Here is a 56149-nt window from a genome sequence, read left to right on the forward strand (position 1 = left end):
CTCTTCCGATCTATGGAGGGCGGCGCGTCTTCGGTGCAGCGCGCCAGTGCCTGCGGGCAGCGGGCGGCGAAGGCGCAGCCGCGCGAGGCGGGCGTCATCACCGGCACGATGCCGGGCAGTTCGGCCAGCCGCGCCGTGTGGTCCTGGCCATCGACGAAGTCGGGCAGGGAACGGATCAGCGCCTGCGTGTAGGGATGCTGCGGACGGTCCAGCACGTCGTCCACGCTGCCTTCTTCGACCTTGCGGCCGGCGTACATCACGATGACGCGCTGGCACATCTGCGCGACCACGCCCAGGTCGTGCGTGATCAGCACGATGGCCGTTCCCAGCCGCGCCTGGATGTCGCGCAGCAGGTGCAGGATCTGCGCCTGGATGGTGACGTCCAGCGCGGTGGTGGGCTCGTCGGCGATCAGGACTTTGGGCTGGCACGCCAGCGCCATGGCGATCATGGCGCGCTGGCGCATGCCGCCGGACAGTTGATACGGGTATTCGCGCACGCGCCGCGCCGGATCCGAGATCTGCACCAGTTCCAGCAGCTTCTCGGCCTGAGCCAGCGCGTCGCGGCGCGACAGGCCCTGGTGCAGCATGAGCGATTCGCTGATCTGCTTGCCCACCGTGATGACGGGGTTCAATGAGGTCATGGGCTCTTGGAAGATCATCGAGATCTGGTTGCCGCGGATGGCGCGCATGGATTTCTCGGGCAGGGCCAGCAGGTCGCGCCCGTCGAATTCGATGCTGCCGCCCGCGACGCGCCCGGGGGCGCGCAGCAGCCGCATGATGGACAGGGACGTGACGCTCTTGCCGCAGCCGGATTCGCCGACCAGGCCCAGCGTTTCGCCGGGCAACAGGTCGAACGACAGCTTGTCGACGGCCACGACGGTGGTGTCGTCGCCGTCGAAACAGGTGGTGAGGTCGTGTACGCGCAAGACGGGAGTGGGTTGCATGGGCGCTCCTACAGCTTTTTGGCCAGACGGGGATCGAGCATGTCGCGCAGCCCGTCGCCCACCAGATTGACGGCAAGCACCGCCACGCCCAGGAACAGCCCGGGGTACAGGATGATGTGGAACGCCACGGCCACGAAGTTGCGGCCTTCGGCCATGATGTTGCCCCAGCTGGGGATCTGTGGCGGAATGCCCACGCCCAGGAAGCTCAGCACGGCCTCGGTCAGGATGGCGGACGCCGCGATGAAGGTGGCCTGCACCATCAGCGGGGCGAACAGGTTGGGCAGGATATGGCGCAGCAGGATCGACGGCACGCGGGTGCCCACCGAGACGGCGGCCTCGATGTAGGGCTGTTCGCGGATCGTCAGCACCAGCGCGCGCACCAGCCGGACGACGCGCGGCACTTCGGGGATGACGATGGCGATGATCACGGTGCCCAGGCCGCCTTTCAGGGTGGCCATCAGGGCGATCGCCAGCAGCACGCCGGGAATGGCCATCAGCCCGTCCATGATGCGCATGATGAGCGCGTCGACGCGGCGGAAATAGCCCGCCAGCATGCCCAGCATCACGCCGGCCACGGTGGACACCACCGCCACCACGATGCCGACCAGCAACGATACGCGGGCGCCCCAGACCGTTCGCGAATAGACGTCGCGGCCCAGCGCGTCGGTGCCGAAGAAGTGTTCGGATGACGGCGGCTTCATGCGCGCCATCGGGTTAATGTCCTGCGGGTCGACGGTGGCCAGCCAGGGGGCAGCCAGCGCAATCGCCGCCAGCACCAGCAGGATGGCCCCGCCCACATACAGCATGGGATGGCGCCGCAGCGACCGGACGGCGCGGCGCAGGCGCGGGCGCGGTACGGAAAGCGGCAGGGTGGTCGTGTTCATTCGGTGGCCTTCTCAGTAGCGGATGCGGGGATCGAAGAGCCGGTAGCTCAGGTCGACCAGCAGGTTGATCAGCACGTAGATGCCCGAGGCCACCAGCAGCACGCCCTGGATCACCGGGTAGTCATGGCGCAGCACGGCGTCGATGGTCAGGCGGCCCAGGCCGGGAATCGCGAACACGGTTTCGGTGACCACGACGCCGCCGATCAGCAGGGCCACGCCCACGCCGATCGTGGTGACGATAGGGTTGGCGGCATTCTTCAGCGCGTGCCATACGATGGGACCCGCCGACAGGCCCTTGGCGCGCGCGGTGCGGATGTAGTCCTCGGACAGGGCTTCCAGCATGGTCGCGCGCGTCATGCGCGTCAGCAGCGCCATGTAGACCAGACCGAGCGACAGGCAGGGCAGCACCAGGTGGCGCAGGTAGGGAACCAGGCCGTCCGCCAGTGGTTTGTACCCCTGTACCGGCAGCCACCCCAGCTTGATGGAAAAGCCATAGACCAGGCAGTAGCCGATCAGGAACACCGGCACCGAGAACGCGCAGACCGCGCCGATCATCACCAGCCGGTCCAGCCAGCGGCCGGCGTTCCACGCGGCCAGTACGCCCAGGGGCACGGCCGCCAGCACGGCGAACAGCATGGTGAAGAGGGCGATCGATAGCGTTGGCCCCATGCGCTGGCCGATCAGTTGCGATACCGGCATCTGCGACGACATCGAGGTGCCCAGGTCGCCCATGGCGATGTGGCTGACCCAGATGGCGAACTGCTGGGGCAGCGGCTTGTCCAGCCCCATGTTCTGCCGGATTTTCTCGACGTCGTCGGCGGTGGCGTTGTCGCCTGCCATCACCGCCGCCGGATCGCCCGGCGACAGGTGTATCAACAGGAATACCACGACCGCGACGACGGCCATGACTGGAATGACGGCCGCGATGCGGCGCAGGATGTATTTCACGGTGGATTCCCCCTGGCTTGCGGCCGGGCGCGTGTGGCGCCCGGCGTCTGCCTTACGGCTTTTCGATGTTCCACATCACCGGGATGCCGTTCTTGATCAGCTCGGTGTGCTTGAGGCCGCGCACGGCGAAGACGGGTTTGAATTCGCCCCACATGACATAAGGCACGGTCTGGTAGGCGCGCGCCTGCATCTGCGCGGCGATGTCCTTGCGCTTGGCGGCATCGGTCTCGCGGATCCAGCTGGTGCGAAGCGTGTCCAGTTCCTTGTCGCACGGCCAGCCCGGCAGGCTGTTGCCGCAAGCGGCGGACAGCCAGGGGTTGGTCACCGGCGTGCTGGCGTCGTAGTAGCCGCCCCAAGTCAGGAAGATGTTCCAGCCGCCTTGTTCGGGCGGATCCTTTTTCAGGCGGCGGCCGGCCAGCGACGCCCAGTCCATGGACTGCACGTCCACCTTGATGCCGGCCTTCTTCATGTTCTGGGCCAGCACCATCACGGCGGGCGCGCTCAGGTGGTCGGTCGGATAGAGCAGCACCACTTTCTCGCCCTTGTAGCCGGCTTCCTGCAGCAATTGCTTGGCGCGCGCCGGGTCAGGCTTGGCATAGGGGGCGGCGCCGGCGTCGGTCGCCAACGGCGAACCGCAGATGTACAGGGTGGCGCAGTAGTCGACGCGGTATTTCTCCGGGTAGCCCATGGCCGACAGCATTTCCTTCTGGCTCACCAGGTGGTAGAGCGCCTGGCGGGCCAGCGGGTTGTTGAACGGCGGGTGCAGCGCGTTGACGATGACCATGCCCTGGGAGGCGACCGAGGTGCTCAGGGTGATGTCCGGGTTGCTTTCCACGACGGGCAGGAAGTCGGGCGTGATCTGTTCGATCATGTCGACCTCGCCGTTCATCAGCGCGGCAGTCGCCGTGTTGCCGTCGGGGATGTACAGCCACTCGACGCGGTCCACCTTCACGTTTTTGCCGCCGGCCAGGCCGTCGGCCGGTTCCGCACGCGGCACGTAGGCGGGATTCTTCACATAGACGACCTTGTTGCCGGGCACCCATTCATCGCGCTTGAACAGGAACGGGCCGGATCCGACCATCTCGGTGACCTGCGTGTTCGGATCCGTCATGGCCAGGCGCTTGGGCATGATGAAGGGCGGCATGCCCGAGGGCTTGGACAAGGCGTCCAGTACCAGGCCGAACGGTTCCTTCAGCGTCAGCGTGAACGTGTTGTCGCCCGTGGCGGCGAATTCGGCGCCGGCCGCCATCATGGCCTGGCCCAGTGTGTCCTTTTTCGCCCAGCGCTGCAGTGATGCGATGCAGTCCTCGGCCTTGACCGGCGTACCGTCGTTGAATTTCAGGCCGGGGCGCAGGGTGAAGGTCCAGGTCTTGCCGTCTTCGGACGTGGTCCACGTGTCCACCATCTGCGGCTTGACCTGCCCCTTGCTGTCTTGCGCGAACAGGGTATCGAATACCATGTAGCCATGGTTGCGCGTGATGTAGGCCGTGTTGAACAGCGGGTCCAGCGTCTTCAGGTCCGCGTGCGGCACCATGCGCAGGGTCTTGGTCTGGGCGAGCGCGCCCGTGGCCGCGCTCATCGCCAGGAGCGCCGCGGCCCCCAGCAAGCTGAAACGTCTGATCATTGTTTTCCCCTTTTTCATTCTGGATGCCCGGTCGGGCGGCAATGGGTGGCGCCTTAGGCCTTGAACGGCCATTTGGGCAATTTGCGTTTGGTGAACGGCAGCGCGTTGACGTCCTGCGTGATGGCGCCCGGCGTCTCGACGTAGATGATCTGGCGGCCCACCTTCGAGTACGACGCATAAAAGTGCTGGGACGACTTCACGATGATGAGCTTCATGGCCTGCAGGTCCACGCCGAACTGCGTGAACAGGTCCGTGCCCATGGCTTGGGTGCGCGAGGTGTTCATGACGATCGTCACGCCCCGGGTGCGCACCACGGCGACGTCGCCCAGCAGCGCGGGCGTGCCTGCCAGCCCCGTCATGACGGCATCGCGCTTGAGCGCGATGATTTCGCAATCCAGGTCCAGCGGCATGCCCGAGACGGGCGCCACCTTGCCGCCCACACGCAGCTTGATCTGCGCGCCTTCGCCGGCTTCGAAGCAAAGCTGCACGGCGACCGGATCCCAGAACGGGCCGGTGGCGACGTCGGTGATGCCGCGAGCCAGCACGCGTTCCAGGATGAAGGTGGCGTCGCTGGGCGCGCCGCCGCCCGCGTTGTCGGCGGAGTCCGCCAGCACCACGGGGAATTCTTTCGCGGCCAAGGCCTGGTCCAGCGCGTCGTCGGCTCCGGGGTAGGGCGGCGCCAGCTGGTCGCGAAAGCCGATGATCTCTTCACCCAGCGCGCGCGCCAACGCGTCGGCCTGGCGCTGGTCGCCGTCGGTATAGACCAGGACCTTGGAGCCCATGTCGGGCGTGTCGCCCCAGGGGAAACCGTGGGCGATGGATACCGACAGCACGCCTTCCTTGCCCTCCATGGCCATCAGGCGGTCCACGAAGCTGCGCATGGGTTCGCGGCTGGTGTGCATGATCGAGATCATTTCGCAGTCATAGACCGCGCGCGTCGGCGTGCTGCGGCCTTCGGCGCGGGCCACGCACAGGTCCACCAGGTCGTAGGCGCGGTCCAGGATGTCGGTGTGCGGGTATTCCTTGAAACAGACCAGGAAGTCGGCGCTGTTCACCATGGCATCCGTCAGATGGCAGTGCGGATCCAGTTCGGCGCCGATGACGGTATCCGGGCCGACGATGTCGCGGGCGCGGCGGAGCAGGTCGCCTTCGCAGTCGTCATAGCCGTCGGCCACCATGGCGCCATGCAGGCCGAACAGGGCGATATCCACCTTGCCGGCGCGGCGCAGATCTTCCAGCAGTTCGTCGCGCAGCGTCTCGTAGGCGTGGCGGGTGGTGATGCCGGCCGGCGTGGCCCCTGCCGTCATGCCTTCGATCAGCGTCCAGTCTTTGCCCACGGCGCGCTGGCGCGCGGCCCACAGCGGCCCCGAGAACATCTGCATGCGGTCGGGGTGCTGGCCGGCGGGGTAATAGCCGCGTGCCCGGTAGGCGGACAGGCCCGTCGGGATGGGGGAAAAGGTGTTCGTTTCGGTCGCCAGGGACCCGGAGAATATTTTCATGAATGACGCTCCGCGCAAAAAAAAGGTTAAGGCCTGTCGGCAGGCCCTAGGGGCGCGGGCATCGTGGCGCGCGCAGTGGGGTGATGCCTTGCCAGGCGGTGGGCCTGGCGTTGTCTTGCAAGCAAACCGTTGCGGCTCAGGCCTTCACGGCAGGGGGCTGCTCCGCGCCCAGCCACGCCTGCACTTCGATCTCGACGTCCACGTCCATCGCCAGCTTGGCCTCGACGGTCGAGCGCGAAGGGAAGTCCGAGGCGAAGTGGCTGCGATAGGCCTCGTTGAACTGCGTGAACAGCGTCAGGTCCGACAACCAAACCGTCACGCGCACCACGTTCTTCAGGGTGGCGTGCGACAGCGCCAGCGTTTCCTTGATGCGTTCGATGGCGGCGTGGGTCTGGACGGCGATATCGCCGCGCACGACTTGCCCACTGGCATCCATCGGGATCTGCCCCGACAGGAAGAGGAAGTCGCCCGCTTGGGTGGCGCGCGAAAACGGCAGGGGCAGGGTGCTGGGATAACGGATGATGGCGGTCATGGCGGGTTCTCGTATTCGGGGGAAAGGTCAGCGCAAGCGCTCGGGGCGCACCGCGTTGGCGTCGACGCCATGCGCGTGCAGGTGGGCGGGCACGGGCTGGCGCGTCAGCAACGCAGCGGCCAGTTCAGATGTGGCGGCGGCGGTCTGGATGCCGTAGCCGCCTTGCGCGGCCAGCCAGAAGAAGGCGGGGGCGCCGGCATCCCAGCCCACCACGAAGTCGCCGTCACGCACGAACGAGCGCAAGCCCGCCCAGGTGTGTTTGGGGCGGCGGATGGTAAGCGACGTGGCGGTTTCGATGCGGTAGATGCCCGTTGCCACGTCCAGCTCTTCGGGTACGACATCATGTGCGGCCACCGGGTCGGCGTTGGCGGGCGACCCCAGCAATTGGCCGGCGTCGGGCTTGAAGTAATAGCTTTCGTCCACGCCGACCACGGCGGGCCATTGGGAAAAATCAATGTCTTGCGGGCCGGGAAACGTGAAGGCCGTGCGGCGGCATGGCTGCAGCCCGATGGGAGCGGCACCGCACAGGGCTGCGGCGTGATCCGCCCAGGCGCCGGCGGCGTTGACCAGCACCCGCGCCCGGATGACGTGCCCGTCTGCCAGCGTCAGTGCCCAGGCCCCGTCCGCGTAGGCGGCGGATACCAATTCCGCGTTGTTGCGCAGCACCGCGCCTTGCTGCCTCATGCCACGCAGGAAACCCTGGTGCAGCGCATGCACGTCGATGTCGCGCGCATCGGGTTCTTCGATCGCGCCGCAGAGCTGGTCGCCGCGCAGGCACGGCACGCGTGCCACGGCCTGTTCGGCGTCGATCAGCGTCACATTGGGCGACTGGCGGTGGAAATCCTCGAATACCTCCTGCAGCAGGTCCTTCTGTTCCGGCGTGGCGATGTACAGCACGCCGCGCGGGCTAAGCAGGGGGTGCTCGGTAAAGCCTTGCGGCGGTTGTTCGTAGAAGGCGCGGCTGGCGCGGGTCAGCGCCTTGATCTGCGTCGTGCCGTAGGTCTCCATGAACATGGCCGCGGAACGGCCGGTGGAGTGGTAGCCGGGTTGGGATTCACGCTCCAGCACTGCCACGGACGCCACGGCGCTCAGGCGGTAGGCCACGGACGCGCCGGCGATGCCGGCGCCGACCACGGCAAAATCGTATAAGGGTTCAGCAGTCATTTTTGTCGGAAGCGAGAATTCTCTTATTTGATAATTCTCGAATACGATAGTTTTTTGACGCTCAACGGGTAATAGGGGAATGCCCTGATGGCGGGGCGGCAGGGCGGTAAAGACAAAAAAAACCGCAGGAAGGGGATGCCCGCGGGTTCGGCGTTCGTGTCGTGCGCTGTTGTGCCGTGCCGTTCCGGTTCGGCCGGCGCGGCTACGTCACATGATGGCCGAACGCCACCATCGACGCGACGAAGGTGGCCGCGCCGATGGCGGCAAGCCAGTACGCCCGTTTCGCCCCTTGCGGGGTGCCGCGGTTCAGGCCCACCAGCAGGGTGACGAGCGTCCACAAGCCGGTGAATGCCAGCAGGCTCAGCGTGTAGACCCAATTCGACAGGTCGTAGCCGCCGCCGCCGATGGACGGATAGCCCGAATGCTTCGGCCACAGCAAGGCAATCAACGTGCCGGCGATCAACGCGAACACAGCGAGCCAGATCAGGAATGCGCGGTCTTTCAGCATGAGTTCGATCCTTGGGGGGGGGGCCTCAGTCCTCCAGATAGTGCGCGCGCAAGACATCCACATCCACGTGCAGAACGTCGCGCAGATAGCGGTCCATGCCGCCGAATGCTTGATCGATCGCCTGCACTGAGGCCTCCAGGTAGGCGGGGGCGACTTCCAGCAGCGGCATCATCACGTCGTCACGCACGCCGCGTTCCGCGGATTTGGCCAGGATCTGCTGGAAAAAACGCGCGTTCCAATGGTTCGATTCCAGATAGTTCGCCACGATATCGTCCTGCGAGACACCCAGCGCCGACAGCAGCAGCAATGAGGCGAAGCCGGTACGGTCCTTGCCGGCGGTGCAGTGGATCAGCAGCGTCTTGCCCGTAGCCGCCGTCTGCAGAAAACTGCCGAAGGGCGCCTGGTAGCGGGAGGGAAAGTCGCGGTAGATATCCACCATCATTGCGCTGACCGCCGCTTGCGTGCTGTCGCGCAGCCTGGGCAGCAGCACGGCCATCGACATGTTCCCATCCAACACGGGGGACGCGATCCATGTAAAGCGTTTGCCGAAGTGCGCTTCGTCCTGCGCTTTTTCCGAGTCGGCGCGAAAGTCGATGACGGCTTGCAGCGCCAGCCCGCCCAGGAATTCGATATCCGCGGCGCTGGCACGCGCCGGATTGCCGCTGCGAAACAGCTTGCCATCACGCACTCGCCGCCCATTTGCCCCCGTCAGGCCGCCCAAATCGCGGGCGTTGTGCACGCTGTCCAGCGCCAGGCGGCGTCGGCCATTGGCAAGTGGCACGTCGGCAGGATTCGAACGGGACATAAGGCGGATTCCTTGGTCTGGGGGCTCGCTGATGATCGTATCACCGGGGCCCGCCCGCCCCGCCGGGCCTGCTACCCGAGCTTGCCCAGCAAGCCGATCAATTGGCGCTTTTCCGCCGCGGCCAATTGCGTGCTGATGCGCGCGTCATGCGCTTTGACGGCTTGGGTGATGTCGGCCAACACCTTTTCGCCCGTCTGGGTCATCGCCAGCGAATAGGCGCGCTTGTCGTGTTGGGCTTCCTGCCGTTCGACATAGCCCAGGTCCTGCAATTGGTTGACGATCTGCACGGCCCCCGACCGCGCAATGCCCAGGATGCGCGCCAGGTCCGTGAGCTTCAGGTTGGCGTTGGCCGCGATCAGCGTCAGCGAGGAAAAGCGCTGGGGCGTGATGTCCCACGGCGCCAGTGCATTCAGGAAGTCTTCGTAGATCACGATCTGGGCGCGCCGGATGGCGTAGCCGACCAGTTCGTCCAAGGCGCCATACCGGATGCCGGGTACATGCGGGTCGAAATGCTCGCCCCGCGCGGCAGGGCGCCGGGGGCGTTGGGATGCGGCTCTGGACATGGGGCGGGATCGCGGTTTTTGGGGCCATCGCGTAAGAAGGCCTCAACACTAATGCACCCATTGTCGCCGCGCTAGCAGATTACGGGAAATCCCCGGGGTGCGGAAGGCGTCCGGATTTTGTTATGTTGCATAACAAATAAAACCAGGAGCAGACATGCAAATCGTCATCGCCGGCGCCGGCATCGGCGGGCTGACGCTCGCCTTGATGCTGCATCGGCGCGGCATCGATTGCCGCGTCTATGAAAGCGCGCAGGAACTCAAGCCCTTGGGCGTGGGCATCAACCTGCTGCCGCATGCGGTGAGCGAACTTGAGCAGTTGGGCCTGATGCCCGGGTTGGCCGAGCGCGCCATCGAGACCTCGCAACTGCACTACTACAACAAGTTCGGCCAACCGATCTGGCGCGAGCCGCGCGGGCTGGACGCGGGGTATCCACTGCCGCAGTTTTCGGTGCACCGGGGGGAATTCCAAATGCTCTTGGCGCAGGCGGTGCGCGAACGGCTGGGCGAGGACGCCATCGTCACGGGCAGGGTGCTGGAGTCCGCGGAACAGGATGCCTTAGGCGTCGTGGCGAATTTCCGGCGCCGGCAGGATGGGGGACTGCAAAGCGTGCGCGCGGACATCCTGGTGGGCGCGGACGGCATCCATTCGGCGTTGCGCCGCCAATTGCATCCTGCCGGCGACGAGCCGCGTTTCTCCGGCCGCATGCTGTGGCGCGCCGTGACCGAAGCGCCGCCCTATCTGGACGGCCGCAGCATGTTCATGGCGGGGCATCAGGACCAGAAATTCGTCTGTTATCCGATTTCGGAACCGCTGCGCCGCCAGGGGCGGTCGTTGATCAACTGGATCGCCGAACTGTCCGTGCCTGGCGCCGAGCTGCCCGCCACCGACTGGAACCGGCAGGTGGACAAGTCGGTGTTCGCGGACCGCTTCGCCGATTGGCGCTGGGACTGGATCGATATCCCCGCCATCATCGACGGCGCGCAAGCGATCTACGAGTTCCCTCTGGTGGACCGCGACCCCCTGCCGCGCTGGACGCGGGGGCGCGTGACCCTGCTGGGTGATGCCGCGCACCCCATGTACCCCATCGGTTCGAATGGGTCGGCGCAGGCGATTCTGGACGCGCGCTGCCTGTCGGATTGGCTGGCGCAAGCGGCAAGCGGCGCGGTGCGCTTGCCCGAGACCGCCTTGCTGGAATACGAGGCCGAGCGCCTGCCCCGCACGGCGGGCATCGTCCTGCGCAACCGCTTGAACGGGCCGGAGCAAGTAATGCAGATGGCCGAAGAGCGCGCGCCGCACGGGTTCGACGACATCGGCGACGTGATCGCGCCGCAGGAGTTGGCGGCGGTATCGTTGCGCTACAAACAACTCGCGGGATTCGATCCCGCCACTGTGCAGAAGAACCGGGGGGAAGCATCATGAACCACAGCACCGAGGCATTGGCGCAACCGTTGGCTGATCCGTTGGCGCCGGCGCTGGAACACGTGGCGACCGTGGTGGTCGAGGTGGGCGCGCCGCAGGAAGTGGGCGATACGCCGCAAGGCCGCCGCCGCCTCATCCCGATCACGGGCGGCACGGTGGACGGCCCGCGTCTTCGTGGCAAGGTCCTGCCGGGCGGTGCGGATTTCCAGGTGATCCGTTCGGCCACCTACACCGACATCCACGCGCGCTACGTGATCGAGACCCCAGACGGCGAACGCATCTACGTCGAGAACACCGGCATCCGCACGGGCCACGCCGATGACATCGCCCGTCTGGTGCGCGGCGAAGCCGTCGACCCCGCGCGCATCTATTTCCGTAGCTATCCGCGCTTTGAAACCGCGTCGCCGGCGTTGGGCTGGATGAACGAAAGCCTGTTCATCGGCACCGGGGCGCGCTACCCCGACCGGGTGGAATTGCGCTTCTACCGCATCTGCTGAATCCGCGGCCCCCGCCACGGAACGAAATCCTACACAACCCGGAGACAACCATGACATCGACGCTGCGCCGCCTGTTGGGCGGCTTCCTGCTGTGCCTGCCGATCGCGGCGGTGGCGCAGTTCCCCAACGGCCCCGTGCGTCTGAACGTGGGCTTTCCGCCGGGAACGGGGCCCGACATCGTGGCGCGCACGCTGTCGCAGCATATGGGGCCGCTGCTGGGTGAAAGCGTAGTGGTGGAAAACAAGGTAGGCGCGGGCGGGCAGATCGCCGCGCAGGCGGTCGCGCGCAGCCCGGCGGACGGTCAGACCCTGCTCTTGGGCGAGGTCGGTTCCATCAGCATTTCGCCTGCCACCTACCGCAATCTGAACTACGATCCGCCACGCGATTTCGCGCCGATCTCCGAAGTGGTGCGCGCCGACTTTGTGCTGGTGGTGCCGGCCGATTCCCCGTACCAGGATCTGGCTGCCTTCGTCGACGGCGCCAGGAAGGCCGCGGACCGCCTCAATTTCGCCACCTTCGGCGCCGGCACGCCCGGGCATTTCGGGGCCGAGCTGTTCGCCCGCGAAGCCGGCATGAAGATCGAAGCCATTCATTACCGTTCCACGGGCGATGCCGTGTCGGGCCTGGTGTCCGGCGCGGTCCAGGCCGCATTCGTGACGACGGCGCTGGCGGTGCCGCAGGTGCAGGGTGGCAAGCTGCGTGCGCTGGCGATCACCGGCGCGCAGCGTTCGCCCGCCTTGGCGGCCGTGCCGACCTTTGCCGAGCGCGGCTTGCCCGCCGTCAACTTCGGCGCGTGGTTCGCGCTGTTCGCGCCGGCCGGCACGCCGGACGCGGTGCTGAACCGCTTGCAGAAGGACAGCGCCCAGGCCCTCACCCAGCCCGCCGCGGTGCGCAGCCTGGGCGAAGCCGGCTTCGTGGTGGTCGGGTCGGACCGCCCGGCGCTGCAAGCCTTGTTGGCCTCGGAATCCAAACGCTGGGCCGACGTCGTGAAAGCGACGGGATTCCGGGCGGATTGATGCGTCCTTAGCGGGAACACTAGCGCTGTTGCTTGCGTTATCCAGCCGATTGGGTTCATGAATGGAACAGTTTGTTCCGGCTAAAAATCTCGGATTTCGGCGTCGGAAGGGTGTTCCCGTCATGGCCGGGCCGGTAGAATCGCCTCGCATACCACCCCTCTATCTACTGGTCGAAAGGTCATATTCTGATGAGCAACGCATATCTCGACGCCCTCAAGAAGCGCCGCACCCAATATTCTCTGGGCCGCAACCTGTCGGCCTCCAAAGAGCAACTGGCGACCCTGATCCAGGACGCGATCAAGCACAGCCCCTCGTCGTTCAATTCGCAAAGCTCGCGCGCCGTGATCCTGTTCGGCGCTGAAAGCGTCAAGCTGTGGGACCTGGCGATCGAAGCCGTGCGCAAGGTCGCGCCCGCCGAGGGCTTTGACAAGACCGAAGCCAAGCTCAAGAGCTTTGCCGCTGGCGTGGGCACGGTGCTGTTCTTCGAAGACCAGGACGTCGTCCGCAGCCTGCAGGAAAAGTTCGCCCTGTACGCCGACAACTTCCCGGTGTGGTCGGAACAGGCGGGCGGCATGGCCCAACTGTCGGTCTGGACCGCGCTGGCCAACGCCGACGTCGGCGCCAGCCTGCAGCACTACAACCCGCTGATCGACGATGTCGTGGCAAGCGAATGGAAAATTCCGGCGTCGTGGAAGCTGCGCGCGCAAATGCCGTTCGGTTCGAACGAGAACGGCTTTGGCGACAAGGGCTTCATGGACGACGCCGAACGCTTCCGCGTGGTCGGCTGATCCAGCCATCCGGGCGCGGATCGCTGTCCGGATAGCCGCAGGTTTCAAACCCGCATTTCCCTAAAAGGGGGATGCGGGTTTTCAACTTTTTACGGGATACGACCAAGTGCCAGCGATGGCGGATCCCTCGGTAGGCGCAGTGCATAATAGCGGTTGACCGGCTAATGTCCGTTTCAGGGCTGGGCCATACATCCCGCCGAAAAAGAAAAAAAGCGCGCGATTCGAGGAGATTGCTGTTGGACCCGATACTCGCCGGACTGTCGAATTCCCTGCCGCAGGCTAAAACAGTCGAGCAATTGACCCGTCCGTTGCTTGATATGCTGGGCAGCGTGACAGGATTGGAATCCACTTACCTCACGTCGATCGATTTGAAAGCCGATGTGCAGCATGTGCGCTTTGCGCGCAACGTGGGCGATATGCAGATTCCCGAAGGCTTGTCGGTTCCGTGGTCGGACACCCTGTGCAAGCGCGCGCTGGAAGAAGGCCGAATGTGCACCAGCGATGTCTCTCACAGCTGGCCCGATTCGGAGGCTGCCCGTCTACTGGGCATCCAGACTTATGTCAGCGCGCCTGTGCGCACGGATGAGGGCATGCTGCTGGGCACGCTGTGCGCGGCCAGCGCCAAGCCGCATCAGATCGCCCCGCAGGCAGAGGCCGTGTTGAAGCTGTTTTCCAACGTGATCGCCAACTTCCTGCAGCGCGAGTTGCTGATGGAAGCGTTGCATGCCGCCAACGTCCGCCTGATGTCATACGCGCTGACCGATCCGCTGACCGGCCTGCCCAACCGCCGCGCGCTGTATGAAGAACTGGAGCGCCTGGAAAAGCGCGCCTTGCGCGAAGGGGGCAGCGTGCTGGTGGGGGTGATCGACCTGGACGGTTTCAAGGGCATCAACGATACGTACGGGCACCAGCAAGGCGACGTGTTCCTGCAGGAGGTTTCGCGCCGGCTGGCCGGAACGCTGCGCACCTCGGACATGCTGGGGCGCATCGGCGGCGACGAGTTCGTGCTGGTCGGCCCCGGCCCGGCCATCGAACGCGGCAATGCCGGCCCCGGGGGCGAAGCGCTGCGCGGTGAAGCCGAGGACGCCGCGCGGTCGCTGGAGGAACGCGCCACGGCGGCTACGATCGGCCGCTACCCGTTGGGCGATGCGGTGTTGCCTTACGAAGGCGCAAGCGTCGGCGTGGTGGCGGTAGACCCGCGCGGACTGGACGCCGAAGCGGCGGTTCGCCTGGCCGATGCGCGCATGTACGAGATCAAGCGCGCGCGCAAGGCAGCGCGCACGATCCATTGAATGCGGCAAGTCCGGACGGCGCTATATTCAAGCGATCCCCACCTACCCGGAGCGTTCCATGCAGACCAACGAAATCCATCGCGGCCGCCTGATCGACCACATCCAGTTGGTTGTCCGCGACCTTCCCGCCAGCCAGGCGTTCTACCAGGCCGTTTTCGATGCCCTGAAGGTGCCGATGGGCGGCACGGGCGACGGGTACTTCTGGGCCGATGAGTTGTTCGTCTCGACCGCCGACAGCCCGGCAGCGCAAGGCCAACTGACCGGCCGTCACCATCTGGCGTTCCAGGCGCAAGACCAGGCGATGGTCGACGCCTTCCATCGGGCGGCGCTGGCCCACGGCGGCAAGGACAACGGCGCGCCCGGATTCCGCGACTACCATCCGGGCTACTACGGAGCATTCGTGCTGGATCCGGACGGCAACAACATTGAAGCCGTCTTCCACGGCGAGGCCAACCGCAGCGCGCCCTCGGTCAAAGTGACGTTCTGACGTTACATATCCTTCGCGACAAGCGCCTGAAGCGCAAAGACTGATAAATTTGCGCCTTCAAGGGGGCAAAAGGGACGTTTTCCCTTCCGGCGCCCCAGGCCGAGAAATGCCCATTTCCATTTCTCTACTTGCGATAGAACAGAACCGATGCTGAAAAGAAAACTAACGGCTTTTGGAATGTGCGTGGCGCTGCCCCTGGGCATCGCGGCAGCCCCGGCGCAGGCTCAGGCCCCTGCGCAACAACAGGCTTCCGCGCAGCCGCCAGCCGAAGCGGCGGAGCGTTACGGGCCGTTCGTCTATTTTCCCAGCGCGCCCAATTTGCTGATTTATCACACGGGTGTCGGCGCCAACGACATGCTGAACCTGAAAAAGGCGCTGCGCGAGCATCCCTCCATTGCGACCCTGATCCTGCAGAACAATGGCGGCGGGCTCGTGCATATCGGGCTGGTCGTGGCCGAAGAGGTCTATGAGCGCGGTCTGAACACGTACATTCCCAAAGACAGCTACTGTGCGTCCGCTTGCGCGTTCGTGTATTTTGCCGGCCGCCAGCGCCTGGCCGAAGGCCGTTTGGGCGTGCATCAGATCTCTGCACCGGAAATGACGGGCGAGCAGGCCCAGTTCGGCGTGTCGGATATCGTCGCCACGCTGCCGAAGTATGGCGTGTCGGCGGATGTGCTGGGCATCATGTTCAGCACGCCGTCCAAAGACATGTACTTCTTCTCGCCGCAGGAAATCGCCAAGTACGGCATCAACCGGACCGGGCAGACGCAGGTGGCGCAGAACAGTCCGCCGCCGCGCGGCACGGGCGGCGGCCAGGGCGGCCAGGCCAACGCTCCCGCGGCCACGCCTGCCCCCGCACCGGCGCAAGCCCAGACCCCCGCGCCGGCGCCAGTTCAGACGGCACATGGCGGCGCGGCGCCCGTCGCCAACCCGTACATGAAAAAAGAAACGGCTCCTGCCGCCATTTCCGACGAGCAAAAGGCGGTCAACGCCGCAGCCTTGATGATCCAGGCGGGCAGCGGCACGAATGAAGAATCGATGAACTTCACGCGCGAGTTCTACGCGGATACGGTCGACTACTTCAAGAAGACGCGGCCCAAGTCCGAGATCCTGGCGGACAAGGAAGCGTATTTCGCCCGCTGGCCCATTCGCCGCTTCGTTGTCGACCAGAGCACGCTGAAGGCGCAATGCAAGGACCAGCTGTGCAAGGTCGTTGGCATCTACGACTACAAGGTATCCAGCCCGGCACGCGGCAAGACCGCCACCGGCACGTCCAACTTCACCTATGTGCTGGATCTGCGCAACCGCTACCGCATCGTGATGGAAGACAGCGAAGTCATCAGCCGCTAGGCCGGCCCTTGGAACAGAGCAGAACGTAATGAAATCCGGATTTCCCGCAGTAAAGCTGTTGCTTCTAGCCGGCCTGGCCATGGCTTCGGCGCCCGCGCTGGCGATCGATTGCGTCAAGGCCGGCACGCCCGCCGAAAAGCTGATCTGCTCGGACAAGAAGGCCATTGCGGCCGATGCCGAACTGAACCGGGCTTACCGCGCGATGCTCAAGCAGGCGCCCGACAGCGATATCCGCGCCATGCTGGTGGCAAGCCAGAAGCGCTGGGTCGAGGCACGCGACAAGGCGCTGGACCGGTTGGTCTCCGACCCCGACGCGCTGCCCGATGACAAGACCGCGGGCGAGATCGCGCGGGAATTGATCGGCAACCGCACGGCGCAATTCAAGGAAGCCGAAAAGGGTTCCGCCACGCCGGACATGATCCGCCGCGCCGTTGCGCAGCAGCAGTTCCAGGCGCAATTCACGGGCGGCGCGTACGCGGGCTACTGGACGTCGTGCGACGTGCTGCCGCGGGACTACGTGTATTACGGCTGCTTTGCGATCCGCCACTACCAGAACAACGACCGCATTTGCTCGGTGGACGAATCCTGGGCGTCCGGCGACGTCTACACCAAGCGATATGTGGCCAATGTGGTGGGCGGCAAGCCCCAGGTCGTGGCGTCCTGCTCCTTCAATAGTTCTGACGAAGCCTGCGCCAGCGTCGGCGACACCCCCGCAAGATGGAATCCGCAGCCGGAGCAGCCGGAGTATGTCTATGCGTCGGAACCGCTGCCGAAGATCGATGGCGAGATCGACGCGTCGGACGATTACGAATGGGTCAAGGCCTGCCTGACGGAGCCTGCGTATGGCCGGGAAGTCTCAGCCGGCCAGCCGCGCAGCCCCCTTCAAAAATGACGCCTGCGCCGGGAATGACCCGGAGCAGGGGGGCGGGCGTTCAGTCCGTCTTCCAGCCCCATTTCTTGAAGATGGCCTTGCCGTCGGCCGAGGCCAGATACTCCACGAAGGCCTGCGCCTGCGGATGGTTCTTGCCCTGCCGGGTCACCACCGCGCCCGCGTCGCGATAGATGCGGTACGGTTCTTCGATCTCCACCACGCTGGCCAGCGTGGGATTCGACACCTGCCAGATATTCCAGATCAGCCAGGCGTCGATGCTCTTGTCTTCGGTCCACTGGGTGCGCGCCATGGCGCTGTTGGCGGCTTCGGGCAGGACCAGGTTGGCGCGGAAGGCGCGCACGGTATCGATATCGCCCAGGCGGCCGGCCACGTCTTCCCACAGCCCTGTCTGCCCAGCGCCGGAAACGGCCATCACCTTGATGCCGGGTTTCAGCAGGTCTTTGAAGCCGCTGATGCCCTTCGGGTTACCGGGGCGCACCAGGATCGCCGACGGGCGCAGGTACAGCGTGCGGGCATCGCGCAGGTCGAACACGCCCGGCAAGGCGCTGGCGAAGCCGCTCATCATGTTCTCGGCACCGCTGAACAGCACGTCGGCATCCTGTTTGGCTTTGTCGGCCCAGGCGGGCGTGGGGCCGGCCGTGACGTTCACCGTGATGCCGTGCGTCTTGCCGAATGCCGCCGCGGCTTCCTTCATGGCGGGCGCCGGGCCGCCGGGGCCGTACACATTCAAGTCCGGCGCGGCCCGTGCCGGAGCGGCAGCCAGGCAGGCCAAGGCGAGCACGCCGCCGGCGAACGTTCTGAACGACTTCATATCCTTCACCCTCATTCAAGTGTCTTCCATCGGCGCCGATACGCGGCGGACCTATGGGACAGACGCCGCTGCCCGCGCGAATATTCCGTTTGTACCGACTGTTACGCGGTGCCGCATGCGATGCGGGCTTTAGAATTCGACCTTGCAGATTAGAAATGGGGCCAATGCCCTGTATTCGCAGAGAGATATCGATGGATAAGCGACAAGACCTGGAACCGCCGGCGATCCAGGAAGGCGCGGCGCACGCCGCAGGCTTGAACACGCCCGACGCCATCGCCATCACGATCGAAGCGGACCCGACCCTGGGCTACGCGTCCATCCAGAATGCAGTTCCCATCGTGCGGTCCCTGCGTCTGACGAACCGGGCGCCGCAAGCCTTCGAGAATATCGAAGTCCATATCCGCTGCAATCCCGCCTTCGCGCAACCCGTGAAGCTGCGCTTCGACAAGCTGGCTCCAGGTGAAATCCGCCGCATCTCGCCGTTGGATCTGACGCCCGACCATGCATATGTGGCCGACCTGCAAGAGGCCGTGCGCGCCGGCATCGACGTGGCCGTGCAAAGCGGCGCGCAGCAACTGGGCCACGCGTCGCAGCCGGTTACGGTACTGGCGTATGACCAATGGGCCGGCACGCGCGCCTTGCCTGAGCTGCTGGCCGCGTTTTCGATGCCCAATAATCCGGCGGTCGATGTGCTGATCGGCAAGGCCTCGAAGCTGCTGCGCGCGCAGCATGCCGACCTGTTGATGAACGGCTATCAGTCCAAGAGCCGCGATGTGGTCTGGAAACAGGTGTCGGCGATCTACAGCACCTTGGCCGCCGAGTCGCTGCACTATGCCGAGCCGCCTGCCTCCTTCGGCGTGGACGGGCAGAAGATCCGCACGCCGGACCGCATCATGGAGGCCCGCGTGGCCACCTGCCTGGACCTGGCGATGCTGTTCTCGTCGTGCCTGGAGCAGGCGGGGCTGCGCCCCGTCCTCCTGATGAAGGACGGCCACGCCTGGGTCGGCGTCTGGCTGCACCAGGCCTGCTTCGCGGACCCGCTGACCGACGATGTGCAGGCGGTGCGCAAGCGTGTGGACAGCGGCGAATTCCTGGTCTTTGAAACCACCGGCATTGCCCAGCACCCGAACTTCCGCCCGTCCTTGCGCCTGGCGCTGGAGCAGGGCGCCGCCCATCTGCGCGAAGAGGACACGTTCCGCTACGCGATTGATGTGTACCGCGCGCGCGAGTTGCAGATCAAGCCGCTGCCGTCCCGCGTCGTGTCGCTGATGCCGGGCGACGCCCACGACGTGGAACGCCCCGCCGCCATCGAACCCACGCCCGACCTGCCGCCGCTGGACCCCGAGTTCGTCATCAGCCTTGAGCCCGCAGACGACACGCCGGAAGGCCGGTTGGCCAAGTGGAAGTCGCGGTTGCTGGACCTGACGCTGCGCAACCGCCTGCTGAATTTCAAGCTGACCAAGTCCACACTGCCGCTGGTCGTGCCTGACTTGGCCCGGCTGGAAGACGCCATTGTCGACGGCAGCGAATTCCGCATCCGCCCTTTGCCCGCCGCGCTGATGGAAGGCAACGACCCGCGCATGGCCGACGTGCACCAGAACCGGGGCGGCCGCGCGCCGCTGGACGACATGGCGCTGGAGGCGTTGGGCAACAAGGAACTGATCGCCCGCGTCACGCAGGAGGCGTTGGACGCCAACCTGCTGGCGATCTTCGGCGCGGCGCGTACCGGATTGGAAGAGGGCGGCGCCAATACGCTGTATCTGGCAATGGGCATGCTGCGCTGGACGGAAAGCCCGGGCGCGGAAAGCGCCCATCTGGCGCCGCTGATTCTGGTGCCCGTGTCGTTGCAACGCCAGTCTGTGCGCAGCGGCTTCCGGCTGGTCCGCCATGACGACGAGACCATTATCAATCCCACGTTGCTGCAGATGCTGCGCAACAACTACGAGCTGCGCATCCCGGGCCTGGACATCCTGCCCGCCGATGACAAGGGCGTGGACGTGGCGCGCGTGCTGCAGGCTTTCCGCCTGGCCGTGCGCGAGATCGTCGGTTGGGAAGTGCTGGAGCAGGCGCATCTGGGCATTTTCTCGTTTACCAAGTACCTGATGTGGAAGGACTTGCAGGACCGCACCGAGCAGCTGAAGGCCAACCGCGTCGTCAAGCACCTGATCGACCACCCAGGGCAGGCGTTTGCGAAGGAACCGTTGGACGCGCGTTTCGACCGGCTGGACGAGAGCTATAAGCCGGAGGACTTGCTGACGCCGCTGCTGTCCGACTCGTCGCAGCTGAAAGCCATCTGCGCCGTCGACGCCGGCCGCGACCTGGTGCTGGAAGGCCCGCCGGGCACCGGCAAGAGCCAGACCATCACCAACCTGATCGCCCACCTGCTGGCGCGCGGCAAGACCGTGCTGTTCGTGTCCGAGAAGATGGCGGCGCTGGAGGTCGTGCATCGCCGGCTGGCCAACATCGGCTTGGGGCCGTTCTGCCTGGAACTGCATTCGTCCAAGGCGCGCAAGGCCGAGGTGCTGCAGCAACTGGGCAAGGCACTGGACCACAGCGGCCAGCGCACCGGCGACGACTGGGCTCGCGAAGCCGAACGCCTGGCCGTGCTGCGCCAGGACCTGAACGGGCTGGTCGACGCCCTGCATCACGAACACCCCAATGGCCTGACGGTGTTCGACGCCATCGGCACGTGCATCCAGAACGCGGGAGGCGATCCTTCGCCGATGTCGTGGCCGGACGGGCAGGCGCACGAACGCAAGGACCTGGCGCAACTGCGCGAAACCGCCCGGCGCATGGCGACCTTGTCCGGCGAACTGGGTACGCTGCATGGCCATCCGCTGGCGCACATCGGCATGGCCGAATGGAGCCCCAGTTGGCAAGACGCGCTGCTGGCGGCGGCGCAGGCGCTGGATCAGGCGGTCGCCGGGTTCCAGCAGCAGGCCTTCCTGGCAGGCGAAGGCGTGGGCGTGCCGGCTGCGGGCCTGAGCCTGGACGGCTACGCCAGACTGGACGCATTGATCGACGTGCTGCTGGCCGCGCCGCACGTGCCACCCGGATTGGCCGCGCAGGCGCACGACCCCGTGGCGCGCCTCCAGGTGCAGGCCCTGGCGCGGCACGGGCTGGCGCGCAATGCCCATTGGGCGCAAGTGGGCGAGCAGTGGACCGCGCAATTGGCGCAATGGGATGCCCAAGCGCTGAGGGCCGAATGGCTGGCCGCGTGCTCGGCATGGTGGCCGAAATCGATCTTCGCCAAAGGCGGCATCCGCAAGCGGTTGGCAGCCTGCCGCGCGGATGCCCGGCGCCCGGACGAGGCGGCGATCGGCGCGATGCTGGCGCCGCTGGCGCTGGTCAACGCCGAAGACCGCGAACTGGCCCTCTTGAAGGCCGACGCCCAGCGCCTGCTGCAGGACTCCTACACGGGTCTAAGCACCGATTGGGAACAGGTCCAACGCCACCAACAATGGGCGCAGCGCTTTGCCGATGCCGTCACGCTGGTCGCGGGCGACCCTGCCGCCGCGGCCGATCTGCGTACGCGGCTACAAGCGCTGGTGGGCGACAACCGCGCGTTCTTGCAACCTGGCGCGGCGTTGGGCAAGCGCCTGCTGGATACCCGCAACACGTGGCGCGCCCTGCAGGACAGGCTTGCCGAGGTCGATGCGCTGGCCAGGCCCACTGAGCCGTTGGCCGGCGCAGCGGACGCCAACGGCGCGTTGGAACGCATCCAGTCCGTCCTGGCTGGCTGGCGCCACAACAAGCAGTTCCTGATGCCGTGGTGTGTGTGGCGCGAGGCCCGCGAACAGGCGATCGCCGCGCAACTGCAAGGGTTGGTCGCGTCGCTGGAGCAAGGCCGCGTACCGTTGGACCGGGTCGAAGCCCATTTCGAATTCAGCTACCGCCATTGGTGGGTGAAGAAAGTCATCGACCATTCGCCCGTGCTCCGGTCCTTCTCCAGCGCCGACCACGAACGCAAGATCCGCGAATTCCGCGATGCCGACGACCGTTTCCAGAAACTGACGTCGGCCTATATTGCCGCGGTGCTGGCCGGCAAGGTGCCCGCCGGCAACGGCATCCTGGTCAGCCCCGATAGCGAACTGGGGTTGCTGCGCCGCGAACTGCAGAAAAAGGCCCGCCACGTTCCCGTGCGGCAGCTGATGCAGCGCCTGCCGTCGCTGTTGCCGAAGCTCAAGCCCTGCCTGCTGATGTCGCCCTTATCCGTGGCGCAGTATCTGGACGCGGGCCATTCGCAATTCGACGTTGTCGTCTTCGACGAGGCGTCGCAGATTCCGGTGTGGGATTCCGTCGGCGCGATCGCGCGCGGCCAGCAACTGGTGGTGGTCGGCGACACGAAACAGCTGCCGCCCACCAGCTTCTTCAGCAAATCCGCGCCGGAAGAAGACGGCGCGGGCGATGACGGCCAGGTCGAAGACCTGGAGAGCATCCTGGACGAATGCCTGGGCGCCGATATGAACCGGCTGCGCCTGCAATGGCACTACCGCAGCAAGCATGAAAGCCTGATCACCTTCAGCAACGTCACCTACTACGATTCGCAGCTGATCACCTTCCCGTCGCCCGTCACCGATGACGTGGCCGTGCGCCTGGAGAAGGTTGCGGGCGTCTACGACCGGGGCGGCAGCCGCACCAATCGCCGCGAGGCCGAAGCCATCGTGCAAGGTATCGAGCAGCATTATCTGGACAAGTCGCGCCGCCGCCAGACACTGGGCGTGGTCACCTTCAACCAGCCCCAGCAATCGTTGATCGAAACCCTGCTGGACGCCCGCCGCCGCGCGAACGCCGAGCTGGACAAGGCGATTTCGGCGCAGTCCCGCGAGCCGCTGTTCATCAAGAACCTGGAGAACGTGCAGGGCGACGAACGCGACGTCATCTACTTCTCGATCACTTTCGGTCCGGATGCGGCCGGCAAGATGACGATGAATTTCGGGCCGCTGAACGGCGAAGGCGGACACCGCCGCCTGAACGTCGCGATTTCCCGGGCGCGCGAAGGCGTGGTGATCTACAGCACCCTGATGCCCGAGCAGATCGATCTGTCGCGCGTGCGCGCGACCGGCGTCCGGGACCTGAAGCACTATCTGGAATTCGCGCTGAAGGGGCCGCGCGCCCTGGTCGAGCAATCGCTGCCGACCGGACGCGAGCCGGACAGTCCGTTCGAAACCCAGGTCATCAAGGTGCTGCGCAACCACGGCTGGACCGTGCACCCGCAGGTCGGGTGTTCCGGATACCGGATCGACATGGGCGTGGTGGATCCACGCGCCCCGGGCCGGTATCTGATGGGGATCGAATGCGACGGCCGCGCGTATCACTCCGGCGCCACGGCGCGCGACCGGGACCGCCTGCGGCAGGTGGTCCTTGAAGGTTTGGGATGGCGCCTGCATCGGGTCTGGTCGACCGACTGGTGGATCAATCCCGAGCGGGAAGTCGAGAAGATCCTGGCCCGATTGAACGCGGAATTGGAACGCCAGATTGACGGTGCGCCAGAGGCGGAAGGCGAAGCGGAAATCGACGTGGAAGTCGACGCGGAAATCGACGTGGCAGCGGCGCAGGAAGAGGGCCCGGCCAGCGCGTCGGGCGTTGGCTCCCGCCGCGCCGTGCCGTTCGAGATCACGACGGAAGAGGGGGCACGGGCGGCCGACAATGGCGCGTCAGGCTCCGCGGGCGTGGCAGGCGGCGTGCCGGTGTACCTGCTGGCGACTCTGGACGGGGGCGACACCGACGCGTTCTACAGCCGCGCCAACAACAGTCTGGTGACCGAGCAATTGCGTACCGTGATCGAGACCGAAGGCCCGGTCGCCGAAACGGTGCTGCACCGCAGGGTGGCGCGGGCGTGGGGCCTGGAGCGGACGGGCGTCAGGATCGTCGAGAGGCTGCGCGCCTTGACGCCGATGGATGTGGGGCAGACCGAAGAAGGCGAAGCCACCTTCTATTGGCCCGCAGGCGTGCAGCCAGAAGCGTGGAAGGGCTTTCGCGGCGCAGGCGACGATGACGCCGCCCGCCGCCGGATTGACGACGTGTGCCTCCAGGAGCTGGCCAACGGCGTCTTGCACGTTCTGGCCATGGCCGGCAACGCGCCCAAGGCGGACGTGATCAAGTCGGTGTGCCGCATGCTGGGAATGGCGCGGACATTGGCGGATGCGGAAGCCCGGGTCGGCTTGGCGGTGTCCCGCCTGGTGCAGCAAGGGCGAGTGCGCGAAGAGACGGGGATGCTGCGGACCGAGTAGGAGAAGGGCAGGGATCGGGCTGAATGGCCGGGGTATGGTGTCAGACTGTAAACGCCCGTTGTTCGTCAGCCGCCTGTCAGGGCGAACCCTGATTGCCGCCATTGCAGGAGGACGCCGGCGAATTCGGCCGGCGCCGCGGCCGCCTTTCCCCGGTAGATCATGCGGCAAGATTTTGAAACGGTCTGGAAGCCCGTTCGCCAAATTCGTCCATACGGTGAACGTAGAATGCCGCTTTTCATCAGTGCCATCCGGCTTACAGGAACGAACCATGAAAAAAATAATCCTCCTTGCGTCCGCCTGCGCCGCGCTGCTTCAGGCTTGCGCGCCGGTTACCCCTCCTAGCGAAGGATCGTCCTCCATGCCCACTCCCGCCGTCACGTCGCCCGCCAGCCCATTGACCCTGCCCGCGTACTACTGGCGCCTGGCGTCCGCCACCGACGCGTCGGGCAAGCCGATCGCCGCGCTGCAGAAAGGGATCGAGCATCAACTGCGCCTGACGTTCTCCGACGACGCCTTGAATATCCGCGGCGGCTGCAACGCGCAGTTCGGCGGGTACACCTACAAGAACGGCGTGCTGCATGTGAACAACCTGGCATCGACGATGAAGGCTTGCGAACAGAGCCTGATGCAGCTGGATGCGGAGATCAACCAGCGGGTGAAGGGCGATCTGCGCGCAACGCTGTCCGGCGACACCGCAGAACCCGCCCTGGAACTGGCCGCGCAGGACGGCAGCGTCCTGACGTTCGTCGGCGAACCGACCCCCCAGACGCTGTACGGCAGCGCCGGTGAAACGATGTTCCTGGAAGTGGCCGCGAAGAAGGCGGAATGCAGCCACCCGATGATTCCCAACTACCAGTGCCTGATGGTGCGCGAACGCCGCTATAACGACGCGGGCGTGCAGCAGCCGGCGCAGGAAAAGTGGCATCCGCTGTATCAGTCGATCGAAGGCTTCGAGCACAAGGACGGCGTGCGCACCGTGCTGCGCGTGAAGCGCTACGACTGGAAGAACCCGCCCGCCGATGCGCCGTCGAAGGTGTACGTGCTGGACATGGTGGTGGAGCAGGACGCGTCGGGAAAGTAAAAATGGTCGACGCCGGGCTGAGCCCATCGTGCCCCGCAGCCCGGCCCGATCAGGCCCGGCGCGTCGTCCGTCGTCCACGCGCCCGCAGATCCTCGCGCACCGTGACATAACTGCGATAGCGGGCGAAATCGTGCTTGGCGAACGCCAGATACAGGCCCGTCGCCACCATGAATGCGCTGAAAACGGTCACGTACAGCAGACGGTCGGGCGCGTCGCGCAGCAACTCGATGGCAAGGTACATGTTGAAGACGCCGAATCCCAGCAGCAGCGCCATCAAGATCCAGCGGGCCCACGCGCTGCCGTGGTACAGCCACACCAGCAAGAGCGCGGGCAGCAACAGCTTCTTCAACGCCGAAAATTCGCCTTGCAGCAAGGACACGATTTCGTAGCTCATGGCGGCCAGCGTGCCCGCCAGGACGATGAACCAGAAACGCCGTTCGCTGGGTCGCCGACGCTCGGAGGCTCGGGGGTCGGTAAGGGTTCTTTCGGTCATGCAATCTCCTGAAGTGATGAAAATAACCGGGCCGCGACATCATCCTTGAATCGCAGCCCGGCGCCGCTTAGTCGGGCCGCTTTCTCAATTTCCCGATGGCCGCAGCGTCAGCGTATCCGCGCGCTCGCTGTCCACCTTGGCCCGGCTGAACGCCATGGGGAAGTATTTCCCCGTGGACCAGTCCTTGAGCAGGTCCTGGTAATGCGGACTGCGGGGATCCGCGGATTGCCCCGGCATGTTCTGGACGCGCGAGTTGTCCCAGTCCGCCACATCGATCACCTGGCGGTACGACGACCCGCTGATCTGGCGGAAATCGCTCTTGCGGAACGTGGCGCGATGCACCGTGTCGTTGTCGCCGCCCACCGGATAGCGCGGCGTGCCGTAGGCACGGGCGGTCTCAGGCGGCAGCAGGCTCGCCAGGCTGTGCTCGAACTGGATGTGATGCAGCTTGCCCCACTGCCATTGGGTCGAATCCGGCCCCAGCTTGGCGCGCAGCTTCTGTACGCCGTCGGCCAGCGCCTGCAGCAGCAGCGCGTCCCGGCCCTGGTCCGGCCGGGGGCCGAATGCGGCGTCGGGGGTCGCCAGTTTTTCAAGCGTCTTGCGGGTAGACAGTTCGCCGAAGGCCGCGCGTCCGTTCGCCGGCACGTAGAGATCCGTCACGCGCTTGACGACTTCGGGCAGCCAGAAGGCGTAGACCGAGGCGGCCCGCGACTCGGTGTCCATGCGGGAGTCCCAGTCTTTCAGCAGGCCCAAGGCGTCGTTCAAGGCCGGATCGGCGGCGTTCAGCGACTTGGCGTAGCCCGTCAACGTGCGTGCCGGGATCGAGAGGTTGTCGTACTGCAAATCCTGGGATTGCTGCACCGTCAGCCCTTTGCCTTCGGCCAGCACTTCCCGGATGCGCTGGACGCGGTAGGGTTCGGCCCAGGTGCGCGCCGACATGTCCTTGTACGCGAAGTCAGCCGGCAGGTTGTACTCGTTGGCCGTTGCCACGTAGCCTTCCGGCGGGTTGTAGGCGCGGGGTAGCGCGCTGCCCGGCAGGATGCCGCGCCATTCAAAATCGCCATTGCCGGGCACGGGCAACAGGCCCGACCAGTCGCCGCGAGGACGGATCGGCGCGATGCTGCCGCCGAACCAGCCGATATTGCCGTCCACGTCGGCATACACCATGTTCTCGCTGGGCGTGTAGTGCTTTTCCATGCCAGCGACGAACTCGTTCCAGTTCTGCGCCTGGTTCAGGCGCAAGCTGGCCAGGTAGGCCGCCGTGCCGGGATACTCCAGGTAGGCAGCGCGCAAGGCGTAGGCTTTGCGGCGAACCCGGTCTTCGTGGATGACCGGACCGTGGCGCGTGAACTTCAAGTTGCGCACGGCGGGCGCCGCGCCGCGCACGGGGATGGATTCGTCGACCTGGCGCATTTTCTCCCAGCGGCCCTGGTAGCGGTATTCGTCGGGGTTGACCGGGTTGGTGTCATAGACGTAGAGATCCTCTTCGTCGCCGAACGCGAAGATCGTGAGCCCGAACGCGATGCGGTCGTTGTGGCCCATGGAGACGCCCGGCAACGCGGGTTCTCCGGCGCCGATCACGTTCCAGCCCGGCGCGTTCAGGTGCACCATGTAGCGCAACGACGGCATGGTGATGGACCGGTGCGGGTCGCCCGCCAGGATGGGTTTGCCGGTAGCGGTGTGTTGGCCGCCAAGCGTCCAGTTATTGCTTTCATACCGGGTCGCCAGTGGATCGAAATTCGGATCCAGCGACGCCAGCCTGCCTTCGGATAATGCGCTGGCGAGCGTTGCGCGCTGATCGGCGGCAAGCGGGCTGCGCGGGAAGTCGTCCGCGACGAACTTCTGGCCATTGCGCGCCAAGGCGTAATTGGCGAGGATGGTCTTGTCGATCTGGCGCACGTCCAGCCCTGCGGGCACCTGCAAGGCCAAAGGCGGCTCGAACGTGCTTAACCCCTGCACGTTGTTCAATCCCAAGGCAGCGACCTGCTGCGCCATCTTTACCTCTTCATTGAGGTTGCGCGTCAGTGCGTAGATGCGGATCAGCGAGGTTTCCGGGCTCCAGTAACCTGGCTCGGTACCGGTCAATTTGAACTCCGGCGGCAATTGCTCGGGGTTGGCTTTGACCCAATTCACATACGCGTTGATGCCGTTGGCAAACGCCGTCAGGATGGCGCGGCCTTCGGGGTGGTAACTGGCGAATTCGGCCTGCATGTCGCCGCGGAAGAGGAACAGGCGCGCGGCGCGGTCCTGTTCGATGAAACGCGGGCCGAATTGCTCGGCCATCTTGCCTTCGCCCTGGCGGCGCCACAGGTCCAGCTGCCACAAGCGGTCGCGCGCGGCGCTAAAGCCCTGGGCGAAGAACAGGTCCGCCTGATTCTGCGCGTAGATGTGCGATACGCCGTGCTTGTCCCGGACGATCTCCACGGGCTGGGACAAGCCCGCCATATCGATCGTGTCCTTCTTGCCGCCGGGTGCGGCGCAGCCCGCCACGACGACGATCAGCCCACTCGCCAGCAATGCGGCGATCCTGCGATAAAGAATACGCATGGCTCCTCCTCCGGTTTTATTGCTTTTGTATATGCCTGCAGGTCCCGGAGCGTCGAGCCGCCGGATGACTCCGCAAGCCAGCAATACAACTAAATCAGGAGAGGCGGGAGCGGTGTTTCATTTGATGAAATTTGAGTGGGCATGTAACGAAAAAATAGTTCGAGTAGGCCCCTCGCGGACGGCGCCAGCGGGCTTCGGAGCGGCTGCTGCGCCCGTCAAGGCCGCCGCTGAAGCCGGCCGGCGATCTTGCAGTCTGATACTTTTGTCAGAATGATGCGGAAACGCCGGAGCCGTCGCTTTTCAATCGCTCAGGCCAACAATGCCAACGCCTCGGCCAGCGTAAGCACCGTCGTGCGCGATTCGAATGCTGTCGCAAAAAGACGTTCGTGCACGACCGCATCGGGGTCATAGCAGCAATCCTTGACGGTCAGCAGACGAAAGTCGGCGTCGCTTGCGTACGCCACCGATGACAGGACGACGCCGGTCGAGGCGATGCCCACCATCATCAGCGTATCGATGCCCTGCGCCGACAGCCGCACCTGCAGGTCGGTGCCGTAGAACACGCTGGCACGATGCGCAACGAAGAGCGGTTCGCTGGCCTGCCTACCAAGCGCCGGCGAAAGCTGATCGTCGACAAATAGCCCCAACTGCCTGATCCCTTGCCCGTTCTTGTTCAACGGGCTGACCTCGGGATAGCCTGGGCTGAACCGGATGTTGGCGAAATAGACGTTGACGCCTGCGCGCCGGGCCGCATCGCACAGGCGGCGCGTGTTGGACACCAGGGCAGGGGCGACCGACGGGAAGAGTTCCAGGATGTCGGTCTGGTAATGCATGACCAGTAGCGCGGTCCGCGCTGGCGCGATCGGCGGGACGCTTGCGCCTGCTTTCGCAGCGACACTTCCTGTGTCCGGCAGAGGCGCCGGACCTTGCTTTCCAGGTTCCATGGATGGCGGATTCGGCGGTGAGAATGACGAATGAATCTACCACGTCCGTCATTGCATGAGCTGCGGCGGCGCGTCGTCGGTCCGGCAGAACGTGATCTGGAAACTGCCCGGCAGCTCGAACGCCACACGGCGGTCTTCCTGCCGGGGCAACGGCCGGTCGTTGAGCGCGGGGGGCTACCGGTTCTGAAATAAACTGCATGGCAAGACGGATTGCGCGGGCTGACGCCGGCGGTTCCCGAATTGCACGGACTTCTCGCCAACCTTCGCCGCCGCTTCCCATGCCCCTCAACGACCTTGCCACTGCGCTTTCCGCCCCGATCCTGACGCCGGACGATCTGGATACGCTGGAGGCGTTCTTCAACCGTCCCGAAGTCCGCGCGTTCTACACGCATGCGCAAGACCCGGCCCATACCGCTGCCTGCCTTCAGGCCTCTGCCGATCTGCTTGCCCGGCTGCATCCCAATCGCGCCTCGGCCCTGGCGTTGATGTGCGGCTCGCTGGTTGAAGACGATGCGGATCCCGCCATCCTGTTCCCGACGCTTCAATCGCTGTTGCGCCAATGGCTGCAGACCCTGCGCCCCTATTGCGCGCTGGAAGTCGAGGACGACGACGAGGAAGTCGAAGAGGCCGACCGCCAGGCCTGGGTTGATGCACAAGCGAAATTGGCCGAGGTGCCGGAAGACCGGCGCTGGGAGGTCGAGGCCCTGCATCAGGCCGTGGACGTGCTGGTCTTGCCCATGATGACGATGCTGATGCGAGATCAAGGCAACCATCAGGCGTTCGTCGACGACGCCGGGTTGATGGCCTTGCTGCACCCGATGGCCACGAACAACGACAGCTTGCCGTTCGAGCAGCTGCATTATCTGTGGATGGCGGCGCAAGTCAGCTACGAGGACGAACTGGTCGTGGTGCTGCCCGCTTCTCGATCGGGCTTCGTGGCGCGGGCTCATGCCATCAACAACACCTTCCATGCCTTCACGCTGCTGCAGATCCTCATCGGCGAACATGCCCAGGCACTGGGCGTCAAACGCGAGATCGCGCCGCGGCAGCCCGAGATGGAGCGCGACACGGCCGACTTCCAATGGCTGCAGGTCGGCGCCTATGCCGGGGGCGAACTGGTTCAGCCGATGCTGTGGGCCTGGGGCGAAGCTGCGTTGCGCCACAACATGGGCAAGCACGGCAAGCGGGTGCTGGTAGCGCTTGAGACGGAGGAGGGCGCCCAACGCAATTGGTCGGGTTTCAACGGCATCATCCACGATGCGCAGCAACCTTCGATCGTCTTCACGCGCTATCTGACGACCGAGGAGGTCGCGTCTTACCTGGCTTGACCGGTCTCAGGCGGCAGGCAGCTGGTTCGTCACGCAATGGATGCCGCCTCCCCCCGAGGCGATGGCATCGATATCGATCTGCACCACTTTGCGGCCGGGATAGAGCCGGGTCAGCAAATCATGCGCCTTCCGGTCCGCAGCCTGATCGCCGAATTCCGGCGCAAGGACAGCGCCGTTGATGACGAAATAGTTGATGTAGCCGGCCGCGAAGTCGTCATTGCCGTCCAGGAACCGGCTGCGCCGAGGGTGCTGCGGCGGGCTCATGGTGTGGATTTCCAGCGCATTGCCGTCCGCATCGGTCGCACGGCGCAAGATGTCCAGATGCTTGCGGGTCAGGGCGTAGTCGTATGAGTCCGGATCCATGTCCAGATTGGCGACCACCACGCCGGGCCGCGCGAAGCGCGCGTAGAAGTCCACATGCGCGTCGGTGATGTCGCGGCCTCTGATGCCGGGCAGCCAGATGATCTTGCGCAGGCCCAGGCAGCGCTTCAGTTCGTCTTCGACCTCAGCCTTGGTCCATTCGGGATTGCGGTTGGGATTGATCCAGCTGCTTTCCGTCATGATGCCGGTGCCGCGGCCGTCGACCTCGATGCCGCCGCCTTCGCCGATCAGGTCGCTTTGCACGTATTCGGCGTCGGCCAGCTCCACCGTTTCGGCGGCGATGGTGGCGTCGAAAGCATGGCGTTGCTTTCCGCCCCAGCCGTTGAAATTGAAGTCCACCCCAGCGACGCCGCCCTGTCCGTTCAGCAGGAAGTTCGCGCCGATGTCGCGCATCCAGATGTCGTCCAGGCGGGTTTCCACGTACGTGACATTGGCTGCGCCGCAATGGCGCTGGGCTTGCCGCAGTTCCCCCGCGCGGCAGAACACGGTGACGGGCTGATAGTCGGCGATGGCGCGGGCGATGCGACCCAGTGCCGCCTGGACATCGGTGGTGAAGTCATCCCAGATGGCGTCCTGGGCGCCGAACGCGATGAAGGCGCGCGCTTGAGCCGCGCCTTCATCGGGCATGTGCCAGCCGGGTGCGGGCCCGGCCTGGGCGGAGGGCGCCAGCAGGCCCAGACCGAGCGCGCCGGCGGCACGAGCGCCGAAAAGCAGAGAGGCTTGTTGGATGAGTTGACGACGGGACGGCACAGCGATCTCCTGGCATTCGAACGAGATTGATAAATAATGGTTGTGTATATAGAAAGGCGTGCGCACCCCTTGAAATCAGTGTATTGCTGTATAAAAGCCTCGGACAAGCGATATATTCAGTGGAATTATGATTAGAAAAACTTATCAATATGCTTAAGCACTGGCCGCCATTGAACATGCTGCGTGGCTTCGAGGCGGCCGCCCGTCTGGGCAGCTTCCACAAGGCCGCCGATGAACTGAACCTGACGCAGTCGGCGATCAGCCAGCAGGTCCGAGGCCTGGAGGACCTGTTGGGACAACCCTTGTTTTTCCGTCAGGGGCGCGCGGTGTCATTGACCGACGCGGGCTGGGACCTGCTTGCGACCACGCAGACCATGTTGCAGCAGTTGGCCGCTGGCATCCGCAGGCTGGATCAATACCGCAAGCCCGACCAATTGATTGTGAACACGACACCGGCGTTTTCGCGTCACTGGTTGCTGCCGAGGTTGAAGGCGTTCCGCGAGCGGCATCCTCAGGCGGACCTGTGGCTCTACACCAGCGATGCCGCGCCGGATATGGCCAAGCAGACAGTGGACGTGGCGATTCGCGATGATCTCGGTCCGCAGGCGGATTGCGCGTTCCGGGTGCTGGTTGAAGACCGCCTGTATCCGGCGTGCCACGCAAGCCTGCTGGCACGTAGCGCTGGCGCGCCCGCCACGCTGCATGGCGAGCGTGAGATGGACTGGAGCCATTGGGAGACGCAGGGCGGGGCCGATGTGGGCCAGCGCGAGCAGGGCATGAATTTTTCGGATCCCGGCCAGTTGCTGGATGCTGCCCGGGAGGGCTTGGGCATGGCGCTGGTCAGCGGTCTGCTGGCCGAGCGCTCACGCCGCGACGGCTCGCTTGCGGCGCTAACGGCGCAGACGGTGCCAGGGCCGAAATGGTCCTGGCTGGTCCATCGTGACAGCCAGGACGATCCCCTGACGCGCGCATTTTGCGAGTGGGTGGCCCAGGAGTTGGAGACTTCGCCCTAGTGGCCGATGCGCAGGCGGGGCCGTCGCGCCACGTCGGCAGGCCGTATGTCTGCGCCAGCATCAAGCCATGGTCGCTTTGCTATTGCGCACGCGCTTACCACTTGCCCTGATTCTGCGGCTGTGGCGGCATTGACGAGGTGCCCGGCCTGACCGTGTCTACGTACTTCCGGTAGCTGGCAATGTACTCCGGGCTGTTGATGTCCGGGGTGTTGTCGCTGTTCCAGTTTCTTTCCACGCCCGAGTTCTTCCAGGCGGCCAAGTCGCGCATGACGTCATCGCGGCTGAGGGCGATATTGGGTTCCGGCGCGGCGGTGGTGGGCGCGGCGGCCTGTTGCGCGACGGCGGGGCCGGACAGCGCGGCGCAGGCCGCCAGCGCGATGGGCGCGAAGGCGCGGAACGAGAGGGCAGTCTTCATGAAATGCTCCTTGACGACAGTGATCGCGGCGTTGGATCCCGGTGTCCGCGCGGGCCCGCGGAAGTGCGGGCTTGAGCGAGGGCAGCCGCGTGACCGGAGGGTCCCTCCTCCCTTGGCTTCGCGTTCATGGTAGGGCCGCATGGGGGGGCGCCGCATACTCAATATTGAGTACGCCGATGGGGCTGCGCAGTGGGAAGGCGGGCCGAGGGCTGGGCAAGGGGCCGGGCGCGGCGCTGTCGTGGGTGGGCCTGCCGGCCTACAGCAGGGATGCCAGCCGGACCAGTTCGGACTGGCGGTGGCATTCCATCTTGCTGAGCAGCGACGCCACTTGCTTGCGCACGGTGAGCACCGACGCGCCGCGCAAGGTGGCCACTTCTTCCACGCTATGGCCGGCGGCCAGGCCGGCCAGCACGGCGGCTTCGGCGGGGGTGATGGCGAACACGGATTTCAGCTTGGCCACGTCGGGCATGGCGAAGGCGCTTTTGCGGCGCATGCGCAGCAGCATCATGGGCCCGCGGATCTGGCCAAGCGCGGCGGGGGCGGCGCTGATGTCGATCCAGAAGACCTCGCCCCAACTGGCCGTCGTCGCCAGCGAACGCATCTGCCTGTCGCGAGAGACGGCGGCGCAATAGGCCTCGAACAAGCGCTGCATCTTGGCATTGGCGTGGCGCAACCTGCCGTCGCGCACCGCCCAGCCGTGGCCGTCGTCCAGGTAGCGCATCGCCAATGCCGACATCTTGTCGACCGCGGATTCCTTGCCAATCAGCAGCACCGCTTCGCCGAAACCGGAAAAGGCGCTGTCGATGGATTGCCAGCCGGCCGACAAGGCCTGTTGGCGCAAGACGCGTCTGCTGTGCCGCGCGATGCCGCCGGCATCGGCCAACGCGTGCGTGGTGCGCAGGATGTCTTGCCACGGCGGGCTGGAATCGGCCAGGGCGGGTGCGGCACCGATGGGGGGGCGTACGGCAATCTGAGGTTCGGCCATGATGTGCCTCCAACGCTGGTTCAAACGTAAGCGCGGCTACGTGTCGCAGGTGGTGGGTGGGGCCCAGGGGGAAATTATGCGCGTGAATGGGCGATCAAGGAGGAATCTCCGGCCATCGGACGCAAGGAAAACGGGATATCGGCGCGTCATGGGGCAGCCGTACCGGGGCATTTGCTTCAGGGCGCCTGGATGGCCGCTCGCCACACGTCCAGGAAATGCCGCTTTTTCAACGGATCCAGATACACCAGCAGCCCGACGCCCAGCGCCATGGGACGCACGCCGGCCGCCGGGATGACAGACGCGTTGACCGGGCGCATGCCGGACTGCTTGGCCAGCATCTCCTGCCCCCGGGGCGACAGCAGGTAGTCCAGCAGGAGCGCGCCCAAGTCGCCGCGTGGCGCTTGTCTGGGGATGATCGCCGAGCGCGACAGCATCAGCGTGTAGTCCTGCGGATAGATGATCGCCAGCGGCGCGCCTTGGTCGATCCGGTGCCGGGTATAGGACTCCAGCAGGTTATAGGCCAGCGTGATATCGCCGCGTTCCAGCTTGTCCAGCGCGTCTTCGGTGGACTCGTGGATGGATACCCCGTTGCGCCCAAAGGCGGCCAGCAAGGCGCCGGCCATGCTGTCTAGACGCGTGTCCTGCGTGGCGGCCAGGTAGCCGATGCCGCTGCCCTGCACGTCGTAGGTCGAAATGCGGTCGGCCAGGGGCCGGTCGGGCGCTTGCAACAGCGACAGCAGTTCGCGGCGAGTGTGCGGCACGCGCGCGGCGGCAAGCCGGCCTGTGTTGTAGACCATCACGATCGGGTCCGTGCCGATGCTGAAGACCTCGTCGCGCCAATTGGCCCAGGCAGGCAGCGAACGGGTTTCGGGCGACACGTGCGTCTGCGCGTAGCCGTCGTTGACCAGCTTGGTCTGCAAGTCCATGGCGCTGCTGATGACCAGGTCGGGGCCGCTCCTGGCCGCATGCGCCGCGCGTTCGATGGTGTCGCGATAGAGCTGCTGCGTGGATAGTTCGGTGTATTCCAGCCGGATGCCGGGGTTCAGCTCGCTGAAGTCTTCCAGCACGCCGCGAAAGACCTGCACGCTGTTGGAGGCATGCAGGATCAGCACGTTCTTGCTGTCCGCGGGCCCCAGCGTCAGGCCGCCGCCGCTGACTTCGGCGGCGTGCCCGGCGGCGGCAAGCAGCGCGGCAAATAAGGCGGAAAACAACGTGGCAAATAGCGGGGCGGCCCTCGCGCCGGCGCCGCGGATCACGGATAGGGCGCTACGCATCATGGGACGCCGCCTGCAATGTGATGACCGCATCCAGGCCGCCGCCCACGCGGTTGCTCAGGCTGAACCCGCCCTGGTGGACATCAACGACCCGCTTGATGATGGACAGTCCCAGCCCGGCTCCGGGCGCCCGGGGATTGGGGCCGCGGGCGAAGCGCTCGAAAGCGGTGTTGGCTAGCGCCGGCGGGATGCCCGGCCCCTGGTCCGATACCGTGATGCGCCAATTGCCGCCGTCGGCGTCCAGGCGGATGTCGATGCAGCCGTCTTCGCGGGCGCCATGGCGCAGGGCGTTGTCGATCAGGTTCTTGAAGGCTTCGCGCAGCATCAGGCTGTCGCCCAGCACTAGGGCAGGCATGGCGCCGGCAGCGTCGGGCAGATGCAGCCGGACGTCCGGCTGGGGGTCGGCTTGCGGCACGGTGTCATAAACGGCCTGGCTCAGCAGGTCTGCCACGTTGACGGGCAGGAACTGCTTGACGTTGCTGCGATGGATGACGCTGGCGTCGCTAAGCAGCTGATTGACCAGGCGCGACAGTTTTTCGGCGTTGCGCAGCACGGCCGCGAGGCTGCGGCGCTGCTCGGCGGGATCTTCTTCGTCCAGCGCCACTTCCATCTGCGCATGCAGCGCGGCCAGTGGCGTGCGCAGCTGATGTGCGGCCTCGGCGATGAAGAGGCGCAGCGTGTCCAGGTTGTCCGCCAGACGCGCCATGAAGCCATCCAGCGAATGCACCAGGGTATCCAGCTCTTCGGGCACGGGCGCGGTGATGGGGTGCAGGTCGGACGCGTTGCGGGCGGCCAGTTCGCGTTCGATGCGCTGGATGGGGAACAGCGACCGTTGCAGGCCCCAGTACGCCAGCGCCAGCGCCGCGGCAGTGAAGCCGATCAGGGCCAGCGTGCCCTGCCAGAGGATGTTGTCCGCCAACGCATTGCGGGCCTCGCGGGTTTGCGCGACCTGGATGGCGGCCGATTCGGCGCTGCGCGGGCCGGCGACCTTGCGCTCCATCCAGGCGACGCGCACGGGCTGGCCCTGATAGGCCGCGGTGTACAGCTGGGGCGAATCGCCGGCCACCGAGGCGCCGTCCGCATCGGCGTTGGCGCGGCCGGGCGGGGGCGGCAGGTCGGCATAGCCGGAGATCAGCGTGCCGCTGTCCGTGGCCACGCGGTAGAACACGCGGTCGCGCGGCGCCTGTTCCAGCAGGGCTAGGGCCGCGTAGGGCATGTCCATCTGCCATTCGCCCTGGACCAGTTGCAGGCTGTCGGCCATGGAAAGCACCGATGCGCGCAGCAGCTGGTCGTAAGTGGTGTCGGCGGTCTGATGCGCGTAGCCGCGCACCAGCAGGTACAGCACGCCCAGGCCGACGGCGAACAGGGCCATCAACATGGTCAGCAGGCGGCGGCGGACGGAGATGCGGCCGTGCTGCACGGGTCAGGCCCGGGGCGGGGCGGATGCGACGCTGTCCGCCTCTTCGGTGGCGGTCAGCAGATAACCGGTGCCGCGCTGCGTTTCGATGCGCAGCGGCGACCCTTCCAGCTTGCGGCGCAGCCGGGCGATGTAGACCTCGATGGCGTTGGGGGCGGCATCGTCGTCGAACGCAAACAGCTTGTTGGCGATTTCCGATTTGCTGACGGCGCGGTTCATGCCGGCCAACAGGATCTCCAGCAGGCTGTATTCGCGTTTGGGCAGGTCGATGCGCTGGCCGGCCAGGGTCACCTGGCGGGCGGCGCTGTCGATGGTCAGGTCGCCAAATCGCTGCACGCCGGTGGCCTGGGCGATGGGCCGGCGCAGCAGGGCGCGGCAGCGGGCTTCCAGTTCGCGGAAGTCGAAGGGTTTGGCCAGGTAGTCGTCGGCCCCGGTATCCAGGGCATGGACGCGGTCTTCGATATCGATGCGGGCGGTCAGGGCCAGCACGGGCGTCTTGCTGCCCCGGTCGCGCAGGCGATGCAGGATGTCGAATCCGGACATGCGGGGCAGCCCGATGTCCAGGATGACAAGGTCGAAGGTCTCGTATTGCAGGACGCCGTCGGCGCTGAGGCCGTCGTTCTGCCAGTCCACGGCATGGCCGAGACGGCGCAGCCGGCGGACGATGGCGTCGGCCAGATCCTCGTCGTCTTCGATTACCAGGATGCGCATGGGCCCGATTGTAGTGCGTCGGCTTTGCCCGGGTTTCGCGGGCTTGCTTACAAAAAAACGACAGGTTCCAGACAGCTTTTCTTCCTAGTCTTCGGCACCTGCTTTCCCCGCCGGAAGCAGCGCCACACATAACAACGACTCGTCGGAGATACCCCTTATGCTGCTGACCCTGCTTGGCTTCGGCATGGTGATCACGTTCATGACGCTGATCATGACCAAGCGCCTGTCGCCGCTGGTTGCCCTCATCCTTGTCCCCATTATTTTTGCGCTGCTGGGCGGCTTTGGCGCCGGCATCGACAAGATGATGCTGGACGGCATCCGCAAGATCGCGCCCACGGGCGTGATGCTGATGTTTGCCATCCTGTATTTCGGGGTGATGATCGACGCGGGCCTGTTTGACCCCATCGTGGGCCGCATCCTGCGCGCGGTGAAGGGCGATCCGCTGAAAATCGTGGTCGGCACCACCGTGCTGGCGTTGGTGATCTCGCTGGACGGCGACGGCTCCACGACATACATGATCGTGGTGGCCTCGATGCTGCCGCTGTACCGCCGCCTGAAGATGAACGCGCTGTCCATGACCTGCCTGGCGATGCTGGCCAGCGGCGTCATGAACCTGACGCCGTGGGGCGGCCCGACGGCGCGCGCCGCCAGCGCCCTGCACGTGGACGTGGGCGACATCTTCGTTCCCCTGGTGCCGGTGATGGGGGTGGCGATCGTCTCGATCCTGATCCTGGCGTTCTTCCTGGGCCTGCACGAGCGCCGCCGGCTGGGCGTGCTGTCGCTGCCGGACGGCGCTTCGCTGCATGCCGGCTACGACGAAGACGGTCCCAAGAACCTGCCCGAGATCGAAGTCGACCACGACCTGCGCCGCCCCAAGCTGCTGTGGGTGAACGCGGGGCTGACGCTGGCGCTGATGGTCAGCCTGGTGATGGGCATTCTGCCGTTGCCCGTGCTGTTCATGATCGCCTTCGCGGTGGCGCTGATCATCAACTACCCGAACCTGGCCGAGCAGCGCCGCCGCGTCGCACAGCACGCGGGCAACGTGCTGTCCGTGGTTTCGCTGATTTTCGCCGCGGGCATCTTCACGGGCATCCTCTCGGGCACGGGCATGGTCGAAGCCATGTCGCGCAGTCTGCTCGCCGTGATTCCGGACGCCATGGGCCCATACCTGGCCGGCATCACCGCGCTGGTCAGCCTGCCGTTCACGTTCTTCATGTCGAACGACGCCTTCTACTTCGGCGTGCTGCCCATCCTGAGCGAAGCCGCCCAGGGTTATGGGATTTCGCCTGTCGAGATGGCGCGCGCGTCGCTCATCGGCCAGCCGGTGCATTTGCTGAGCCCGCTGGTGCCGTCGACGTATCTGCTGGTCGGCCTGGCCGGCGTGGAGTTCGGCGACCACCAGCGCTATGCGCTGAAGTGGGCCACGATGGTCTGCCTGGTAATGCTGGCGGCCGCACTGGCGTTCGGCTTGTTCCCGCTGGTCGCGGCGGTGGCTTGATCCGCGGCGCGTGCCGCACTTTCATAAAGGAACGTTCATGGCTTTGCGCATTGCTTACGTCACCAGCGGAATGGGCCACACGGGCACCGCGATCTGCCAGGCGCTGCACCAGGCCGGGCACCGGGTGGTGGCCGGTTGCGGCCCGCGTTCGTCGCGCCGAGACACGTGGCTGAAGGAACAGAAATCCCTGGGCTACGACTTCATCGCGTCGGAAGGCGATGCGACCGATTGGGCGTCGACCGAAGCGGCATTCGCGAAGGTCCGACGTGAGGTCGGCGAGATCGATGTGCTGGTCAACAACGCGGGTTCGATGCTGGACATGCGCTTTCGCCAGATGGCGTATGCCGATTGGTCGGCCGTGCTGCGCAGCAATCTGGATACCTTGTTCAACAGCTCCAAACAGGTCGTCGACAGCATGGCCGACCGGGGCTGGGGCCGCATTATCAACATCGGATCGGTCGTGGCCGAAAAAGGCCAGATCGGCCAGATCAACTACGCCACGGCCAAGGGCGCAGTGATCGGTTTCACGCGGTCGCTGGCGCAGGAAGTGGCGGCGCGTGGCGTGACGGTGAACCTGGTGTCGCCAGGCTTCATCGCCGACGATACCGTGAGGGCTTTCCCGCCCGCGCTGCTGGACCGCATCATCGAAAGCGTACCGGTGGGGCGTCTGGGCACGGCCCGCGACCTGGCCGGGCTGTGCGCCTGGTTGGCGTCCGACGAAGCGGCGTTCGTGACGGGCGCCAATTACGCCATCAACGGTGGCGTGTACATGAGCTGACGGCGGGCGTTTAGTGCGCGCGGCTTTTCAGGAAATCCGGGATGGAGTCGGCGGTGCGCTTGCTGTCCGCCAGCCATTCCACGCGCCACTCCGTGATCCGCTCCTCGGTGTGATGCTCGAAGACGCCCGGGGTCGGTTCATTGATGGATTCGAACTGCCGGACCAGCACCAGCGGCTGCTCCGCGCCCGGCGTCTCGTTCGAGCATTCCGCCGCGTCCTCGAAGGTGGCGAACGCGTAGTAATAGTCGTCCCCGTCGTGCAAATCCTCGCCGCCCGCATGCGGATGCACCCACACGCGGTACTCCAATACCTCGTCGTAGAAATAGCCGCCGCCGGATTTGGTCAGGCCGGGGTATTCGCCAACCTGATCGAGGTCGATGGCGATGGGGTAGGTGGGAGTCGTCATTGCGTTAGCGCCAGATGGCCTCGTCGATGCCCGAATCGGCAGTGGAAAAGCAGCCGGGCAAATCCGGAACGACGACGCCCCACGCTTGCGCGTCGCTGCCGGGTTCTATGGCGATGGGATATTTCATAAGTTTCCTTGGTTGGTCAAGTTGCGGGCTGTCCGGCCGCCTACGTGCATTGCCACAACTGCCCGCTAACGCGGCAGCCCGCGCACCAGAACGTGTAGTTGCAGCCGCCACTGCCCCACAGCCATTCGCCGCCGTCGGCCTGCGGCAATCCGGAGTCCAGTTGCATGACGAAGGCCATGTCCTGATGGCAGTCGGGGCAGGGCGGATAGTCGGGCGATTGGACCCAACTGGGCGCGCCGCCGACGCGGCTGAGGTTCTGGCGGCCGTTCGATTCGCCCCAATCCTGGCAGGCCCAGCGGGCGGGCGCGGCAAAGAGCTGGACCTGGGCGTCCTGCAGCGCGCCAGCGACGAAGTCGGGGGTCACCGGATCGTGCCGCTGCTGGACCGGATGCGCGCTGGCGACGCCATCGCCATCGTGCCGGTAGAACATCGGGCCGTCGCTCTCCCACCCTTGGCAGGACAGGCAAGTGGCGAACTCGATCGGGCCACCGCTGTCGATGCCTGCCCGGGCGGGCTCCTGCACGGACAGCAAGCGGTGCAGGGGCGCATGGCAGAGTCCGCATTCGCGGGCAAGCACGCCGCCCATGCGCGCCTGCGTGACGGGCGGGGTGCCGGCGTTCCAGGTGGGATGGGCCTTGTGGATGTCGCGTCGCCAGGCGGGTTGTCCGGCCAGCATGGGTTTGCGCTGCGCGGCGCTGAATCCGATATGCAAAGGGCTTTCCGTGTGCAGCGAACGCAATCCGTCCGCATGCCTGGCGTAGCCGGCAAGCATCAACCAAGACGCGGCAGCCGGATCCGAGGCATCGGGAAACAAGCGCGTCCAGGCGTGCCGCACCGCGTCGGGCCGCCGAGAGCGCAGCAGGGCGACGGCGCGCGTTCGGCCCAGCGTTCCTTCGCTTGTGTCGGCTTCCAGCCCGGTGCGCCAGGCGTCAATCGTCGCGGCGTCCAGCGCGCGCCAGGCCTGGCCATCAAGGTACTCCGGGCCGCCTTCGCCGGTGTGTGCGGCGGCAAGCAATGATGCCCAGTGGCCGGCAAAGGCGACGGGGTATTGCAGGGCGGCGGAATCCAGCACGGCCGACAGGATGTCTGAACGGACGCCTTGCATCGCGCGCTGCCACGCCAGGGTGACCGTCGCCGCGTATGTGACGTCGTCCATCAAGTCGAGCGCGGCATCGATGAATGTGGCGCTGTCCAGGGACCGGCCCAGCGCTTGCGCGACCAGTTCGCCCAGCGCCTTGGGGTCTTCAAGGCGCAGCTGCAGCGTCTGCGCCATCGGGTCGTTGTTCTTCCAACCCAGGCGTTCAAACGTATCCAGGATTGCGACGGGGTCTTGCATGGGGGGATCCTGAAAATTTCCAGGGCGAGAGTATCCCATGCGGGCGAAGAGGGGGCGGCCTACCGCCCGAGCTTCATCGACACATCCGTATGCGTGCCGCGGTCCAGGTCTGCGCCCAGGGGCTGATCCCAATCGGGCAGGTCCAGCAGTTCCTTGCTGATTTCGCCGGCTTCGATGCGGCGCGCGATGTCGTCCAGCAGCAGGGTGCGCGTGGCGAAGCCCTTGCCTTGCAGGTCACGCGCGAAAAGCCGGTATGCCAGATCGGGCTCGGCGCCTTTCATGACGCCCAGGTCCAGGATGCGGCCTTGTTCATTGCGCATCAACAGATGCCCGGGGCGGGCGTAGATGCGGTAGATGCGCCACGGCGACGAGATGGCCGCGTGTTCGCGCTGGGGCGTGCGCCTGGGTTCGTCACCGCCGCCGCCGCGTGGCGACTGCGAAGCGGGGGGAAGCAGCTTCACGCAAGCATTTGCGAATTTGGCCATCGACCTTCTGAAAGCGCTCACGCGTGTTCTGCGATCAGCGCGTGCGCCATGGATGTGAAACGCGACGTTCGAAGGAATCGCGGATGGTTATTGCGGGGGGGGGACATAGCCATACTCCTGTATGGCGATACGGCGAGGCAACGCGCGTTCAAGCACCATCGCCCCAGCATACGCGCTTTATCCCGCGCGCGTATGCAAAAGCAATGCCGGTTACGCAATAAGCAAACCACGGCGCGGGCAGCTGGGCCAGGATGCGTGCATTTGCGGTGTTTTAACGGTCGAATGCCAACAAAAACTATTTGGTGGTAATCGGAAACGCCGATTGACTTTAACTACCCCTGCGCCCATAGTGGACTTGAAGCTTTTCGAGCATCGTGATTTTCGTCCGGTCTTGCTCCCTCCGTGGGTGCTTCATTGTTCGCAGTCCTTTCCTTGACAGGCTCATTTCGCGGGCGGTGCCCGCATTTAAAGGAAAGATCATGGAAACCGGAATCGTCAAATGGTTTAACGATGCCAAAGGCTTTGGCTTCATCATGCCCGAGAACGGCGGCAAGGATTTGTTTGCGCATTTCTCGGAAATCGTGAGCGAAGGGCATAAAGTGCTGCTGGAAAACCAGCGCGTCAGTTATGTCACCGCGCAGGGCGCCAAGGGCCCGCATGCCACGCAAATCCGCGCTTTGTGAATGAAGGCCCTATGGGCCTTTTGATCAAATAGGGGGTTTCATGTTTCACAACAATATGGTCTACAAGGGTTATCGCCTGACCGCCAACGTTTCCCGGATTGCAGTCGGGGGCAGCGGCCGGCCCGCCTTTACCGCAACGGTTGCGGTAGAACTTGCGGCAGATCAGGACAAACTCAACGAACACCACGCCGTGCCGTTGTTCGCATCGGGCGGATTCGTGTCCAGCCCCGGAATGGCGGTGGATGCCGCGATCAATCACGGCCGGCTCGTGGTTGACTCGCATGCCAGGCCAGCCTGATGTTCCGCAGCCTGGCGCTGCGCGCATGCCTGACCGGGCCGCCCTGAATTCCACGGGCGGCCTTTTGTTTTCCAGCGGCGTATCTTGATCATGCCACCGTTGTTTCAACCCGCACGCCCAGGGGATTCGCATGACGAACTCAACCGGCAGGGCAGGCAGGGCGCAATGGGACGAGGAAGGCAATGCACGGTTTACCGCGCTGGCCGCCTCATTCGCGCTTGAGCAACTGGACGAGGCCGAACTGCGCATCCTGGCCTTGCTGGGCGCATCCGTCCTGAACCAATGGAGCGAGCTGTCGCAAGACACGCGGCAACGCCTCATGAGCCATTCAATGACGCAACCCGAATTCCATTCCCCACAGGTCAAGGCGCGGATCGCGTGCTTCTTGGCGGACGGTGACGGCGGCCGCCTTGGAGCCTTGCCGCCTGTGCGCATGCGGCGCGGCATCACCCGCGTGGAGCGCCACGACGACGACTTCGTCGACCGCGCCAAGACGGCCTACAAGCAGGACGGCGGCGCGGCGGAACCCGCTCACTACAGCCACATCAACGAGTTCGACGGCAAGCGTGTCGTCGTCTTGCGCAACAAGCGCGGCGTGCTCGCCGTGTACGAAGACGTGCAAGGCCTGGCGACGCGTCTGGCGAGCTGGCCGGCCTCCTGGGTGTAAGGGAAGCCAGCCTGTTTGTCGGGCCGCAATGTCCCGGAGAATGCGCTGCGGATACGCTGGTATAAAGTCGATTACCGGCGAATTCTTTTTAGAGGACACGATGGTGCACGACTTCCCCGAAACGTCGATCCTGCTTTTCTCATATGGAACCCTGCAAGACAAGGCGGTGCAGTTGACCACTTTCGGCCGCGAACTGACCGGCCGGCCTGATGCAATGACGGGCTACGCGCTGCACTGGGTTGACATCACGGATGCCGACGTCCTGAAGACCAGCGGCAAGGCGCAGCACCCGATCGTATACGCCAGTTACGACGTCAAGGACGAAGTCCAGGGCACAGTGTTCGAAATCAGCCAGAAAGAACTACACGCGGCCGACCGCTACGAAGTGGCCGACTACAAGCGCGTGTCGGTGCTGCTGAAGTCAGGCGTGCACGCCTGGGTGTATATCAAGGCCTGAGATCCTCGCGTCCTAGGACTTCAACCCCAGGCGCCGTGCCAGCTTGTGCAGGTTGCTGGGGTCCACGTCCAGCGCGCGTGCGGCGTGGGCCCAGTTGCCCTGGTGCGCGTGCAGCGCCCGGCGGATCGCCTGGCGTTGGCAGGCGTCCACCGTGTCGCGCAATGACGGGATGCCGACGTCGGGCGCATCGCCGGCCCCGGCGTCGTCCGGGGCGGGCGTGGGCGCATCGTGGCCCGACACGTCCAGCAGGCTGGTCTCTAGCGTGACGATATCGTTACGGTTGGCGCCGTGGCTGACCGCCTTGATGGCGGCGCGGCTGATCACGTGTTCCAGTTCCCGCACGTTGCCGGGCCAGGCATAGCGGCGCAGCATTTCTTCAGCGTCTTCCGACAACCGCAAGCTGCGCAGGCCCAGCCGCGCCCGGTTCAGTTCCAGGTAGCGGCCGGCCAGCAACAGGATGTCGTTGCCGCGTTCGCGCAGCGGGGGGATCGGAACCGGGTAGACGGACAGGCGGTGATAGAGGTCGGCGCGGAAATCGCCTGCTTGCACCAGGTCGCGCAGGCTGCGATTGGTGGCGGCGACGATGCGCACGTCCACCGTGCGCGGGCGGTCGTCGCCCAGGCGCTGGATCTCGCCGTTTTGCAGCGCGCGCAGCAGCTTTGCCTGCACCAGCAGCGGCAGTTCGCCGACTTCGTCCAGGAACAGCGTGCCGCCGTTGGCCGCTTCGAAGCGGCCGGGCCGGTCGGTGACCGCGCCGGAGAACGCGCCCTTGGCGTGTCCGAATAATTCGCTCTCGGCCAGGGATTCCGGCAGAGCGGCGCAGTTCACATGCACCAGCGGCTTGCCGCCGCGGCGCGACAAGCGATGCACGCGATGCGCGAACAGCTCCTTGCCGACGCCCGTTTCGCCCAGCAGCAGGATCGGCAGGTCGGAATCGGCCACCACGTCGATTTCATGCAGCAGGCGGGCGATGGGGGCGCTGTTGCCCAGGATTTCGTAGCGGTCCGGCGCCACGTTGTCGGCGGGAGCGGGGCCGCGCGCGTCGCGCAAGGCGCGGATCTCGGTTTCCAGCCGGGTCGTGCGCAACGCGGCTTCGACCAGCACGATGGCGTCGCGCAATTCCGATTGGGCTTCGGCGTCGAAAGTGCCGACCTCCAGTGCATCCAGCGTCAGCACGCCCCAAGGCTGGCCTTCGACATGCAGGCGGGTGCCCATGCAATCGTGCACGGGCAGCGGTTCTCCGGCCATGCCGTTGATCAGGCCGTCATAGGGGTCGGGCAGCGTGCTGTCGTGATGGAAGCAGGTGACGCCGCGGCGGGCCAGGATGGCGGCCAAGCGTGGGTGCTGGTGTACGGCGAAGCGCCGGCCCAGCGCGTCCCGGGTCAGGCCGTCCACGGCGATGGGGCGCAGGTGGTCCTCTTCCTGTTGCAGCAAGGCGACGGCGCCGCAGCGGAAATGCGCGCGCAGGCTGGAGACCAGCCGTTGCAGGCGGATGGCGGGCGGCAGGTCGGCCACCAGATCGGCAAGCAAGAGGTTTTGCATGGGGTTGATTTTACCGTCGCGAGGTGTTTAAAACCCCGAATTGCGATGGTGTTATCTACCCCAAGTTTTGCAAGTATTTGATTTAAAGCAAGGTTTTTCTGGCACGGTTTTCGCTTCTATCCCGGTACCCGTCAAGATCACTGGAGAGACGCGATGAGCATGGTTGAGCAATCCCTGGGCCAATTGGCCCGCAGCATTCCGGGCGCCACGCAGGTGTTCCACGAATACGAACTGGATTTCTGCTGTGGCGGCAAGAAGAGCCTGGGCGAAGCGGCGGCGCAGCGGTCGTTGGACCCGGCGCAGATCGAAGCGCGCCTGATCGCGCTGTCGAGGAACCCGCCCCAGGAAACGGACTGGGGCCTGGCGTCGCCCGCCGAACTGATCGACCATATCCTGGCGCGCTATCACGACGTGCACCGCCAGCAGTTGCCCGAGCTGATCCGGCTGGCGCTGAAGGTAGAGCAGGTGCATGCCGACAGCCCGGATTGTCCGGCCGGCCTGGCCGACCATCTGCGCACGATGCATCAGGAATTGGAAAGCCATATGCAGAAGGAAGAGCAGGTGCTGTTTCCGATGCTGGCCCGCGGCCATGGCGCGATGGCCACCATGCCCATCATGGTGATGCGCCTGGAACACGACGACCACGGCGTCGCGCTGGAACGCCTGCTGGCGCTGACGAACGACCTGACTTTGCCGCGTGCCGCCTGCAATACCTGGCGCGCGTTGTACCTGGGCATCCGCACGTTCAAGGAAGACCTGATGGCGCACATCCATCTGGAAAACAACATCCTGTTCGACGACGCCGCCGCGCCGGTGCGTAACTGACCGGCCCGTCTACCCCGGCCGCCTAGCGGTCCTGGGGCGGCACCCCGTCCAGGCTGCGGCGCAACGCTGCGTGCGCCGCCAGATCCACCGGCCGGTGCTTGCGTTCGGCGCTGGCGGGGTACTTTCCCAAATAGTTTCCGCCCTTGCGGTCGCTGGCAGGGCGGACGGGGCGCGGCGTGAAGCCGCCGCCGCAATTGGGGCAAACGTTGCCCAGCAGCGTGTCCGCGCAGTCCGCGCAGAACGTGCATTCAAAGCTGCAGATGCGGGCCTGGCCGGAGGCCGGGGGCAACGCGGTGTCGCAGTGTTCGCAAGTGGGGCGCAGGGCAAGCATGGGGCGTCCAGGCAAGAGGGGCGAAGCAAGAAGGGTAGCGCCGGCGCGCCGGTCCCGCCAAGCCCGATCCCGACACAAAAGGAAGGAAAACGGCCAACGGTGTTGCAGCCGGACGGCGCTTGCCGCCTGTACACTCGGGTCACCTTAGGGCTCAGGGGATGCTTGATGGCCGGCAGCAGTTTCTTCGCATTGTTCGACGATATCGCCACGATTCTGGATGACGTCTCCGTCATGACCAAAGTGGCGGCCAAGAAAACCGCCGGGGTGCTGGGCGACGACCTGGCGCTGAACGCGCAGCAAGTGTCCGGCGTGCCGGTCAACCGGGAATTGCCCGTCGTGTGGGCGGTGGCCCGGGGTTCCTTCATCAACAAGCTGATCCTGGTGCCGTCGGCGCTCTTGATCAGCGCTTTCCTGCCGTGGGCGGTGACGCCGCTGCTGATGCTGGGCGGCGCCTTCCTGTGTTTCGAAGGCGTCGAGAAACTGGCCCACAAGTTCCTGCCGCATGGCGAATCCGCCGAAGACAATCACGCCGCGCTCGTCGGAGCCTTGCAGGACGCGTCCGTCGACATGGTCGCGTTCGAGCGCGACAAGATCAAAGGGGCGGTCCGCACCGACTTCATCCTGTCCGCCGAGATTATCGTCATCAGCCTGGACGCGGTGGCGGACGCCGACTTCACGCGCCAGGTGCTGGTGTTGTCGATCATTGCCGTCGCGATGACGGTGGGCGTCTACGGCCTGGTGGCCGGCATCGTCAAACTGGATGATCTGGGCTTGTACCTGAGCCAGAAGCGGTCGCAGGCAATGGCCTGGCTGGGCAAGCGCATCGTGGGCGCCGCGCCCTACCTCATGAAGACCTTGTCGGTGGTGGGCACCGCGGCCATGTTCATGGTGGGCGGCGCGATCCTGACGCATGGCATCCCGCCGGTACATGCCGCCGTGGAGCATGCCGCCGCCGCGGTGGGCGGGGGCGCCGTGGTGCATGCGCTGACCTCCACCTTGCTCAACGCCCTGTTCGGCATCGTGGCCGGGGCCGTGGTGCTGGGCGTGGTCAGCGTGGCCAAGCGGCTGTTCAAGAAAGCCTGACGCGCAAAACACCGATGCGGGACGTGCCGATACGGCGCGCCATCTGGCCGGCCGTGCGTAGGCGTCCTCCTGCTTGAAGGTTTCGTTGTGCGGGCCGTCGTCGGCCTGCGCGATGCTGCCTTGCCAGGTGACGCCGCTGCCTGCGATGCCGGCCTAGGGAATCCCCTGCCTTGTTGACCGGAAACGCATGCGCCTAAAATTGGCGCCAATTTATGTGATTATTGTTTCGACCACCGGCAAAGACCATGGGCCCGCCCGAGCGGCCATGGAAACGAGGAAATCATGCAGTCCAACGCAGCTCCCGCTATCCAACCCGACGCCGCCCGCGCACGGGCCATGTACGACCTTGGCCACAGCACCGTCTTCGCGGCCCGTACCGACCCGCGCTTTTCCTATTGCATGTATGTGCCGCCGCATATCGACACCGCCCGCCATCCGATGGAGCTGGTGGTGATCATGCACGGCACCGGCCGCGCCTTCGTGGAGTATCGCGACGCGTTCGCCGAGTTCGCGCGCTGGAACGACTGCATCGTGCTGTGCCCGCTGTTCCCCGTGGGCCCGCTGGGCGACGGCAACCGCGACGGCTTCAAGCAACTGCTCGAAGGCGACATCCGCTATGACCGGATCCTGCTGGACATGGTGGCCGAAGTCGGCGAGAAGTTCGGCCGCGATTTCAAGAAGTTCGGCCTGTTCGGCTATTCGGGCGGCGGCCAGTTCGTCAACCGATTCGCTTACCTGCACCCGGAAAGCCTGTGGGCCGTGTCGATCGGCGCGCCCGGCTCGGTCACGCTGCTGGACCCCAGCCAGGACTGGTGGGTGGGCGTGCGCGACGCCGAAGCCCGTTTCGGCAAGGGTGTCGACATCGAGGCGCTCAAGCAGGTCGCCGTCCACATGATCGTGGGCAAAGCCGATCTGGAAACCTGGGAAATCACCCACCGCGAAGGCGGCAAGTTCTTCATGCCTGGCGCCAATGACGCCGGCAAGACGCGCCCGGAGCGCCTGGAGTCGCTGCGCCGTTCGTTCGAAGCCCAAGGCGTGAAGGCGGTGCTGGACGTGGTCGAGAACGTGCCGCACGACGGCCTGAAGTGCGTGGGCCAGGTGCAGGATTTCCTGGCCAGCGCGCTGCGCAAGTTGCGACATGCTGATAATTGAACTCGCTGGACGCGCGCGCGGCGTCCAGCCGCGCGGCATCCGGGACTAGGAGAGGGCCATGCTGCGTTTTGCGCTATCCCGAATTGTCATGGCCGTACCGACCCTGCTGATCGTGGCGGTGGCGGTATTCGTGATGATCCGGCTGATTCCGGGCGATCCCGCCCAACTGCTGCTGGGCGACCTGGCCACGCCGGCAGCCCTGGCGGACCTGCGTGCGCGCCTGGGGCTGGACCAGACCTGGCTGACCCAGTTCGGCATCTGGTTCGGCAACATGCTGCACGGCGACCTGGGGGCGTCCATCAACACCGGGCAACCCGTGCTGCCGCTGGTGTGGGACCGCTTCCTGATCAGCGGGCGCGTGGTGCTGGTGGCGGTGCTGTTCGCCGCGTTGGTGGCCGTGCCCGCCGGCATGATCGCGGCCTGGAAGCAGAACAAATGGCCCGACCTGTTCCTGGTCGGTTCGGCGACGTTGCTGGTGTCCATCCCGACCTTCTGGCTGGGCCTGCTGCTCTTGATCTTCTTCGGCCTGAAGCTGCAATGGCTGCCGGTGGTGGGTTACGTGTCCATCGGCGAAGACTGGAAGGCGGGCCTGCTGTATCTGGCCATGCCCATCCTGACGCTGTTCCTGCACGAGATCGGCGTGCTGATGCGAATGGCGCGCGCCAGCACGCTGGAAGTGCTGCGGCTGGACTACATCACCCATGCGCGCGCCAAGGGCCTGTCGGAATCGGCCGTGCTGATGCGCCACGCGTTCCGCAACGCCTTCGGCCCGACCTGGACGCTGATCGGCCTCGTGCTGGGCAACCTGCTGGGCGGCATCGCGGTGGTGGAGACGGTGTTCACCATTCCCGGACTGGGGCGCCTGCTGGTGGATTCGATCTTCGCGCGCGACTATCCCGTGATCCAGGGCTGCCTGCTGTTCGTGGGCGTGGTCTACGTGATCGTGAACCTGCTGATCGACCTCTGCTATCCCATCTTCGACCCGAGAGTGACCGCCGAATGAAAAAGCGAATCGCAGCTAACGCGCTCCTGGGCGGTGTGATCGTCGGGGCGATGATCGTCGCGGCGATCATGGGCGCCTTCTGGACGCCGCATGACCCGCTCAAGATCAACTTCGTCGCGCGGCTCAAGCCGCCGGGCGGAGACTTCCTGCTGGGCACCGACGAATTCGGCCGCGACGAACTGTCGCGCCTGTTGGCGGGCGCATCCAGCAGCGTCTGGATCAGCCTGCTGACCGTCACGTTCGCCATCGTGGCGGGCACCGCCATCGGCACCCTGACCGGTTTCGTCCGCGGTTGGACCGACCGCATCATCATGGCCTTCAATAACGCGCTGCTGGCGTTTCCGGGCCTGCTGCTGGCGTTGGGGCTGCTGGCGGTGGTGGGTGCCAACAAGTACGGCATCATCCTGGCGCTGGGCCTGGCCTATACGCCATCGGTGACGCGCATCGTGCGGGGCACGGTGCTGTCGTTGCGCGAAAAGGAGTTCATCGAATCGTCCCGGGTGCTGGGTAATTCCGAGCTCTACACCATGTTCCGGCACGTGTTGCCCAACTGCGTGGCGCCGCTGACCGTGCTGGCCACGTCCATGTTCGGCTGGGTAATCCTGGCGGAAAGCGCGCTGTCCTTCCTGGGCCTGGGCGTGCCGCCGCCCGCGCCGACCTGGGGCAACATGCTGGCTGCCGCGCGCCCGTTCATGGCGCAGGCGTCGTACCTTTCCATTCTTCCCGGCCTGGCCATCGCGCTCGCGCTGCTGGGGATCAACCTGCTGGGCGACGCGGTGCGAGACCGCTTCGATCCCCGCATGAGGGGCGTGCAATGAGCGCACTGGTATCCGTATCGAACCTGACGTTGACGGTGGGCGCAGGCGGCCGCGAGATTGTCAGCGGCGTATCCTTCGAGGTCGCGCCGGGCGAGATGGTCGGCATTGTCGGTGAATCCGGCAGCGGCAAGACCCAGGCGGCGCGCGCCATCATGGGCTTGACGCCCGCGCCGCTGGTCGTGGCCGGCGGGGCCATCCTGTTCGAGGGCGTGGACGTGACGAAGGCCGATCCGGCCGTGCTGCGCAAGCTGCGCGGCGCACGCATCGGCATGGTCTTCCAGGAGCCGATGACGTCGCTGAACCCCTCCATGCCGATCGGCCGCCAGTTGGACGAAGGCCTGAAGCTGCACCGCAAGGATTTGTCCACGGCGCAGCGCCGCGAACGCATCCTTGAAATGTTGCGGCGCGTGGGCATCCGCGACCCCAAGGGCGCGATGGACGCCTGGCCGCACGAGTTCTCGGGGGGCATGCGCCAACGCATGATGCTGGCTTCGGTGATGCTGCTGGAGCCGGCGCTGCTGATCGCCGACGAACCCACCACCGCCCTGGACGCGGTGGTGCAGCGTGACGTGCTGGAACTGATGGTGGACCTGACGCGCGAACATCACACGGCGGTGCTGATGATCAGCCACGATCTGCCGATGGTGGCGCGCTACACCGAGCGCATGGTGGTGATGCAGCACGGCAAGGTGCTGGAAACCGGCACCACTGCCGGCATCCTGGAGCGTCCGCAGCACCCGTACACGCGCAAGCTGCTGGACGCCATGCCGCGCCGCCTGCCGGCCCGCAAGCTGGCGCCGGAGGCGCCCATCGTCGAAGTCAAGCACCTGGTGGTGGACTATGCGGGCCATCAGCGCCTGTTTTCCCGCACTGCCGCCAAGCGCGCCTTGAACGGCATCGACCTGCATGTCCAGCCGCGCGAAGTCGTGGCGGTGGTGGGCGGATCGGGCTCGGGCAAGACGACGCTGGGCCGGGCGATCGCCGGCCTGCTGGCGCCCACGTCGGGCCAGATCCTGTTCCGCAATCAGCCGGTGAACCGGCGGTCGGCCGCCTGGCGCGATTACCGGCTGAACTGCCAGATGGTGTTCCAGGACCCGTATTCGTCGCTGGACCCGCGCATGACGATCGGCCAACTGGTGGGCGAAGGCCTGCGCATGCTGGACGACATGCCTTCGGCGGACAAGCGCCGCCGGGTTGACGAGGTGTTGGCGGAGGTCGGCCTGGGGTCCGAATACGCCAAGCGCTTTCCGCACGAAATGTCCGGCGGCCAGCGCCAGCGCGTGGCGATTGCCCGCGCCATCGTGCGCCGGCCGGCGTTCGTGATCGCCGACGAACCGGTATCGGCGCTGGACGTGACCGTCCGGGCGCAGGTGCTGGACCTGTTCGCCGACCTGCAGGAACGCCATGGCTTTTCGTGCCTGTTCATCAGCCACGACCTGGGCGTGGTCGAGCAGGTGGCCGACCGGGTGGTGGTGATGCGCGACGGCGGCATCGTCGAGCAAGGTTCGCGCGACGCCGTGTTCGACCGGCCGCAAGAAGACTACACGCGCAGCCTGCTGTCGGCGATTCCGGCCCTGGAATCCACCGACACGGGAGGCGTGCGCCTGCGCTGGCGGCTGGACGGCCAGGAGCCCCTGCGGGCCAGCGCCTGAGGGCAGGGGGGAACCCCCTGCTATCGCGGCAAGAAGTTATGCATAAAATACGCGCTTGGAATTGATTGACGGGAGTGGTCCATGCCGAAAGCGGCAGCGACGCAGCCCGGCCTGGTTGACCGTATTGCCCATGATATTCAGTCGGGTGCATATGGTCCCGGCGCCTGGTTGAAACAGATCGACCTGCAAGAACGCTATGACGCCAAGCGTCTGGACGTCCGGCGGGCGTTAGATCAATTGGCCGCCAAACGGCTGATTGCGCACATCCCGAACCGGGGCTATCACGTCTATGCGATGGACCCGGACCAACACCTGCAGATTCGCGATATCCGCATCCTGCTGGAAACCGGGGCGGCGGCCGACTTGATGCCGAATGTCACGGCGGCCAAGGTCCGTGCGCTGCGTGCCTTGGCCGAACGTTTCGCCAAGCTGTTGCAGGATGGCACCTTGCTGGAGCAATACGAGGTCAACCTGGCGTTCCACGCCGCGATGTACGACCTGTGCAGCAACCGCGAACTGGCCGCGCTGATCCAGGAGACCCGCGCGCGCGGGCCCGCCGCGCCTGCCAAGGAATGGGTGACCCGTTCCCGCATCGAGATCTCGGCGCGCGAGCACTTCGACATGGTCGAAGCGCTGGAGGCGCGCGACGTGAAGCTGCTGCAGAAAATCATCGCCCAGCACGTGGGCCAGGATATCTCCTGACGCGCGCTTCGTGACCTGATTGTGCATCCCTGTGCGGCGGCCACCTGAAAAGGGGCCGCCGCCGTGCTTTTGCACGCCCCTTTCAGGGATACCCCCGATGTCGGCCAGCGATGGAGTCTCCATAATTAGCAGATTATTTTGGCGCCAATATATGCGTGAAATTTGCGCCGCACACCGGGGAGTCTGTTCCATGCACCACCATTTTGTTCCCAGGGCGCTTGCGCTCTCCCTGGCGCTTGCCGCCGTGCAGGCCCACGCCGCCGTGCTGACCGTGGCGCAACCGGCCGACATCCGCTCGACCAACCCCGGCGTCAACCGCGACAACACCACCGACGGCGTGGTACTCAACATCGTCGAAGGCCTGGTCGGCTACCGCGAGAACGGCACGGTCGGCCCGCTGCTGGCCAAGTCGGTGGACCTGTCGCCGGACGGCCTGACCTACACCTTCACGCTGCGCGACGGCGTCAAGTTCCACAACGGCGCCGCGCTGACGTCCGCCGACGTGATCTGGACCTGGCAGCGCTACATGGATCCGAAGACGGACTGGCGCTGCCGCAGCGACTTCGACGGCCGCAACGGCCTGAAGGTGACGGACGTGTCCGCGCCCGACGCGAAGACCGTGGTGATGAAAGTGGACCGCAAGTCGGCCGTGTTCCTGGATTCGCTGGCGCGCACTGATTGCGGCATGACCGCCATCATTTCGAAAGATTCGGTCGCGGCCGACGGCTCGTGGATCAAGCCCGTGGGCACTGGCCCCTACATGTTCAAGGATTGGAAGCGCGGCGAATACACCTTGCTGTCCGCGTTCAAGGACTACGTGTCGCCCGAAGGCGACAAGCCGGACGGCTACGTGGGTTCCAAGCGCCCGTTGGTCGACGAGGTGAAGTTCCTGGTAGTGCCGGATCCGTCGACGTCCAAGGCTGGCCTGATGTCCGGCGCCATCGACGCCAGCCAGATCACCAACACCGATGTGGGTGAATTGAAAAGCGCCAAGAACCTGACCGTCTTCAGCCCCCACGATGCCGTCAAGCACGTGTTGCTGTTCCAGACCCAGGATCCGGTGCTGAAGAACGTGAAGGTGCGCCAGGCGATCGCCGCCGCGCTGGACATCCCGCAAGTGGTCGCCGCCGCGTCGGAAGGCCTGGGCCAGTTGAACAATTCGGCGGTCTACGCCGGTTCGGCCTACTACAAGGAAGCGGAAAAGCGCAGCTATAAGTACGATCCGGCGCGCGCGCAGCAGTTGCTGAAGGAAGCGGGTTACAAGGGCGAACCCATTGTCATCTATGCGAACAAGCGCGCCCATGTGCCCAGCTACCAGGTCGCCGTGATCGCGCAGGCCATGATGCAGTCGGTCGGCATCAACGCCAAGATCGAGGTCTTGGAGTGGGCCACGCAGCTGGATCGCTACAACACCGGCAAGTACCAGGTCAGCTCGTTCTCGTTCTCGTCGCGCCTGGACCCGTCGCTGAGCTTCGAGCAGTTTGCCGGCAACAAGGAGAAGCAGCCCCGCAAGGTCTGGGATGACCCCGCGGCGCAGAAGCTGATCGATGAGAGCTTCCTGGAATCCGACCCCGCCAAGCGCCAGGCCCTGTTCGACCAACTGCATGCCCTGATGCTGGAACAGACCCCGATGCTGATGCTGTACAACGGGGCGGACGCCTGGGCGGTCAACAAGCGCGTGGAAGGCTTCTCGGTCTGGGAAGGCAAGCCGCGCGTCTGGGAAACCAAGATCGCGAACTAAGGCGCATCGTCAGTCGAGCTTGACGCCCGCCTGTTTGATGACCGCAGCCCAATCCTGGACTTCCTTGCCCAGGAAGGCGCCCAGCTCCGCAGGCGTGGACGGGGCCAGGATCAGGCCTTCGTCGGCGTAGCGCTTGCGCAGGTCCGGGTTGGTCAGCACTTGCTGCAGGGCGGGCTGCAAGCGCTCAATGACGGCTGCCGGCACGCCGGCGGGCGCCATCAGGCTGTACCACGTGGTCGCTTCCAATCCTTTCACGCCCTGCGACCCCGCCGTCGAGACGTCGGGCAGCGCGGGCGACTTCTCGGTTCCCGTCACCGCCGCGGCGGCGACCCGGCCGGCCTTGTACTGGGGCAGCATTTCCACGACTTGCGTAACGCCCATGCTCAATTCGCCCGACGCCACGGCCAGCAGCACTGGCGAACTGCCCTTGTAGGGCACGTGCACCAGCTTGCCGCCCGTGGCCAGGTTGAGGACTTCGCCCGTCAGATGGGTGATGCTGCCGGCGCCCGAAGAGCCGAAAGTCAGCTTGCCGGGCTCTTTCGCGGCCAGGGCAATGAGTTCGGGCAGGTTCTTGGCCGGCAGGCTGGGGTTGACGGCGAAGACCAGCGGGCTCTTGCCGACGAGGGTGATCGGCTGGAAGTCCTTGACCGGGTCATAGTTCAGGTTCGGGTACAGGCTGGGCGCGATCGCCAAGGTGGATACGTTGCCCAGCAGCAGCGTGTAGCCGTCCGGTTCCGCCCGGGCCACTGCGTTGGTCCCGATGGTGCCGCCCGCGCCCGCCCGGTTCTCGACGATCACTTGCTTGCCAAGGGTGTCGTTCAGTTGTTGCGACAGCGCGCGCGCCAGCGTGTCGGCAGCCCCCCCGGGCGGGAAGGGCACGACGATGCGGATGGGTTTGTTCGGATAAGGCTGGGGCTGGGCGTGCGCAGCCGGGCTCAAGCCTAGCGCCAGCAACGCGGCCAGCGCCGT

Annotated in this window: 52 protein-coding genes and 1 pseudogene (1 of these 53 cut by a window edge); 26 read left to right on the forward strand and 27 right to left on the reverse strand. The window is 65.6% G+C overall.

Going from position 1 to position 56149, the window contains the following annotated elements:
- From HG262_RS11690 to HG262_RS11735, 10 genes are all read right to left on the reverse strand, one after another.
- The coding region (locus HG262_RS11690; protein ID WP_169271183.1) for an ABC transporter ATP-binding protein at positions 1-944 on the reverse strand (944 nt) is incomplete at its 3' end.
- Between the two features lie 8 nt (positions 945-952).
- Positions 953-1828 (reverse strand): ABC transporter permease, encoded by an 876-nt coding sequence (locus HG262_RS11695; RefSeq protein ID WP_169271184.1) that lies wholly within the window; start codon positions 1826-1828, stop codon positions 953-955.
- Positions 1829-1840: 12 nt separating this feature from the next.
- Entirely contained in the window at positions 1841-2776 is a 936-nt protein-coding gene (locus HG262_RS11700) for an ABC transporter permease (protein ID WP_169271185.1), read from the reverse strand.
- A gap of 52 nt (positions 2777-2828) precedes the next feature.
- On the reverse strand, positions 2829-4400 hold the full coding sequence (locus tag HG262_RS11705) for an ABC transporter substrate-binding protein (RefSeq protein ID WP_169271186.1): 1572 nt from the start codon (positions 4398-4400) through the stop codon (positions 2829-2831).
- A 53-nt stretch (positions 4401-4453) separates the two neighbouring features.
- Positions 4454-5899: a M81 family metallopeptidase gene (locus HG262_RS11710; protein ID WP_169271187.1), complete on the reverse strand. Its 1446-nt coding sequence runs from the start codon at positions 5897-5899 to the stop codon at positions 4454-4456.
- Between the two features lie 136 nt (positions 5900-6035).
- Positions 6036-6431 carry a Rid family hydrolase gene (locus HG262_RS11715; RefSeq protein ID WP_169271188.1) on the reverse strand — a complete coding sequence of 132 codons (396 nt, stop codon included), beginning with the start codon at positions 6429-6431 and terminating at the stop codon, positions 6036-6038.
- A 27-nt stretch (positions 6432-6458) separates the two neighbouring features.
- Positions 6459-7595, reverse strand: a complete 1137-nt coding sequence (locus HG262_RS11720; protein WP_169271189.1) for an FAD-dependent oxidoreductase — start codon at positions 7593-7595, stop codon at positions 6459-6461.
- Positions 7596-7797: 202 nt separating this feature from the next.
- Positions 7798-8103 (reverse strand): hypothetical protein, encoded by a 306-nt coding sequence (locus HG262_RS11725; RefSeq protein WP_169271190.1) that lies wholly within the window; start codon positions 8101-8103, stop codon positions 7798-7800.
- 25 nt (positions 8104-8128) lie between these two features.
- Complete coding sequence (locus tag HG262_RS11730) at positions 8129-8908, reverse strand: tyrosine-protein phosphatase (protein ID WP_169271191.1); 780 nt, start codon at positions 8906-8908, stop codon at positions 8129-8131.
- A gap of 71 nt (positions 8909-8979) precedes the next feature.
- Positions 8980-9471: a MarR family transcriptional regulator gene (locus HG262_RS11735; protein ID WP_169271192.1), complete on the reverse strand. Its 492-nt coding sequence runs from the start codon at positions 9469-9471 to the stop codon at positions 8980-8982.
- 154 nt (positions 9472-9625) lie between these two features.
- Between HG262_RS11735 and HG262_RS11740 the strand changes: the two genes are divergently transcribed.
- The 8 genes from HG262_RS11740 to HG262_RS11775 all read left to right on the forward strand — a co-directional run bounded on the left by HG262_RS11740 (position 9626) and on the right by HG262_RS11775 (position 17213).
- Positions 9626-10891 carry a flavin-dependent oxidoreductase gene (locus HG262_RS11740; protein WP_169271193.1) on the forward strand — a complete coding sequence of 422 codons (1266 nt, stop codon included), beginning with the start codon at positions 9626-9628 and terminating at the stop codon, positions 10889-10891.
- Positions 10888-11388 (forward strand): DUF3237 domain-containing protein, encoded by a 501-nt coding sequence (locus HG262_RS11745; protein ID WP_169271194.1) that lies wholly within the window; start codon positions 10888-10890, stop codon positions 11386-11388. The genes HG262_RS11740 and HG262_RS11745 overlap by 4 nt, the downstream gene beginning before the upstream one ends.
- A 50-nt stretch (positions 11389-11438) precedes the next feature.
- On the forward strand, positions 11439-12404 hold the full coding sequence (locus tag HG262_RS11750; RefSeq protein ID WP_169271195.1) for a tripartite tricarboxylate transporter substrate binding protein: 966 nt from the start codon (positions 11439-11441) through the stop codon (positions 12402-12404).
- 188 nt (positions 12405-12592) lie between these two features.
- Positions 12593-13192: a nitroreductase family protein gene (locus HG262_RS11755; protein ID WP_169271196.1), complete on the forward strand. Its 600-nt coding sequence runs from the start codon at positions 12593-12595 to the stop codon at positions 13190-13192.
- 236 nt (positions 13193-13428) lie between these two features.
- Entirely contained in the window at positions 13429-14484 is a 1056-nt protein-coding gene (locus HG262_RS11760; protein ID WP_169271197.1) for a sensor domain-containing diguanylate cyclase, read from the forward strand.
- A gap of 58 nt (positions 14485-14542) precedes the next feature.
- Positions 14543-14971, forward strand: a complete 429-nt coding sequence (locus HG262_RS11765) for a VOC family protein (RefSeq protein ID WP_169271198.1) — start codon at positions 14543-14545, stop codon at positions 14969-14971.
- A gap of 177 nt (positions 14972-15148) precedes the next feature.
- Positions 15149-16321, forward strand: coding sequence for a hypothetical protein (locus HG262_RS11770; protein WP_169271275.1), 1173 nt, complete (start codon positions 15149-15151; stop codon positions 16319-16321).
- Positions 16322-16349: 28 nt separating this feature from the next.
- Positions 16350-17213: a lysozyme inhibitor LprI family protein gene (locus HG262_RS11775; protein WP_169271199.1), complete on the forward strand. Its 864-nt coding sequence runs from the start codon at positions 16350-16352 to the stop codon at positions 17211-17213.
- A gap of 40 nt (positions 17214-17253) precedes the next feature.
- Here HG262_RS11775 and HG262_RS11780 read toward each other — a convergent pair whose 3' ends face one another.
- The gene (locus HG262_RS11780; RefSeq protein ID WP_169271200.1) at positions 17254-18024 is read right to left on the reverse strand and encodes an extracellular solute-binding protein; all 771 of its coding nucleotides are present in this window, start codon (positions 18022-18024) and stop codon (positions 17254-17256) included.
- A 191-nt stretch (positions 18025-18215) separates the two neighbouring features.
- Between HG262_RS11780 and HG262_RS11785 the strand changes: the two genes are divergently transcribed.
- Positions 18216-24257 carry a DUF3320 domain-containing protein gene (locus HG262_RS11785; protein ID WP_169271201.1) on the forward strand — a complete coding sequence of 2014 codons (6042 nt, stop codon included), beginning with the start codon at positions 18216-18218 and terminating at the stop codon, positions 24255-24257.
- 358 nt (positions 24258-24615) lie between these two features.
- Entirely contained in the window at positions 24616-25338 is a 723-nt protein-coding gene (locus tag HG262_RS11790; RefSeq protein ID WP_248293334.1) for an META and DUF4377 domain-containing protein, read from the forward strand.
- A 49-nt stretch (positions 25339-25387) separates the two neighbouring features.
- Here HG262_RS11790 and HG262_RS11795 read toward each other — a convergent pair whose 3' ends face one another.
- From HG262_RS11795 to HG262_RS11805, 3 genes are all read right to left on the reverse strand, one after another.
- On the reverse strand, positions 25388-25831 hold the full coding sequence (locus tag HG262_RS11795) for a hypothetical protein (protein WP_169271203.1): 444 nt from the start codon (positions 25829-25831) through the stop codon (positions 25388-25390).
- An 84-nt stretch (positions 25832-25915) separates the two neighbouring features.
- The gene (locus HG262_RS11800; protein ID WP_169271204.1) at positions 25916-28378 is read right to left on the reverse strand and encodes a penicillin acylase family protein; all 2463 of its coding nucleotides are present in this window, start codon (positions 28376-28378) and stop codon (positions 25916-25918) included.
- 308 nt (positions 28379-28686) lie between these two features.
- Positions 28687-29322, reverse strand: coding sequence for an isochorismatase family cysteine hydrolase (locus HG262_RS11805; RefSeq protein ID WP_169271205.1), 636 nt, complete (start codon positions 29320-29322; stop codon positions 28687-28689).
- Between the two features lie 278 nt (positions 29323-29600).
- On the opposite strand from HG262_RS11805, the gene HG262_RS11810 reads away from it, so the two are divergent.
- Positions 29601-30650 (forward strand): hypothetical protein, encoded by a 1050-nt coding sequence (locus HG262_RS11810; protein WP_169271206.1) that lies wholly within the window; start codon positions 29601-29603, stop codon positions 30648-30650.
- A 6-nt stretch (positions 30651-30656) separates the two neighbouring features.
- On the opposite strand, the gene HG262_RS11815 is transcribed toward HG262_RS11810, so the two are convergent.
- The gene (locus HG262_RS11815) at positions 30657-31781 is read right to left on the reverse strand and encodes an agmatine deiminase family protein (RefSeq protein ID WP_169271207.1); all 1125 of its coding nucleotides are present in this window, start codon (positions 31779-31781) and stop codon (positions 30657-30659) included.
- 149 nt (positions 31782-31930) lie between these two features.
- On the opposite strand from HG262_RS11815, the gene HG262_RS11820 reads away from it, so the two are divergent.
- Positions 31931-32794, forward strand: coding sequence for a LysR substrate-binding domain-containing protein (locus HG262_RS11820; protein ID WP_169271208.1), 864 nt, complete (start codon positions 31931-31933; stop codon positions 32792-32794).
- A gap of 94 nt (positions 32795-32888) precedes the next feature.
- Here HG262_RS11820 and HG262_RS11825 read toward each other — a convergent pair whose 3' ends face one another.
- The 5 genes from HG262_RS11825 to HG262_RS11845 form a co-directional block, all read right to left on the reverse strand.
- Complete coding sequence (locus tag HG262_RS11825) at positions 32889-33209, reverse strand: DUF4148 domain-containing protein (protein WP_169271209.1); 321 nt, start codon at positions 33207-33209, stop codon at positions 32889-32891.
- Positions 33210-33465: 256 nt separating this feature from the next.
- Entirely contained in the window at positions 33466-34194 is a 729-nt protein-coding gene (locus HG262_RS11830; RefSeq protein WP_169271210.1) for a LuxR C-terminal-related transcriptional regulator, read from the reverse strand.
- 176 nt (positions 34195-34370) lie between these two features.
- The gene (locus HG262_RS11835; RefSeq protein ID WP_248293336.1) at positions 34371-35471 is read right to left on the reverse strand and encodes an ABC transporter substrate-binding protein; all 1101 of its coding nucleotides are present in this window, start codon (positions 35469-35471) and stop codon (positions 34371-34373) included.
- Complete coding sequence (locus HG262_RS11840; RefSeq protein WP_348984382.1) at positions 35461-36888, reverse strand: sensor histidine kinase N-terminal domain-containing protein; 1428 nt, start codon at positions 36886-36888, stop codon at positions 35461-35463. The genes HG262_RS11835 and HG262_RS11840 overlap by 11 nt, the downstream gene beginning before the upstream one ends.
- 3 nt (positions 36889-36891) lie before the next feature.
- Positions 36892-37596, reverse strand: coding sequence for a response regulator transcription factor (locus tag HG262_RS11845; RefSeq protein ID WP_169271212.1), 705 nt, complete (start codon positions 37594-37596; stop codon positions 36892-36894).
- 157 nt (positions 37597-37753) lie between these two features.
- Between HG262_RS11845 and HG262_RS11850 the strand changes: the two genes are divergently transcribed.
- A complete protein-coding gene (locus HG262_RS11850; RefSeq protein WP_282437008.1) occupies positions 37754-39094 on the forward strand; it encodes a CitMHS family transporter in 1341 nt (446 codons plus the stop codon).
- Positions 39095-39131: 37 nt separating this feature from the next.
- A complete protein-coding gene (locus HG262_RS11855) occupies positions 39132-39872 on the forward strand; it encodes an SDR family oxidoreductase (protein ID WP_169271213.1) in 741 nt (246 codons plus the stop codon).
- Positions 39873-39882: 10 nt separating this feature from the next.
- On the opposite strand, the gene HG262_RS11860 is transcribed toward HG262_RS11855, so the two are convergent.
- The 4 genes and pseudogenes from HG262_RS11860 to HG262_RS11875 all read right to left on the reverse strand — a co-directional run bounded on the left by HG262_RS11860 (position 39883) and on the right by HG262_RS11875 (position 42247).
- Positions 39883-40278: a GCN5 family acetyltransferase gene (locus HG262_RS11860; protein ID WP_169271214.1), complete on the reverse strand. Its 396-nt coding sequence runs from the start codon at positions 40276-40278 to the stop codon at positions 39883-39885.
- A gap of 13 nt (positions 40279-40291) precedes the next feature.
- Positions 40292-40405, reverse strand: a pseudogene (locus HG262_RS11865) (type II toxin-antitoxin system HicB family antitoxin); the annotation flags it as partial.
- A gap of 40 nt (positions 40406-40445) precedes the next feature.
- Positions 40446-41741 carry a hypothetical protein gene (locus HG262_RS11870; protein ID WP_169271215.1) on the reverse strand — a complete coding sequence of 432 codons (1296 nt, stop codon included), beginning with the start codon at positions 41739-41741 and terminating at the stop codon, positions 40446-40448.
- A 59-nt stretch (positions 41742-41800) separates the two neighbouring features.
- Entirely contained in the window at positions 41801-42247 is a 447-nt protein-coding gene (locus HG262_RS11875) for a hypothetical protein (protein ID WP_169271216.1), read from the reverse strand.
- 458 nt (positions 42248-42705) lie between these two features.
- Here HG262_RS11875 and HG262_RS11880 point away from each other — a divergent pair, with 458 nt between their 5' ends.
- The 4 genes from HG262_RS11880 to HG262_RS11895 all read left to right on the forward strand — a co-directional run bounded on the left by HG262_RS11880 (position 42706) and on the right by HG262_RS11895 (position 44331).
- Positions 42706-42909, forward strand: a complete 204-nt coding sequence (locus HG262_RS11880) for a cold-shock protein (RefSeq protein ID WP_105555199.1) — start codon at positions 42706-42708, stop codon at positions 42907-42909.
- Positions 42910-42949: 40 nt separating this feature from the next.
- On the forward strand, positions 42950-43207 hold the full coding sequence (locus HG262_RS11885) for a hypothetical protein (protein WP_169271217.1): 258 nt from the start codon (positions 42950-42952) through the stop codon (positions 43205-43207).
- Positions 43208-43337: 130 nt separating this feature from the next.
- Complete coding sequence (locus tag HG262_RS11890) at positions 43338-43874, forward strand: hypothetical protein (protein WP_169271218.1); 537 nt, start codon at positions 43338-43340, stop codon at positions 43872-43874.
- Between the two features lie 100 nt (positions 43875-43974).
- Positions 43975-44331: a gamma-glutamylcyclotransferase family protein gene (locus HG262_RS11895; protein ID WP_169271219.1), complete on the forward strand. Its 357-nt coding sequence runs from the start codon at positions 43975-43977 to the stop codon at positions 44329-44331.
- A gap of 12 nt (positions 44332-44343) precedes the next feature.
- Here HG262_RS11895 and norR read toward each other — a convergent pair whose 3' ends face one another.
- The gene (norR, locus tag HG262_RS11900) at positions 44344-45873 is read right to left on the reverse strand and encodes a nitric oxide reductase transcriptional regulator NorR (RefSeq protein ID WP_169271220.1); all 1530 of its coding nucleotides are present in this window, start codon (positions 45871-45873) and stop codon (positions 44344-44346) included.
- 153 nt (positions 45874-46026) lie between these two features.
- Here norR and ytfE point away from each other — a divergent pair, with 153 nt between their 5' ends.
- Positions 46027-46698, forward strand: coding sequence for an iron-sulfur cluster repair protein YtfE (gene ytfE / locus HG262_RS11905; protein WP_169271221.1), 672 nt, complete (start codon positions 46027-46029; stop codon positions 46696-46698).
- A 22-nt stretch (positions 46699-46720) separates the two neighbouring features.
- Here ytfE and HG262_RS11910 read toward each other — a convergent pair whose 3' ends face one another.
- Positions 46721-47029 carry a DUF1272 domain-containing protein gene (locus HG262_RS11910; RefSeq protein WP_169271222.1) on the reverse strand — a complete coding sequence of 103 codons (309 nt, stop codon included), beginning with the start codon at positions 47027-47029 and terminating at the stop codon, positions 46721-46723.
- A 165-nt stretch (positions 47030-47194) separates the two neighbouring features.
- On the opposite strand from HG262_RS11910, the gene HG262_RS11915 reads away from it, so the two are divergent.
- From HG262_RS11915 to HG262_RS11945, 7 genes are all read left to right on the forward strand, one after another.
- Complete coding sequence (locus tag HG262_RS11915) at positions 47195-48112, forward strand: DUF808 domain-containing protein (protein WP_169271223.1); 918 nt, start codon at positions 47195-47197, stop codon at positions 48110-48112.
- A gap of 282 nt (positions 48113-48394) precedes the next feature.
- The gene (locus HG262_RS11920) at positions 48395-49264 is read left to right on the forward strand and encodes an alpha/beta hydrolase (protein WP_169271224.1); all 870 of its coding nucleotides are present in this window, start codon (positions 48395-48397) and stop codon (positions 49262-49264) included.
- A gap of 58 nt (positions 49265-49322) precedes the next feature.
- Positions 49323-50267 carry an ABC transporter permease gene (locus HG262_RS11925; RefSeq protein ID WP_169271225.1) on the forward strand — a complete coding sequence of 315 codons (945 nt, stop codon included), beginning with the start codon at positions 49323-49325 and terminating at the stop codon, positions 50265-50267.
- A complete protein-coding gene (locus HG262_RS11930; protein ID WP_169271226.1) occupies positions 50264-51085 on the forward strand; it encodes an ABC transporter permease in 822 nt (273 codons plus the stop codon). The genes HG262_RS11925 and HG262_RS11930 overlap by 4 nt, the downstream gene beginning before the upstream one ends.
- The gene (locus tag HG262_RS11935; RefSeq protein WP_169271227.1) at positions 51082-52737 is read left to right on the forward strand and encodes an ABC transporter ATP-binding protein; all 1656 of its coding nucleotides are present in this window, start codon (positions 51082-51084) and stop codon (positions 52735-52737) included. The genes HG262_RS11930 and HG262_RS11935 overlap by 4 nt, the downstream gene beginning before the upstream one ends.
- Before the next feature lie 81 nt (positions 52738-52818).
- Positions 52819-53439: a GntR family transcriptional regulator gene (locus HG262_RS11940; protein ID WP_169271228.1), complete on the forward strand. Its 621-nt coding sequence runs from the start codon at positions 52819-52821 to the stop codon at positions 53437-53439.
- A 190-nt stretch (positions 53440-53629) separates the two neighbouring features.
- Positions 53630-55180 carry an ABC transporter substrate-binding protein gene (locus HG262_RS11945; RefSeq protein ID WP_169271229.1) on the forward strand — a complete coding sequence of 517 codons (1551 nt, stop codon included), beginning with the start codon at positions 53630-53632 and terminating at the stop codon, positions 55178-55180.
- Between the two features lie 9 nt (positions 55181-55189).
- Here the strand turns inward: HG262_RS11945 and HG262_RS11950 are convergent, their stop codons facing one another.
- Positions 55190-56149: the 3' portion of a tripartite tricarboxylate transporter substrate binding protein gene (locus HG262_RS11950; RefSeq protein ID WP_169271230.1), read on the reverse strand. Its footprint extends 42 nt past the window's final position; 960 of the gene's 1002 nt are visible here — the last part of the coding sequence; the start codon falls outside the window, past its right edge; it ends in the stop codon at positions 55190-55192.

Origin of the sequence: Achromobacter sp. Bel, assembly GCF_012928505.1 — a bacterium.
Lineage (GTDB): Bacteria > Pseudomonadota > Gammaproteobacteria > Burkholderiales > Burkholderiaceae_B > Achromobacter.

What these genes read in the sequence shown, in the direction of transcription:
- HG262_RS11835 (WP_248293336.1), bottom strand. Translation starts at nt 35,471, where the DNA reads ATGATGCGTAGCGCCCTATCCGTGATCCGCGGCGCCGGCGCGAGGGCC.
- HG262_RS11720 (WP_169271189.1), bottom strand. Translation starts at nt 7,595, where the DNA reads ATGACTGCTGAACCCTTATACGATTTTGCCGTGGTCGGCGCCGGCATC.
- HG262_RS11695 (WP_169271184.1), bottom strand. Translation starts at nt 1,828, where the DNA reads ATGAACACGACCACCCTGCCGCTTTCCGTACCGCGCCCGCGCCTGCGC.
- HG262_RS11850 (WP_282437008.1), top strand. Translation starts at nt 37,754, where the DNA reads ATGCTGCTGACCCTGCTTGGCTTCGGCATGGTGATCACGTTCATGACG.
- HG262_RS11890 (WP_169271218.1), top strand. Translation starts at nt 43,338, where the DNA reads ATGACGAACTCAACCGGCAGGGCAGGCAGGGCGCAATGGGACGAGGAA.
- HG262_RS11715 (WP_169271188.1), bottom strand. Translation starts at nt 6,431, where the DNA reads ATGACCGCCATCATCCGTTATCCCAGCACCCTGCCCCTGCCGTTTTCG.
- HG262_RS11730 (WP_169271191.1), bottom strand. Translation starts at nt 8,908, where the DNA reads ATGTCCCGTTCGAATCCTGCCGACGTGCCACTTGCCAATGGCCGACGC.
- HG262_RS11935 (WP_169271227.1), top strand. Translation starts at nt 51,082, where the DNA reads ATGAGCGCACTGGTATCCGTATCGAACCTGACGTTGACGGTGGGCGCA.
- HG262_RS11925 (WP_169271225.1), top strand. Translation starts at nt 49,323, where the DNA reads ATGCTGCGTTTTGCGCTATCCCGAATTGTCATGGCCGTACCGACCCTG.
- HG262_RS11825 (WP_169271209.1), bottom strand. Translation starts at nt 33,209, where the DNA reads ATGAAGACTGCCCTCTCGTTCCGCGCCTTCGCGCCCATCGCGCTGGCG.
- norR (WP_169271220.1), bottom strand. Translation starts at nt 45,873, where the DNA reads ATGCAAAACCTCTTGCTTGCCGATCTGGTGGCCGACCTGCCGCCCGCC.
- HG262_RS11910 (WP_169271222.1), bottom strand. Translation starts at nt 47,029, where the DNA reads ATGCTTGCCCTGCGCCCCACTTGCGAACACTGCGACACCGCGTTGCCC.
- HG262_RS11745 (WP_169271194.1), top strand. Translation starts at nt 10,888, where the DNA reads ATGAACCACAGCACCGAGGCATTGGCGCAACCGTTGGCTGATCCGTTG.
- HG262_RS11845 (WP_169271212.1), bottom strand. Translation starts at nt 37,596, where the DNA reads ATGCGCATCCTGGTAATCGAAGACGACGAGGATCTGGCCGACGCCATC.
- HG262_RS11810 (WP_169271206.1), top strand. Translation starts at nt 29,601, where the DNA reads ATGCCCCTCAACGACCTTGCCACTGCGCTTTCCGCCCCGATCCTGACG.
- HG262_RS11885 (WP_169271217.1), top strand. Translation starts at nt 42,950, where the DNA reads ATGTTTCACAACAATATGGTCTACAAGGGTTATCGCCTGACCGCCAAC.
- HG262_RS11710 (WP_169271187.1), bottom strand. Translation starts at nt 5,899, where the DNA reads ATGAAAATATTCTCCGGGTCCCTGGCGACCGAAACGAACACCTTTTCC.
- HG262_RS11860 (WP_169271214.1), bottom strand. Translation starts at nt 40,278, where the DNA reads ATGACGACTCCCACCTACCCCATCGCCATCGACCTCGATCAGGTTGGC.
- HG262_RS11775 (WP_169271199.1), top strand. Translation starts at nt 16,350, where the DNA reads ATGAAATCCGGATTTCCCGCAGTAAAGCTGTTGCTTCTAGCCGGCCTG.
- HG262_RS11895 (WP_169271219.1), top strand. Translation starts at nt 43,975, where the DNA reads ATGGTGCACGACTTCCCCGAAACGTCGATCCTGCTTTTCTCATATGGA.
- HG262_RS11880 (WP_105555199.1), top strand. Translation starts at nt 42,706, where the DNA reads ATGGAAACCGGAATCGTCAAATGGTTTAACGATGCCAAAGGCTTTGGC.
- HG262_RS11790 (WP_248293334.1), top strand. Translation starts at nt 24,616, where the DNA reads ATGCCCACTCCCGCCGTCACGTCGCCCGCCAGCCCATTGACCCTGCCC.
- HG262_RS11820 (WP_169271208.1), top strand. Translation starts at nt 31,931, where the DNA reads ATGCTTAAGCACTGGCCGCCATTGAACATGCTGCGTGGCTTCGAGGCG.
- HG262_RS11915 (WP_169271223.1), top strand. Translation starts at nt 47,195, where the DNA reads ATGGCCGGCAGCAGTTTCTTCGCATTGTTCGACGATATCGCCACGATT.
- HG262_RS11930 (WP_169271226.1), top strand. Translation starts at nt 50,264, where the DNA reads ATGAAAAAGCGAATCGCAGCTAACGCGCTCCTGGGCGGTGTGATCGTC.
- HG262_RS11740 (WP_169271193.1), top strand. Translation starts at nt 9,626, where the DNA reads ATGCAAATCGTCATCGCCGGCGCCGGCATCGGCGGGCTGACGCTCGCC.
- HG262_RS11800 (WP_169271204.1), bottom strand. Translation starts at nt 28,378, where the DNA reads ATGCGTATTCTTTATCGCAGGATCGCCGCATTGCTGGCGAGTGGGCTG.
- HG262_RS11785 (WP_169271201.1), top strand. Translation starts at nt 18,216, where the DNA reads ATGGATAAGCGACAAGACCTGGAACCGCCGGCGATCCAGGAAGGCGCG.
- HG262_RS11705 (WP_169271186.1), bottom strand. Translation starts at nt 4,400, where the DNA reads ATGATCAGACGTTTCAGCTTGCTGGGGGCCGCGGCGCTCCTGGCGATG.
- HG262_RS11735 (WP_169271192.1), bottom strand. Translation starts at nt 9,471, where the DNA reads ATGTCCAGAGCCGCATCCCAACGCCCCCGGCGCCCTGCCGCGCGGGGC.
- HG262_RS11855 (WP_169271213.1), top strand. Translation starts at nt 39,132, where the DNA reads ATGGCTTTGCGCATTGCTTACGTCACCAGCGGAATGGGCCACACGGGC.
- HG262_RS11780 (WP_169271200.1), bottom strand. Translation starts at nt 18,024, where the DNA reads ATGAAGTCGTTCAGAACGTTCGCCGGCGGCGTGCTCGCCTTGGCCTGC.
- HG262_RS11725 (WP_169271190.1), bottom strand. Translation starts at nt 8,103, where the DNA reads ATGCTGAAAGACCGCGCATTCCTGATCTGGCTCGCTGTGTTCGCGTTG.
- HG262_RS11830 (WP_169271210.1), bottom strand. Translation starts at nt 34,194, where the DNA reads ATGGCCGAACCTCAGATTGCCGTACGCCCCCCCATCGGTGCCGCACCC.
- HG262_RS11755 (WP_169271196.1), top strand. Translation starts at nt 12,593, where the DNA reads ATGAGCAACGCATATCTCGACGCCCTCAAGAAGCGCCGCACCCAATAT.
- HG262_RS11945 (WP_169271229.1), top strand. Translation starts at nt 53,630, where the DNA reads ATGCACCACCATTTTGTTCCCAGGGCGCTTGCGCTCTCCCTGGCGCTT.
- HG262_RS11770 (WP_169271275.1), top strand. Translation starts at nt 15,149, where the DNA reads ATGTGCGTGGCGCTGCCCCTGGGCATCGCGGCAGCCCCGGCGCAGGCT.
- ytfE (WP_169271221.1), top strand. Translation starts at nt 46,027, where the DNA reads ATGAGCATGGTTGAGCAATCCCTGGGCCAATTGGCCCGCAGCATTCCG.
- HG262_RS11765 (WP_169271198.1), top strand. Translation starts at nt 14,543, where the DNA reads ATGCAGACCAACGAAATCCATCGCGGCCGCCTGATCGACCACATCCAG.
- HG262_RS11920 (WP_169271224.1), top strand. Translation starts at nt 48,395, where the DNA reads ATGCAGTCCAACGCAGCTCCCGCTATCCAACCCGACGCCGCCCGCGCA.
- HG262_RS11940 (WP_169271228.1), top strand. Translation starts at nt 52,819, where the DNA reads ATGCCGAAAGCGGCAGCGACGCAGCCCGGCCTGGTTGACCGTATTGCC.
- HG262_RS11870 (WP_169271215.1), bottom strand. Translation starts at nt 41,741, where the DNA reads ATGCAAGACCCCGTCGCAATCCTGGATACGTTTGAACGCCTGGGTTGG.
- HG262_RS11750 (WP_169271195.1), top strand. Translation starts at nt 11,439, where the DNA reads ATGACATCGACGCTGCGCCGCCTGTTGGGCGGCTTCCTGCTGTGCCTG.
- HG262_RS11795 (WP_169271203.1), bottom strand. Translation starts at nt 25,831, where the DNA reads ATGACCGAAAGAACCCTTACCGACCCCCGAGCCTCCGAGCGTCGGCGA.
- HG262_RS11805 (WP_169271205.1), bottom strand. Translation starts at nt 29,322, where the DNA reads ATGGAACCTGGAAAGCAAGGTCCGGCGCCTCTGCCGGACACAGGAAGT.